We start from the raw sequence: 54,983 nt of genomic DNA on the forward strand, positions 1-54,983 counted from the left end.
CGCGCCGAGTAGGGGTCGGCCAGCGTGCCGGTCAGCACCACGCAGTTCCGCGTCCCCGCCTTGAACGTCTCGCCGGAGAGGTCACGGGCGAGGATGTCGTTGCGGGTGTCGCAGCCGTTCCGGTCGGTGTCGGTCCAGCCCGAGCCGAAGTTGTCGCGGTCGTACCCGGTGCGCGGCGCGCGGCCCTTCACCTCGACCGCGGCGAGGGCGGCCAGGGCGGTGGTGCGCTCGGCACCGGCGACCGCTGCCTGGACGGCATCCTCGGTCAGCAGGCCCGTCGGCGCCCCGGCGGTGACCGTCCGTTCGGTCGTCTCGGCCACGGCGAGCGCGGCCTCGGCCTCCGCGACCGCCTGCTCCGCCAGGTCCTCCGCGGACGGCCCGGCCGACGGCGTGCCGAGACTCGGCGCGGTGTCCGACGCGGCGGACGTCTCCCGCGTGGGGGTCGACGTCGCACCGCCGACCATGACGGCGACCAACCCTGCGACAGCGACGCCCCCGGCGATCCGACGGCTGGAGATGAAGGCCCAGCGCGCCCGACCCGCGATCGAGGCGCCGATGCCGAGGATGACGGCGAGCGAACCGGCCACGGCGAGGCCGCCGCCGACCCCGTCGGAGGCCACGCCGCCGACCACGAGGAGCAGGACGACGGCGCCGACGACGGCGAGCGCCGCCTTCCGCGATGTCGGAGCGGAGCGGTCGGCCATGAGTTCCCCCGGGAAGCGAGACGCTGAGAACCCGGAAGCTAGGTGCGGCGTGCGTGGACGACCCGCTCCGACACGGGGCCGCGCACCGCGGGCCCCACCGGGCCCAGGTGGCACTCCTGGGCCGCGTCGGCGGGGTCGGCCGGCCGGGGCCGGACCCGACGTGGAGGAGGAGCTAGACGAGGAAGCGGTAGGCCGTCGTGCCCGGTGCCACGAGCTGGATGCGCAGCGGGCTCGCCTCGATGCGGGCCAGCAGCGCCGGCAGCCCGTCGGCGCTGCCCAGCTCGATGCCGGTGAGCGCCGCGCCGGTCTCCCGGTTGTCCCGCTTCACGTACTCGAACAGCACGATGTCGTCGTCCGGGCCGAGCACCTCGTCCAGGAACCGGCGCAGCGCGCCGGGCTCCTGCGGGAATTCGACCAGGAAGTAGTGCTTCAGCCCGCGGTGCACCAGCGACCGCTCGACCACCTCGGAGTACCGGCTGACGTCGTTGTTGCCGCCCGACAGCAGGCAGACGACGGTCTGCCCCGGCTCAACGGCCACCAGGCCGCCGCTCACCGCCGCGGGCGAGAGCGCACCCGCGGGCTCGGCGATGATGCCGTCGGCCTGGTACAGGTCGAGCATCTCGGTGCAGATCTGGCCCTCGGGTACGGCGAGCAGCTCGGCGCCCGAGTCGCGCACCAGGGGATAGGTCACCGTGCCCACCCGCCGCACCGCCGCGCCGTCGACGAACGTGTCCATCGCCGGCAGCTCCACCGGCTCCCCGGCGGCCAGCGCCGCGGCCATGCCGGCCGCCCCGGCGGGCTCGACACCGACCAGCCGGGTGGTGGGGGAGTGCCGGCGCAGCCAGGTGGCGCACCCGGCCAGCAGCCCGCCGCCGCCCACCGGCAGGACGACGACGTCGGGCGCGGCGCCCAGCTGCTCGAGGAGCTCCACCGCCACCGTCGCCTGACCGGTCACCGTGCTCAGCGCGTCGAACGCCGGCACCAGGGCCGCTCCGGTGGTGGCCGCGTCCACCGCGGCCGCGGCGGCGGCCTCGTCGTAGGAGTCGCCGGCGACGACGAGCGTGACCATGTCCCCGCCCAGCGCGGCGATCCGCTCCCGCTTCTGCCGCGGCGTCGTCCCGGGCACGTAGACCCGGCCGCGCACCTGCAGGGCGCGGCAGGCGTAGGCCACCCCCTGCCCGTGGTTGCCGGCGCTGGCGCACACCACCCCGGCCGCCCGGGCGGCGTCGTCCAGCCCCGCAATGGTGTTGTAGGCGCCGCGGATCTTGTACGAGCGGCCCACCTGCAGGTCCTCGCGCTTGAGCCACACGTCGGCGCCGGTGAGCCCGGAGAGCCGCGCGTTGCGCTGCAACGGCGTCCGCTCGGCGACCCCGGCCAGCCGGCGACCGGCCTCCCGCACCGCGGTGGCGAAGTCGTCGGGCACCGCGTCGTCGCCAGGAGTGCTGCTCACACCGCCCATCGTCGACGACACGCCCCGCGACCGGACGGCGAGGTCACGGTTCGGTGGGTGATCTGCCCCACGGGTGACCGCGCGGGCCTACGGTCGGCGCCCCCTGGAAGCGGCGCGCGAGGCGGTGAGGTCGATGCCCGGAGCCCTGGTCGTCTACGAATCGGTGTTCGGGGACGCGAAACGGGTGGCGATGGCGGTGGCCCACGGGCTGTGCGGCCGGCTGTCGGTCGACGTCGCCTGCGCGCGCGAGGCCCCCACCCAGGTGCTCGCCGACGTGCGGCTGCTCGTGGTCGGCGGACCCACGCACGCCTTCGGCATGCCGCGGCCGGCCACCCGCGACAGCGCCGTCCGGGAGCACGGGGCGGATGTCCCCGACGTCACCTTCGGGCTGCACGAGTGGTTGGACACGGTGTCGTTGCCGCGCGGCATCCAGGCCGCCGCCTTCGACACCCGGATGGACCACCCGGTGCTGGTGACCGCGCTCGACCACGCCGCGCGGACCGAGGAGAAGCTGCTCCGCCGGCTGGGCGCCACCTTGGCCGCACCGGCCGAGCACTTCCTGGTCGCGGACGTCGCCGGCCCGCTGCTGGACGGCGAGGAGGAGCGGGCCCACCGGTGGGGCCAGGCGCTGGCCGAACTGGTGGCGCCGCACCCGATCCCCGTGCGGGGGTGAGCCGCGGGCCGGTCAGCGCGGGTCGAGCAGCCGCAGGCGCGGTCGGGTGACCAGCCGTTTCTCGAAGGTCACCCGGTGCCGGCCGTCCTCGTCCTGCCCGAACCGCAACCGGTCCACGAGGGCGCGCATCAGCACCAGGCCGCGCCCCCGGTCGTCCAGGGGCGAGGAGGGTGCGTCCTCGGTGGCCTCGGCGTCGAAGCCGCCGCCGCCGTCGAGCACGCTGATCCGGCACGTCGCGTCGTCGATCGCGACGTCGACCTCGTAGACGTCGTGGTCGGCGGCGTGGTCGACGACGTTCGCGCAGGCCTCGGTGAGCGCCAGGAGGATCTCGTCGACGACCGGCTGCAGCACCGCCAGGTGCTCGAGCGCCTGCCGCAGCAGCCCGCGCACCAGCGGCACGCTGTGCGCGTCGGTGGGCAGGCGCACGTTGAAGTCGACGTTCACGGACGTTCGGCCTCCTCCTGCCCAGTGGCCTACCCTCGGACGCCAGGGTCGACGCGGTGCGGGAGGTGAACGGTGCTCTTCGACGTGGAACGCACGACGGTCGCGGGGCGACCGGGCCTCACCGTACGGGGTGAGCTGGACATCGCCACGGCCCCGCAGCTGGCCGAGGCCGCCGAGGAATTGCTGGCCACCGGGCCCGAGGCGATCGTCGTCGACCTGACGCCGACGCTCTTCCTCGACTCCTCCGGCGCCCGCACCCTCCTGACCGTCGCCCGCCGGGCGGCCGCCGCCGGCGCCGGGCTGCACGTCGTGGTCCCGCTCGACAACCGCCCCGTCCGGCTGCCCATCGACCTGCTGGAGCTCGAGGCGGTCCTGCCGATCGTGAACTCCGCCGGCGAGGTGCCGGCCCACGCCGTGCACCGCGACGCCCCGTGACGTCGCCGCGGTGAGCGGCTCCGGAGCCCGCACCACGCCTCCCGTCGACGACGACGCGCTGGCCCGCTGCGCCGACGAGCCGATCGCCGTCCCGGGTGCGGTGCAGCCGCACGGCGTGCTGCTAGCGGTGACCGAGCCCGGGTTCGAGGTCGTCGTCGCCTCCGCCAACGCCGCGGAGCTGTTCGGCCGGTCGGTCACGGGTCGCTCCCTCGACGAGCTCCTCGCGCCGGCCGACACGGCCCGGCTGCGCGCGGGGCTGGGCGGTGACCTCGCGGAGCTCAACCCGCTGCGGGTGCGGGTGGCCGGCGCCGACGTCGACCTCGTCGCGCACCGCGCCGACGGGCTGCTGGTCACCGAGTGGGAGCCGGCCCGGGGCGCCGAGGAGGCGGGGAGCGCCTGGCACCGCCGCCTGCCGAGCGTGCTGCAGCGGCTGTCGGCCGCCACCACCCTCGACGAGCTGTCCGAGGTGCTGGCCCGCGACGTCCGGGCGCTGCTCGGCTTCGACCGGGTGATGGTGTACCGCTTCGACGCCGACTGGAACGGCGAGGTGATCGCCGAGGACCGCCGCGCGGACCTGGAGCCCTTCCTCGGCCTCTGGTACCCGGCCAGCGACATCCCGGCCCAGGCCCGGGCGCTGTACACCACCAACTGGATGCGGCTGATCCCGGACACCGCCTACCGGCCCGTCCCGCTGGAACCCGCGACCGTCGGCGGGCGCCCGCTGGACCTCTCCGGTGCCATGCTGCGCAGCGTCTCGCCGGTGCACCTGGAGTACCTGGCCAACATGGGGGTGGCCGCCTCCACGTCGATCTCGCTGGTCGACCGCGGCAGGCTCTGGGGCCTCATCGCCTGCCACCACTACGCGGGCCCGCACCGGCCGTCCTACGCCGACCGCGCCGCCGCGGAGTTCCTCGGCCGCACCGCCTCGCTGCTGCTGCCCACGACGGTGGCCGCCGGCGAGCACAGCGGGATCGTCGCGGTCGCCCAGCGGCAGGCCGCGCTCGCCGCCGCCGTCGGCCGCGCCTCGCGCGCGCCGGCCGCGGCTCTCACCGGCGGCGAGCTCACCGCGCTGAACCTGCTGCCGGCCGCCGGAGCGGCGGTGCGGCTGGAGGGCGAGCTGCACCTGCTCGGATCGACGCCACCGGCTGAGCGGGTGGTCCCGCTGGTCCGGGCGCTGCTGGACGCGGGGCAGCCCGCCACCGACGCCGTCGGCCGGGTGGTCCCGGCGGCGGCCGACCTGGCCGGCACGGCCAGCGGTGTCCTGGCCGTCGAGGTGGTCGGCGCCCGGGGGGACTTCCTCGCCTGGTTCCGGCCGGAGACGTTGCGCGAGGTCACCTGGGGCGGCAACCCGTACACCTCGAAGACGGCGCAGACCGACACCGGACCGCGGCTGAGCCCGCGCCGCTCGTTCGACGCCTGGAGCGAGACGGTGCGGGGGACGTCGCGGCCGTGGCGGGAGCACGAGGTCGCCGCGGCCCACGGCCTCGCCACCCTGCTCACCGAGGCCGTCGCGAACCGCGCCGCGGAGGACGGCCGGCTGGCCACGGCCCTGCAGCGCACGCTGCTGCTCGAGCAGCTGCCGACGGTGCCCGGTGTGGACCTGGCCGCCCGGTACCGGCCCAGCGAGGGCGACGTCGTCGGCGGCGACTGGTACGACCTGGTGCCGCTGCCCAGCGGCCGGGTGTCGATCGTGCTGGGCGACGTCGCCGGGCACGGGCTGGCCGCTGCGGCGATCACCGCCCAGCTGCGGCACGCGCTGCGCGCCCACCTGCTGCGGGCCGCCGGTCCGGCCGCCGCCCTCGACGGGCTGAACCAGCTCATCGCCGCGCTGCTGCCGGGGGAGCTGGCGACCGCCGTCGTCGCCGAGCTGGACCCGGCGACCGGTGAGGTCGTCATCGCCAACGCCGGGCACATACCCGTGCTGCACGTGGCCGGCGGCGACGCCGGTTACCTGCACGAGGGCCGGGGCCCCGCGCTGGGCCTGCTGGCCGTCGCCGGCTACCGCGAGGCACGGCTGACCCTCCAGGGCGACGACCGCCTGCTGCTGGTGAGCGACGGGCTGGTCGAGCGCGGGCCAGGTGGGCTGGACGGCGGGCTGGAGGAGCTGCGTGCGACCGTCGCCGGCGGGCCGGCCGAGCCGCAGGCGCTGCTCGACGCGGTGCTGGCGGCGCTCGACCCGCCGCGCACCGACGACGTGACGCTGCTGGCCGTCGCCCGGACCTGAGCCGCGGGTCACGACCGCGACACGTTCCCGGCCGCGGCGGTGCGGCGGGTCCGGGCGGCGCCGCCCGCCCCCTAGCGTCGCGCGGGCGGCTGCCGTCCGGTGGTCGCCCGCCACCGATCCGGGAGCACGCAGTGCCGTCGATCGCCCACCGAGCACCCCGCCGGCTGACCGCCGCGCTCCTCGCGGCGATCACCCTCACGGCGTGCGGCGGCGGTGCCGGCACCCCGGCCGCCGCGCCCGTGACGACCACTCCGCCGCCTCCGCCGGTGCTGTGGCCGCTCACCGGCGTGGACAGCGGCGGGGCCGACGTCTACCGGCCCGCGCTGGCGGTGAAGATCGAGAACTCGGTCGACGCCCGCCCGCAGACCGGGCTGGGCGCCGCCGACATGGTGTGGGAGCAGCTCGTCGAGGGCGGCATCCCCCGCTACGTCGCCGTCTACCACTCCACCGTGCCGGCCGAGATCGGCCCGGTGCGCTCGGTGCGGCCCATGGACGCCGCCATCGCCGCTCCGCTGCGCGGGCTCTTCGCGTTCTCCGGCGGGCAGCGGCCGTTCGTCGACGCCGTCGCGGCCTCCGGGCTGCAGGTGGTCAGCCAGGACGCCGGCGCCGGTGGCTTCCACCGGCTGCCCGGCCGGTCCGCCCCGCACAACACCTACGCCGATCCGCACGCGCTCCTGGCGCAGGCCGACCCCGCCCACGCGAAGCCGCCCGCCGGCCAGTTCCTCCTGGCCCGGACCCCCGAGGAGGCGGGCGCGGTCGTGGCGGGCGTGCCCACCGGCGTCGTGGACCTGAAGCTGTCGGGCATCAGCCGACCGCGCTGGACGTGGAGCCCGCCCGACGGCCGCTGGGTGCGCGCCGAGACCGGCGCCCCCGCGGTCGAGGCCGACGGCACGCCGCTGCGCGCGACCAACGTCGTGGTGCTGCGGGTCGAGGTGGTCAACACCGCGTTCACCGATCCGGCCGGCAACCCGGTGCCGGAGACGGTGCTGGTCGGCGGGGGAGAGGCGCTCGTGGCGACCGGCGGCAGGACGCTGGCCGCCACCTGGTCGAAGCGCGCACCGACCGATCCGGTCGCGCTGACCGGGCCCGACGGCAACCCGGTGTTCCTCGCCCCCGGCACGACCTGGGTGGAACTGGTGCCCGCCCGGACCGGGTCGGTCACGGTCGGCTGATCCGGCGGCTACCGGCCGGTTGCGGGCTCAGGCGGCGCTGCGGGCGTGCACCCGGGCGTGCACCCACCCCGCGAGGCAGTGCAGCGCGGAGTGCTGCTCGGCCGAGGCGTACCCCTGCTCGAACTGGATGGCCTCGAGCAGCGCGGTGCTGTCCACGTCGCCACCCCGGAAGAAGCGGTCCAGCACCTGCCCGGAGTCGGTGCGGCTGGTGAAGAAGCCGGCGATGCCGAGCGCGACGGCGTCGGACACCGCGAGGGTGACCGGGGCGTGGGCCATCGACCCGCGCCGGTCGAGGACCTGCTGGACGGCGGCCATGACCTGGTTCTCGGTGGCGGGCACCGTGGCCCGGCAGGAGACGCGCATGGGTTCCTCCTTGAATCGTTGTGCTCTCAAGGAATCGACCGAACCGGTACCGCCCTGAATCCCCCGTCCGGGTCAGGCGGTCAGCAGGCCGGTCGGCTGCTCGGTGAGGCGGCCGGAGTCCAGCGCGCAGGCCAGCGCCTTCTCCAGCACCGGCGTCACCGAGGCTGCCCGCCGCTTGTAGCCGAAGACCGTGGCGGTGGCGGTCAGCAGCTCCTCGCGCTGCATCCCCGCGGCGGCCCGGCACAGCGCCGCCATCGCGTTCGCGACCTCCTCCGGCGCCACGTGCTCGAGCGGCCGGTCGGTGCTCGACACCTGCCGGCGGAACCCGGTCCAGGTGGCCCGGTCGATCCCCTCGGGCCACAGGTGCTCCCCGTCGACGGCCGACGGCGGTAGCAGCGACAGCAGCATCTGCTTGCGTGCCTCCGTGGCCCGGTTGAGCCCGAACGCCCCCACGGTGAGCTTCGCCAGCCGGTCCACGTGGACGGGCCCCTCGGCCTTGATGCCGGCGACCATCACCCGGCGCACCGCACGCGCCGCCTTCGAGGTCGGCAGCTCGTCGAGCACCGACTTCTCGCCCGCGGTCTTCGGGATCCACGGCACGAACGGCGTCTCGCCCTCGAGGGCGACCGGTCCGGTGGGCTTCGCGGCCGCCTTCGGCGCGGGGCGGGCGGTCGCGGTCGGCACCGCCATCGAGGTCACGGAGGAGCGCAGCGCGGCCACGCCCTTGAACGACTCGACGGCGGCGGTGGGCAGCGGCACCGCCTCGAGCACCGGCCGGGTGACCACGGGGGCGGCGTCCACAGCGGCGACCAGCCCGTCGACGACGGACACCGGGTCGGCCAGCCACGCCGGCAGCCACACCCGCTCGACGACCGGCCAGCGCAGCATGCCGCCCAGCACCTCCGGCGGCAGTCCGTCCCGGTCGCCGACGGTGCCGCGGCGCGCCCACGCCGGCCCGTCCAGCAGCACCGCCATCAGCGGGGTCTCCGGGTCGACAGCTCGACCGATCGACAGGTCGATCCGGAACTCCGAGAGGCCGACGTCGGTGCGCACGACCAGACCGCGCTCGCGCAGCGCCGCGGCGATCTGCTCGCGGTGCCGGTCGACCACACCCGCCGAGCGCGGCGAGCGGGGCAGCACGTCGGTGCCCTGCTCGGCCATGTCGAGGTAGGCCCGCAGGTGCTTGATCCCCACCGAGGAGGTCTCCTCGGCCCGCAGCTGCGCCGGGTCGAAGGAGGAGAAGACGACGACCTGGCGCCGGGCCCGGGTGATCGCCACGTTCAGCCGGCGCTCCCCGCCCTGCCGGTTCAGCGGGCCGAAGTTCAGCGGCAGCGTGCCGTCGGCGGTGGGGGAGAAGCCGGTGGAGAAGAAGACGACGTCGCGCTCGTCGCCCTGCACGTTCTCCAGGTTCTTGACGAACAGCCCCTCGCCGTCGGTGCGGTCGAGCGCGGCGGCGAGCCGGTCGTCGTCGGCGTCGCGCAGCAGCGCCTCGATGTAGGAGCGCTGCTGGGCGTTGAAGGTGACCACGCCGATCGAGGGGACGGCGTCGATGCCCTCCCACTGCGGAACGGCGTCGAAGCGGCGGCGGATCTCGGCGACGATCGCCTTCGCCTCGACCGGGTTGGTGCGCAGCAGCCGGCCGGCCCCCGAGCGGTGGAACGTCCCGGGCACCCGCACCAGCGAGACCCCGCGGCCGTCGGGCTCGGCCGAGGCGCGCCCGTGCGTGGGCGCCGGGAAGGAGGAGAGCCGGTTGTCGTAGTACTGGGCGTTGGAGAACGCGATGAGCGACTCGTCCTGGCTGCGGTAGTGCCACGACAGCCAGTGCCGCGGTACCCGCGCCTGCACGCACTCACCGAGGATCGACTCCTCGTCCTCGACCGCGGTCTCCACCAGCTCCACCGAGTCGTCGCTCGCCGTCGTCGTCGGCTCGAGGAACGACGTCGGCGGCATCTGCTTGGAGTCACCGACGACGACCGCGGCCTTGGCCCGGCCCAGTGCGCCGATGGCGTCGGCCACGCGGATCTGCGAGGCCTCGTCGAAGACCACCAGGTCGAACTGGCCGGCCTTCGCGGGGAAGAAGCGGGCCACCGAGTCCGGCGACACCAGCACGATCGGCATGACGGCGGTGACCAGCTCGCCGTACTGCGCGAGCAGCTGCCGCACGCCCAGGCCGCGCCGCTGCTTGGTCAGCTCCCGCTGCAGCGCACCCACCTGGCCGGTGCCCATCGCCGCGTCGAACGGCCTCGCGGCCAGCACCGACGCCGGCAGCGCGGCCGTGAGGTGTTCGCGGACAGCCCGCGAGGCCTCGGTGAACCGGGCGATCGCCGCCTCGTGGGCCTCGGCGTCGAAGGCGTCCAGCCCGGTGGCGACGAGCCGCTCGGCCACCGACGCGGTCGCCAGGCCGCGGTCCAGCGCGCGCACCGCGTCGTCCGCCGCGACGGCGCCGGTCATCAGCATCGTCCGGGCGTCGAAGAGCCCGGCGTAGCGCAGCGGCTCCAGGGTGTCGAGGAAGGTGACCCAGCGGCGCAGGGACATGAGCACCGAGCGCTCCCCGCCGGACCCGGACGGGGTCAGCAGGCCGCGCTCCGGCCGGGTCATCGACCAGCGGAGCACCAGGCCGTCCTCGCCGGCCCAGGCGGCCAGCTGGTCCGACGAGCTGCGGCACACGGCCAGCAGCGAGGTGACGGCCTCCCGCAGCCGCGCGACGGCGGCGGCCGGCTCCGGCGCGGCGGGCATGCCGGCGACGATCAGCTTGCGCAGCGCGACGTGGAAGGGCGAGGAGCCGTCGACGGCGATGCCGGCGCGGCGCAGCCACTCCACCTGGCGCTCGAGCAGCCCGGGGTCGGTGAAGGGGTTCCAGCTCGGCGGCGCGGTGAGCCCCGGCACGGAGCCGACGCGGCCGGCGATCGCCTGCACCGCCGTCTGCACCCGCCACAGGTTCTCCACCAGCAGCGGGACGTCCCGGGGCCGCACCTTCGTCCCCGGTCGCAGGCAGGCGGCGATCTCGTCGCGCACCGCGACCAGCCGCTTCCGGCGGCCCCACCACCCGGACGCCGCAGCCGTCTGCGCGCGGACGTAGACCTCCGCCAGGGGCAGCGCCAGCACCTCGGGGGTGGCGACGTCGAGACCGGGGTGCCGGAACGCGGTGAAGGCGGCGACCTCGCCGAGCACCGCGCCGGTCGCCGTCGTCCAGCGGCCGCTGAACGTCTCGTCGAGCACGTCGAGGCCCACCGGGGGGCCCGACAGCAGGTGCACCAGCGCGTCGAGGTCCTCGGGCGTCCGGACGTGGCGCAGCACGCCGCCGAGCTCGGGGATCCCGGACACCTCCCGGACCGCCGCGTCGACCTCGGCCGCGGCCTCGCGGGCCGCCGGCAGGTCGATCTCGGGGGAGTCGACGAACGCCCACGGGTGCCGCGGCGAGGGCCGGGTGAGGTCGGCGATGTCGGGCAGCAGCGCCAGCGCCCGGCGCACCGCGGTCAGCACCTCGGCCGGGGCGTTGGCCACGAACGGCTCGGGCACCGGGAGCGCCGGGACGTCGGTGCCGGCGGTCAGCTCCGCGGTGCGCGCGGCGTACAGCGACAGCCCGGCGGCGTTCTCGGTGTGCAGCCGGTCGGCGTAGCGGGCCAGCTGCCGGCGGGCCGAGCGCAGCGTCTCGGAGTCGGCGGCCAGCCCCTGCTCGTCGACGGCGATCGCGTTCTCCAGCGCCAGCCGGATCTGGGCGCGGACCATCGACGCGCGCGACCCCTTGTCGTGGAGGTCGAGGGCGAACATCCCCATGCCCACGGCGTCCAGCCGGCGGGCCACGACGTCGAGCGCGGCGCGCTTCTCGGCGACGAACAGGACGCGCTTGCCGTCGGCGACCGCGCGGGTGAGCAGGTTGGTGATGGTCTGCGACTTGCCGGTGCCGGGTGGGCCCTCCAGCACGAAGGTGCGGCCGGCGGCGGCCTCGGCGATCGCGCGCAGCTGGGAGGCGTCGGCGGGCACGGGCAGCCGGCCGGCCAGCTCGTCGAGGTCGACGTGGGCGCCGGAGCCGCGCGCGGGGTCGAGGAAGGGCTCGGTCGGCTCGTGCACCAGGTGGTGCACCAGCGGGTTCCCGCTGAGGTCGCCCCAGTGCTCGTCGAGGTCCTTCCAGAGGCGGTACTTGGCGAACTGCAGGATCGCGAGGTCCGCCGTCGCCTCGACCCGGTAGGGCAGCCCGTGGCCGACCAGGCCCACCCGCACCGCCTCCAGGGCGTGCTCCAGGTCCGGGGTGCTCTCCGCGGTGTCGCTCAGCGCCGGCACCACCAGGCCGTGCACCTGGCGCAGCTTCTCCAGCAGGCAGTAGTTCGGGGTGCTCGCCCCGGACTCGTCCAGCGACAGCCGGTAGGAGCCGGTGCGCCCGACCGGCGCCAGCACGACGGGCACCAGCAGCAGCGGGGAGCGCAGCGGGCGGCCGTCGAGCTCCCACACCAGCGAGCCCAGCGCCAGGTACAGGTTGTTGGCGCCGGTCTCCTCCTGCACCGTCTTGGCGCGGTAGGCGAGGTTGCGCAGCCGGGGCAGGTACCCGCCGGAGGTGACGTCGGCGTGCACCTCCCGGCGCTCGACCAGCAGCTCGGTGAGCTGCTCGGCGGGCAGGTCGGCGGCGCCGGAGAGCCCGCGCTCGGTGTGCACGGCGGCGAGCCGGTCGCCCGGCAGCAGCGTGATCGGGGTGCCGTCGTGGATGAAGTTGTCCAGGATCGGCAGCGCGGTGCCCGGCAGCGTGAGGGGCAGCCCGGCGCGCTCGGTGTAGTTGATCAGCCGGTTGCGCAGGCTCAGGTCGAGCAGCGCGTTCTTCCACTGCTGCACCCGCGGCGGCGCCTCGGGGCGGCTCGGCTGGTGCGCCGGCGCCGGCCCGGCCGGGAACGCCGGGGCGCTGTGCTCGGCCGGCCGGTACTCGACGACCTGCAGGAGGCCTTCCGGCGTCCGGGCGCGCGCCGGCAGCGGGAGGATGCCGTCGCGCCGGGCGCGGTGGACGTCGGTGACGCCGAGGACGCGCTCGAGCTCGCCGGTGAGCCAGCGCTCGTACGCCGGGGCGTGCAGGTCGGCGCCGGGCTCGCCCGCGCCGGTGAGCAGCGTGGTCTCGACCAGGCCGATCAGCCCGAGGTCGACCAGGTTGACCAGCGGCGCGGCGTCCGTCGTGGCGGCGGACTCGGAGCTGCGCTCCTCCCGCCAGTAGCCGAGGAAGGCGTGCGCCCCGCCCGCCGTCGCCCCGCCCGCACCCTCGGCCAGCCAGAGCAGCGGCCGGATGCCGGTCTGCTCGAGCGCCGCCGCGAGGAGGACGACGGCATCCAGGGGCGTGGCCACCCGCCAGGTGAGGACGTCGCCGGGGGAGCGCACCTGCTGGCCGAGGTCGGCCCAGCTCAGCGGCGGCTCGGAGTGGCGGACCCCACGGCGGCGCAGGACCTCGGCCAGCGCCGCGACCACCTCGTCCACCCGCTCGGCGGTGGCCGCGTAGCCGACCATGGCGCCGCTGCCGGTCCGCTCCGCCAGCAGCTCGCCGGCCTCGGCGACCAGCCCGGTCACCGCCGGGTGGTTGGGCATGACGTGCGCGGCGAGCATCTCCAGCGCCAGCGGCAGGGGAGTGGCCAGCCACTGGTTGGCGGCGAGGACCTGCACCGGCGCGGAGGCCTCGCCGATCAGCACGTCGTCGAGCCACGCCTCGACGTCGACGACGCCGGGGCGCTGCTCCTCGACGTGCAGCATGGCCGCCGGATCCATGACCAGGCCGATCCCGGTGAGCACCGTGGTGCGGCCGCCGTCGACGTCGGCCAGCAGCTCGACGGCCTGCGCGATCGGGCCCTCGGCGTCGCGTACCGACAGGCGCACGGTCACCCCGCGCAGCGTGCGCTGCGAGGTGAGCGCCAGGCGCGACACGACCGGGATGCGGTTGTGCGCCAGCGCGTAGCTGAGCACCGGGGTGGAGGTCAGCTCGATGGAGACCACCGTCGACGGCGCGACGACATCACCGAGCTGGATGTCGGCAGGGCTCTCCATGTCACCTGTCTACCGGTTCGGACGGACTGGTCCGCCCATGGTCCCCGACAGGAGGGGCGGATGTGACGGAAGAGCCCGATCGTTGCCGGGGATCACAGAACAGCGGCCTCCCGACGGTTCCGATCCCGGCCGGTCCTGCCGATGGCGGGGAGCGCTCCCGGCTTGCCGACGGGCGGCGCGGTGCGGGTTGCCGGCTTGCCGACGGGTGGCGCGGCGAGGCAGGTTGCCCTCATGAGCACCACGCGACGGCACGGCTCCGGGCTGACGGTCGAGGAGCGCGGGCACGTCCGCGTGCTCACCCTCGACCGGCCCGAGCGGCGCAACGCGCTCTCGACCGAGCTGCAGGCCGACCTCGTGGAGGAGCTGCTGCGGGTCGTCGAGGAAGGCGTGCGCGCGGTCGTCCTCACCGGCACCGGGCCGGCGTTCTGCGCCGGGTTCGACCTGAAGGAGATCCGCGCCGCCGACCAGCAGGGCGAGCGGTTCCGGCCGCCGATGAACCGGCCGGCCCGGTCGGTGTTCGAGGTCGTCACCGAGACGCCCGTCCCGGTGCTCGCCGCCCTCAATGGCCCGGCGGTCGCCGGCGGGTTCGAGTTGGCGCTCGCCTGCGACCTGCGGATCGCCTCGCCGGCGGTCCGCTTCGCCCTGCCGGAGGCGGCGATCGGCATGGGGGCCAATTTCGGCTCGGTCGTGCTCCCCAAGCGGATCCCGGTCGGCATCGCGCTGGAGATGCTGTTCACCGGCGACCCGATCGACGCCACCGAGGCACAGCGCTGGGGGCTGGTGAACCGGCTGGTCGCACCTGACCAGGTGCTGCCCGTGGCGCTGGAGCTGGCCGACCGGATCGCCGGCAACGCGCCGATCTCGGTCCGGCGGATGAAGGAGACCGCGGTCAAGGCTCTGGAGCTGCCGCTCTGGCAGGGGCTGCGGCTCGACGTCGGCCCCAACCCCTATCTCAGCGAGGACCGCGCGGAGGGCATCGCCGCCCGGCTGGAGAAGCGCCCGCCCCGCTGGGCCGGCCGCTGACCCGACCGCGTGCAGGCGCGGGCAGGTCCGCGGCCCGGACCTGCCGATCGCCGCACGGGGGCGGTCCCGGCGGACGCGGATACGGAACCGGGCCGTTCATGACGTTCGGGTAACGGCTCGTCACTCCGGTCAGACCGGGGTGCGGATCGACGGCTCCGGCTGCGAGGGTCCCCGTGTCCGTGCCGGTACCGACCCAGAGGAGACGTCATGAACTGCGCCCACTGCGGAGCCGTGCACCAGCGAGGCCGTTTCTGCGTCGGCTGCGGCAAGACCATGCCGCCGTCGTCGCTCCCGCCCCGCCCGGTGCGCCTCGCCCCGCGCCCGCCCTACGAGGTCACCGACGACATGACCCAGCCGGTGCTGCGCTTCGACGTCCGGCCGCGGCGCGCGCATGTCGAGGAGGACGTGCCGGCCCAGGCCGGCTGAGCCGAGCGCTCGTGGCAGCCAGGGCCTCGTCACCCGTCCGGGTGACGAGGCTCACTGCTAGCAATCTGCTTGCTCTTGTTAGCACGCGGGGATCCGGGGCACATACAGAACCGTCAGGTCATCCCCGATCCCTGGAGCTGCATCCCTCATGACCGACAACAACGCCAAGATGATCAACCAGTTGCGCGCCCTCGTCCTGCTCACGCAGACCGAGGAGCAGATCGCACGGACGCGGATCAGCCAGGCCCGCACCGACGCCGTCCGTCGGGAACTCACCCAGAACGCCGACAACGCCGCGGCCCGCACGCTCGAGATCACCGAGCGGCTGCGCGCCCTCGGTGGTGTCCCCGACGTCGTGACGCCGGTCGTCGGCCGGCTCTCCGCCGCCCTCAAGGCCACCTTCGAGCAGTCGACCTCCATCGAGGAGGCGCTCCTGCAGGACCTGCAGCTCGAGCACCAGCTGCTCGACCGCGCCACCTACCTCAAGGTGCTCGCCGAGACCGCCGGTGACGTCGAGACCCAGCGCCTGGCCGAGAAGCTCGTCGAGGCGCACCAGGCGACCGTCGAGTGGCTCACCGTGGTCCTGGCCGAGGAGGCCCTGGGCGGCCCGGCCGCGCTCGTCGCCACCCCGGTGCAGAAGGTCGCCGGTGCCGTGGCCCGTGGCGTCAACGCGCCGGTCCGCTTCTGGGCCAACACGGTGAACCACGCCGTCGACACGGTGCGGCACGCCGGTGAGGAGACCTCCGACCGGTTCTCCGCCGCGGGTGACCGCGCGTCCGCGTTCACCGGCGCCGTCCGCGAGACCCTCACCGTCGGCCGCGCCGCGTCGCTGCGCCGCGCCGAGCGGATCGCTCAGCGCGACGGCAACCAGGACGCCGCCGACGCCGCCCGGGCCACCCGCGAGGAGCTGGGCGACGTCACCGCCGACGAGCTGCCGATCAAGGGCTACGACTCGATGTCGGTGCAGGACGCCGTCAAGGCGATCAAGCAGCTGAAGACGCCGCACGACGTCAACGTGATCATCCGCTACGAGGAGACCCACAAGAACCGGTCGAACGTGGCGAGCGCCGCGCAGACGCAGCTGGCCGCCCTGGCCAAGGAAGCCGTCGGCGTCGACAAGTGACACACGGCCCGCTGAGGGCCGAGCACGCGGAGGGCCCGCATCCCCACGGGGGGTGCGGGCCCTCCGCGTGCGTGAAATCCCATCCCCGCCGGGTTTGACGAGCCTGCGCGGAAGGGGAAGCCCGACCCATGACCATCACACCCGAGGCCCTCGAGGCGGAGTTCTCGCTGACGACGGCCGCGACCCGGCTGGACTTCCTGAGTCGCCGCGACAACGGCGATACCAACCTGAACACCGTCCGTGACGACGACGCCGACGAGTGGTCGGCCTCCCTCCGCGACACCGGCACCCAGCTCGACGTGTACGAGGCGCTGGAGCTGCTCGCCCTGGGCGAGGTCGTCTCGCGCCGCGCGCACGACAGCCAGCTGGTCGGGATCCGCGCCGCGCTGCGCGGTGGCGCCGAGTGGGCGCAGATCGCCGCGGCGCTGGGGATCACGCCGGAGCAGGCCTGGGACTCCTTCACCGAGTCGATCGACCGCCAGCTCGACGCCGAGGCCGCCGCGTCGGCGCGCGAACTCGCCGGCACCCGCCCCGGCCGCTGACCGACGGGGTCAGCGCACCTCGACGCCCCGCCAGAAGGCCACCCGGTCGGTGATCTCCCGGGCGGCCTCCTTGGGCTCCGGGTAGTACCAGGCGGCGTCCGGGTTCTGCTGCCCGTCGACCTCCAGGGTGAAGTAGGAAGCGGTGCCCTTCCAGGGGCAGACGGTCTGCTTCTCCGAGGGACGCAGCACGTCGTCGCGGACGGCCGCGCGGGGGAAGTAGGCGTTGCCCTCGACGGTGACGATGTCGTCGGACTCGGCGATGACGACGCCGTTCCAGGTAGCGGTGGTCATGCTCCGATGGTCCTCCGTCCGCGACCGCGGCGCCGGTCGCGACCCCGGGCGTGACGCGCGGCGGGGTGGGCATGGAGCAGTGGTGGCCGCCAGGTCACCCACCCATCCCGCACCACAGGAGGACGACCCATGGCGCAGCCCCACCAGCACGGTGCCGGCGACCGGAGCGAGGGGGAGGGCACCCCGAAGGGCAGGCGGCTCGGCCGCATCCTGATCCCGCTGGGCATCCTCCTGGTCATCGCCGGGATCTTCACCTACCTCCTCGTCGTCGCCCAGACCCGGACCGAGGACCAGGACGACGACCAGGGCGCGGCGATCCCCGCCGTCGTCCTGGAGATGCCGGAGCCGCTGCCCGCCTGAGTGCCCGCGCCGGTCACGACCCCAGCAGCGCGAAGGTGGCGACGGCGTGGACCAGTGCCTTGCCGTCCTGCTCCACGTCCGCCTCGCAGACCGTCAGGTGCTCACCCCTCGTACGCAGCCGGGCGGTGACCTGGAGGGGGCCGGGCTTCCCCGGCCGCAGGTAGGTGACCGTCAGCTGACTGGTCGCGGGCACCTCGCCGTCGCCGGTGGTGGTGCGCACCGCCAGGCCCATCGCGGTGTCGACCAGCGTCGCCAGCACTCCACCGTGCAGCGTGCCGGCCGGGTTGAGGTGCTCCTCGGTCACCTCGAACCCCATCCGGGCCGCACCGTCCTCGGCCGACTCGGGGCGGGCACCCAGCCGCTCGGCGAACCCACCCGTGCTCACGTCGTCGCTCATGGCGGGGCGGCTACCCCGCGACGCGCGGTCGCACGCCCGGTGCCCGGGGACTGCCGGGACGGGTGGGGTACCCGGCGTCCATCGTTACCCCTCCGAGGCATGGATGCGGTCGAGAGCACCCGTGGGTGCCGCCGCGATGAGCAAGGATCTGCAGGTCAGCACCACGTCCAGCGATCCAGGAGCACCCATGAGCCACCCCGGGAACGGCCCGGACACCACCCCGTCCGGCCAGCAGCCGGGCCAGCCCGGCCAGTACGGGGAGGCCGCTCCGTACGGCCAGCCGAGCCAGTACGGGCAGGGTGCTCCGTACGGCCAGCCGGGTCAGCCCGGCCAGCCGTACCAGCCCTTCGACCAGTCCGGTCACCCCGGGCAACCCGCCGGTGGCTGGATCCCCCCGCAGGGCGGGGCGACGCCCATGGGGCAGCCGGAGCAGCAGGGCGGCGGCGCCAGGAAGGTCCTGCTCGCCGTCGGTGGGGTGCTGGTCGCCCTCGTCGCGGCCGGCCTGCTCTTCACCATGCTGGGCGCGGGTGAACCGGAGGTCGGCGACTGCGTGGCCAACTTCGCCGGCGAGGAGGTCGAGGTCGTCGACTGCGACGCCGCCGGGGCCGAGGGCCGGATCGTCGGCATCGACGAGCAAGAGCTCGACTACCAGGAGTTCATGGACCAGGACGTCTGCCTCGAGTTCGAGACCGCCATCGGCGCCATCTGGATGGGCGAGGACGAGGCGCAGCCGGGCACGATCTACTGCGCCGAGCCGGTCTGATCGCTCGCGCTCCCCGGGTGCCCCGTCGGCCTGCCGGCGGGGCACCCGTGGTTCCGGGGGCCGGCCGTCACGCTCCCCGGGCGGCCACGTCGCCGCTCTCACGCCGCTCGAGGTAGAACGCGCCGAGCGCCCCGGCCAGCGTCGCGAACACGGCCACCGAGTAGGTGGCCAGGGCGATGTCGAGGACGCGCGCCACGCCGGTGTCGGCGGTGAGCGGCCTGGCGCTGATGGTGGCGAGAGCCGCGTCGTAGAGCGCCGTGCCGTAGGAGTCGTAGGCGCCGAGCACGTACAGCAGCTGGCTGGTCGCCAGCACCACCACGACGGTCACCGCGCCGAGCCAGGCGATCCGGCCGCTCAGCAGGCGCCCCGCCGAGCGGGATCCGCGGACCGCGGCCGACACGACGCCGCCGACCCGCGCCGCACGCAGCAGCGTCAGCGCCCGGGCGAACCGCAGGAACGGCACCGCCAGGAAGACCACCTGCCACCAGTTGCGCGTCCAGAAGCGGCGCTGGTCGCGGGCCGTGGCCGCCCGGTGGATGAACTCCGCCACGAAGACGCCCCAGAGCACCCAGCCGGTGACGCTGAGCGTGGTGGTCAGCCACGGCTGCCGGGCGAGGGACTGGCCGAGCACCACCAGGACGAAGACCAGGCCGAGTGCCCCCATCGGCTTGTCCAGCCGCCGGGCCAGCCCGGTCTGCTCCGGGGCGTCGTCGGGCTCGGGGGCGTCGCCGGGCTCGGGGGCGTGGCGCCCGGTGGGGCGGTCCGCGGGATCGGGGTGCGGGCGCTGCATCGACGTCCCCTACCCCGTGTGCGCGGGCGCCTCCCCGATCAGGGCAGTCGGTGCAGCAGCACGCGGGCGACCGCGACCGCTTCCGGGGTCGGGTCGCCCGCGGCCGCGCGCAGCCAGGCGACGAGGGGGCCGGCGAGCGCGGGGGAGAGCGCACCGATCCAGGCCCCGCTGCGGGCGCGCGCCTCGGCGACGTGCTCGGTGACGCCGCCAGGGCCGTGGGCGACCACCTCGGGGCGGCTCGCCAGCAGCCCGCCGAGGCGCCACTCGCCGGGCGTCGTGCCGGCCGCCAGCCCCTCCAGCCGCTCCGCCGCCTCGCGCAGCAGCGGGGCGTCATCCGCCGGGGGGTGCCCTGGGTATCGGGAGCCGGAGGGGGTCACCCCCTCCGTTGTAGCGCACGGGAAGGGTGGGGTGGTCGCTCGCCGCGGCGAAGCGGGCATGCTTAGGTGTGCCTCACCTACTCCCAGGAGGATCTCCGTGACCAGGCTCGGGCGCGCGACCGTCGGCGTCGTCTCCACCCTCACCCTCGCGGCATCGCTGGCCGCCTGCAGCTCCGACGCCGACACGCTGACCGTGTACAGCGCCCAGCACGAGAGCCTGGTCCGCACGATGCTCGAGGACTTCACCGCGGAGACCGGCATCGAGCTGGAGTTCCGCGACGCGAACGACTCGGAGCTGGCCAACCAGATCGTCGAGGAGGGCGAGGCCTCCCCGGCGGACGTCTTTCTCACCGAGAACAGCCCGGCGATCGACGTGGTGGACCGGGCGGGGCTGCTCGCCCCGCTGGACGAGGAGACGTTGTCCCAGGTCGGTGAGCAGTACCGGCCTTCCTCGGGCAACTGGGCCGGTTTCGCCGCCCGCTCCACCACCCTGATCTACAACCCGTCGGAGATCGCCGAGGAGGAGCTCCCCGCCTCAATGCTCGACCTCGCCGACCCCGCGTGGGAGGGCCGGGTCGGCATCGCGGCCGGAGGTGCGGACTTCCAGGCCATCGTCAGCGCGGTCCTGGCACTGGAGGGCGAGGAGGCGACCCGGGAGTGGCTCGCCGGGCTGGAGCGCAACGCCGAGATCTACGCGAGCAACACCGCGATCATGAAGGCCGTCGACGAGGGCGAGGTCCCGGTCGGCATCACGTACCACTACTACTGGTTCCGCGACCAGGCCCAGAACGGGCTCATCGGCGACGACGCCGAGCTGCACTACTTCCGGAACCAGGACCCGGGCGCCTTCCTCAGCGTCTCGGGGGCCGGGGTGCTCGCCTCCTCCGACCAGCCCGAGCAGGCCCAGCAGCTGGTGGCGTACCTCACCAGCCGTGCCGCCCAGGAGCGGCTGGCCGACAGCAGCGCCCTGGAGTACGCCGTCGGCACCGGCGTCGCCTCCGCCGACGCGCTCCCGCCCCTGGCGGAGCTGCAGGCGCCCGTGGTCGACCCGGGGTCGCTGGACGCTCCGAAGGTCACCGAGCTGATGCAGGAAGTGGGCCTGCTCTGACCCCTCCCGCGCTCCGCCCCCCGGGCCCCGGAGCGCCGGCCCCGCCGGCGGTTCGGGGTTCCGGCGTGTCCGCGAGCGGGGGAGGGCGCGCGCTGCGGCGGTCGCCGGTCACCCTCGCCCTAGCCGCCTGCGTCGCCGCCCTGGCCCTGCTGCCGCTGCTCCACATCGCCGCGTACACCCTGGACGTCGGCTGGGCGGGCATCCGCGAGCTGGTGTTCCGGCCGCGGGTCGCCGAGCTGCTCTGGAACACCACCCGCCTGGCCCTGGGCACGGTCGCGGTCTGCGCGCTCCTGGGCGTCGGCGCGGCCTGGCTGGTGGCGCGCTCGTCGGTGCCCGGACGGCGGCTGTGGCACGTGCTGCTGGTCGCGCCGCTGGCGGTGCCAGCGTTCGTGAACAGCTTCGCGTGGATCTCCCTCCTGCCGGGGCTGGACACCTACGCGGGGGCGCTGCTGGTCGTCTCGCTGTCGTACTTCCCGTTCGTCTACCTGCCGGTGGTGGCGGCCTTCCGCGGCCTGGACCCGGCGCTGGAGGAGACGGCGCGCGGGCTGGGGCTGTCCGGCTGGGCCGTCTTCCGGCGGGTGCAGCTCCCGCAGCTGCGCGTGGCGCTGCTGGGCGGCGCCCTGCTCGTCGCGCTGCACGTGCTGGCCGAGTTCGGGGCGCTGCAGATGCTGCGCTACCCGACCTTCACCACCGCCATCTACGACCAGTACCGGGCCACCTTCAACGGCCCGGCCGCCACCGCGCTGGCCGGGGTGCTGGTCCTGCTGTGCCTGGTCCTGCTGCTGGCCGAGGTCCGGTTGCGGGGGCGCCGCGGGTACGCCGGTAGCGGCCGCGGGGCGGCCCGTCCCGTCCGGCCGGCGGAGCTGCGCGCGCTGACCGCGCCCGCCCTGCTGGGGCTGGCCGGGCTGGTCGGCCTGGCGCTGCTGGTCCCGCTGGGTGCGCTGGCCTACTGGCTGGCCGGGGGCGCCGCGGCCGGCCTCGACTGGGGCGACCTCGCGGCGACGACCGGGACGACGCTGGCGCTGGCCGCCGCCGCGGCCGCGGTCACCACGGCCATGGCCCTGCCCACCGGGTGGCTGGCCGTCCGCGCCCGCGGGCGCACCGCAACGCTCCTGGAACGGGCGACGTACCTGGGCAGCTCGCTGCCCGGCATCGTCGTCGCGCTGGCCCTGGTCACGCTGAGCATCCGGGCCGCGCCGTGGCTCTACCAGACGGTCCCGGTGCTGCTGGCCGCCTACGCGATCCTCTTCCTGCCCCGCGCCGTGGTGCCCGTCCGCGCGGCGGTCGAGCAGTCCCCGCCCCTCTTCGACGACGTCGCCGCCTCGCTCGGGTCGTCCGGCGTCGACCGGCTGCGCCGGGTCACCGTGCCGCTGCTCGCGCCCGGCCTGGGCGCGGGCGCGGCCCTCGTCTTCCTCGCGGTGGTCACCGAGCTGACCGCCACCCTGCTGCTGGCCCCCACCGGTACGGCGACCCTCGCCACCGCCTTCTGGTCGGAGAGCAGCGCGCTCGCCTACGCCGCCGCCGCCCCGTACGCCGCGGTCATGGTGCTGCTCTCCGCGCCGGCCACCGTGCTGCTGTCCCGCGACACCCGACGAGGTCTGATCCCATGAGCGCTCTCACCGTGACCGGCCTGACCAAGGCGTTCGGCACCACCCCCGTGCTCACGGGTGTGGACCTGCACGTGCCGGCCGGCGGGTTCACCGCCCTGCTGGGCCCCTCGGGCTGCGGCAAGACGACGCTGCTGCGGCTCGTCGCCGGCTTCGACGACCCCGACCGCGGGACCGTCGCCCTCGGCGGCCGCGTGGTGGCCGGTGCCGGGCGGGGTGTGCCCGCCCGCCTCCGGGGCATCGGCTTCGTGCCGCAGGAGGGCGGGCTGTTCCCGCACCTCAGCGTCGCCGGCAACGTGACCTTCGGGCTGCCCCGCCGCCGGCGCGCCGATCGGGGACGGGTCGCCGAACTGCTGGCCCTCGTGGGCCTCGACGCCGACCTCGCCGACCGGTCGCCGCACCAGCTGTCCGGCGGGCAGCAGCAGCGGGTCGCCCTCGCCCGGGCGCTGGCCCCCGAGCCGGCGCTCGTGCTGCTCGACGAGCCGTTCTCCTCCCTGGACGCCGCGCTGCGCGAGGACACCCGGCGAGCCGTCCTCGCCGCGCTGAGCACCGCCGGTGCGACCGCCGTGCTCGTCACCCACGACCAGGCCGAGGCGCTGTCGATGGCCGACCAGGTCGCGGTCCTGCGCGACGGACGGCTGGTGCAGCTCACCGACCCGCTCACCCTCTACCGGCGCCCGGCCGACCTCGACGTGGCGGCGTTCGTCGGCGAGTCGGTGGTCCTCGACGCCGAGGTCCGGGACGGCAGCGCGCTCTGCGTCCTGGGTTCCCTGCCAGTCGCCGAGGCGGTGGCCGACGGGCCGGCCCGGGTCCTGCTGCGGCCGGAGCAACTCCGGCTGGGGCCGCCGCTCGGAACGGGCGTCCGGGCGCGGGTGCGCGAGGTGGACTTCTACGGGCACGACTCCCGCGTGTGGCTGACCCTGCCCGACGGCGGGACGGTGACCGCCCGGCTGGAGGGCGCGGAGGTGCCCGCGGTCGGGCAGGAGGTCACGATCGAGGTGGCCGGCGCGGCGCTGACCTTCCCGGCCGCCGGGCGGTCCGCGCGCCCCGTCGTCGCCGATCCGGCCTTCTGAGCGGACGCGCCGCGCCCCGGTCGTACACGCAGGTTAGGAAAGCCTAAGCTGCCCCGCATGGACCTGTTCCTTTTCACCGTCGACCCGCAGTGGGGGAGCGACGTCGTGGCCGCCGGTGCGGCCGGCATCGTCGTCGACTGGGAGCGGCGCGGCAAGCTGCGGCGCCAGGCGGGGGAGGGGACCCAGGTCAACGAGGACACCTCCGAGGACTTGTCCCGGATGCGCGTGGCGACCCCGGGGCGCATCCTCTGCCGGATCAACGGCTTCGGGCCGTGGACCGCCGACGAGGTGGCCGACGCGGTCGACCGCGGGGCCGACGAGCTGCTGCTCCCCATGGTGCGCTCGACGGAGGAGGTCGACCGGGTCCTCGACCTGGTCGCGGGGCGGTGCGGCCTGGGCATCCTGGTCGAGACCCAGGACGCGGTCGACCGGGCGGCGGAGCTCGCGCGCCGTCCGCTCTCGCGGATCTACGTCGGCCTCAACGACCTGCGCATCGACCGCCGGTCCACCGAGCTGTTCGCCCCGCTCGTGGACGGCACGGTCGACGCGGTGCGGGCGCAGGTGACCGTGCCGTTCGGCGTCGGTGGCCTGACGCTCCCGGGCCGGGGCTTCCCGGTGCCCGGTGACCTGGTGGCCGCGGAGCTGGTCCGGATCGGCACCCGGTTCACCTTCCTGCGCCGCTCGTTCACGGCGGACATGGCCGGGCGCGACCCGTTCGTGGAGGTGCCCCGGCTGCTGGCCGGCCTCGACGAGCTGCGCCGGGCCGGTGCCGAGCGCGCCGCCAGGTCGCGCGAGGCCTTCGTCTCCGCCGTCGGGGCCCTGGCGCGGGAGACCGCCGCGCGGGAGACCGCCGCGCGGGAGACCGCCGCGCGGGAGACCGCCGCGCGGGTGGCCCAGCCGGCGTGAGGGCGCTCGTGACCGGGGCCGGCGGCTTCGTCGGCCGGCACCTGGTGGCGCGGCTGGAGCGGGACGGCTGGCACGTGACCGGGGTGACCAGCCGGGACGTCGACCTGGCCGATCCGGTCGCCGGCGCGGCCGCCGTGCGGGCCGCGGACCCGGACGTCGTGTTCACCCTCGCCGCCGGCCGGGCGAAGGCCACGGCGGAGGAGCGCGCCGCCACGACTGCGGTCAACACCAGCCCCTGGCTCGTCGACGCGCTGCCCGACCGCTGCCGGGTCGTGGTCCGGCTCGGCTCCTCCACCGAGTACGCCGCCGCGCCGCACCCGCTCGCCGAGGACGCCGCCCTGGAGCCGCGCGGCTTCTTCGGCGCGACCAAGGCCGCCGGCTCCCTGCTCCTGCAGGCGGCGGCGGCCGAGCGCGGGATCCGGGCGGCCGTGCTGCGCGCCTTCCAGGTCTATGGGCCGGGCGACCACCCCACCCGCCTGGTCCCGGTCGTGATGACCGCCGCCCGGACTGGTGGCACGGTCGCCCTTCCCGCCCGGCTGAGCCGGCGCGACTGGGTGTGGGTGGGGGACGTCGTCGACGCCTGCGTCCGCGCGGCGGTGGACGAGGGCCTGCCCCCGGGGGTCGTGCTGAACATCGGCACCGGGATCCAGACCAGCACCGAGGAGCTCGTGGCCACGGCCGAGCGGGTGACCGGCCGCCCGATCGCGACCGCACCGGGCGCCCACCCCGGGCGCGGCTGGGACACCGCCGACTGGGTGTGCGACCCGGCGCTGGCCCGCCGGCTGCTGGGCTGGACGCCGACGGTCGACCTCGCCGCCGGCCTGGCCCGGACCTGGGCGGCCGGGTGACCGGTCGCGGGGGAGCGGACGCCCGGGTGGCGGTCGTCGTCCCCGTGTACGGGAATGAGGCGACGCTCAGGGAGCTCGCGGACCGGCTGGCCGCGGCGCTCGCCGGCCGGCCGTGGCGGCTGCGGCTGGTCGTCGACGCCTCGCCGGACGGCAGCGCCGCCGTGGCACGCGCCCTCAGCACCGGGGACGCCCGGATCGCGCTCACCGAGCTGGCCGTCAACGTCGGGCAGCACGCCGCGCTGGCGCGCGGGCTCGCCGAGGAGGCGGCCGCCGACGTCTGGGTGTGCCTGGACGCGGACCTGCAGGACCCGCCGGAGGCGGTGCCGGTGCTGCTCGACCGGCTGGCCGCCGGTGACGTGTCGGCGGTGTTCGGCGGGCGGCGTGGCCGTTACGAGTCGCCGCTGCGGCGGCTCACCGGCACCCTCCACCGGCGCGTGGCGGGCAGGCTGACCGGTCTGCCGCCGGACGCCGGGGCCTTCCTGGCAATGGGGCCGGCGGTGCGGGCCGCCGTCGTGACCGCCGTCCTGGAGCGCGGGGCGCCGAGCGTCGTCCTCGCCGTCGGCGGCTCCGGCCGGCCGGTGGCGAGCGTGCCCGTCGTGCGGGACCGGCGCCCGGCGGGCCGGTCGGCCTGGACGGCGCGGGCCCGGGTGGGGCAGTCGCTGCGGTCGCTGACCTGGGCGGTGCGGGCCCGCCGCTGACGCAGGTGGTCAGCGGCTCCAGAGCTGCAGGACGAGATGGGTCTTGCGCGCCGGGAAGTCGTACTGCTCGACCATGCGCAGCCCTGCCGCCCGGAGGATCTCGTCGTCGTCGGTGGGCTCGGGCTCCCCGCCGAGCAGCCGGCGCACCACCCAGACCCGGTCCTCACCCGGCGGCGCGTCGTCCGGGGGCAGGACGACGTCCGGGCGCAGCTGGGGGGCCAGGCTGCGGACGTAGTGGTCGAGGCCGGTGGCCGACCGCTGGTCGGCGGCGACGACGGGCTCGCCGGGGCGGTGCACCTCGGCCAGCACCGCGACCAGGTCGTCGGCGCGCTCGCGGGGGCCGCGGTCGGCCAGCGGGGCGGAGGCCAGCAGGGAGCAGCCCAGCAGGAGCGCGCCCACGGGGATCCGGGCCGGCCGGGGCAGCCCCATCGCGCCGGCCGCCGCCAGCACGCCTAGGCCCAGCAGCCCGGCCAGCAGGTAGCGGGGCAGGTACACCGGCCGCACTAGCTCGGCGGCGGCGAGCAGCAGCAGGGGAACGGCGAGCCAGCAGGCACCGACCACCCGGGCGCCCGCGGCCCGGAATGCCCCGACCACGGCCAGGCCCAGCCCGAGGTAGAGCAGCGGGGTGCGACCACCCGCCCACGCCTCGGCGGCGAGCACGACCAGCCGGCCGTCGGTGTCGCGCAGGTGCTCGGCGTTGCGTGCCCCCGTCCCGTTCAGGACGGCGAGCGCCACGAAGCCCACGGCCGGCAGCGCGGCCAGCGCGCCGGTGAGCGCGACCGGCAGGGCGCGCCGTCCCCGCAGCAGCACCGCGGCGGCGACGAAGGCCGCGAGCACGGTGACCGCGTACCAGTGCGCCAGCCCCATCCCCGCCCCGGCGAGACCGAACAGCAGCAGGCCACGGGGCGGCTCCTGCAGCCAGCGGACCAGCCCCAGCGCCGTCGCCCCGGTGGCGAGCACGGCGAGCCCGTAGCTGCGGGCCTCGACCGACTGCTCGAGCAGCAGCGGGTTGGCGGCGAGGACCACGCCGGCGAGCACCCCGGTGCCGCGGCCGGCGAGGCGGGTGAGCGCCCGGGTGATCAGGGCCACGCCACCGGCCGTCGCCAGGAGGGACAGGATGCGGAGCGAGGTGTCGCCGCCGAGGCCGGGCACGGAGGTCCACAGGTGCGTGACCAGGTAGTAGGGGGCGTTGTAGGACGGCGGCACGCCGGCCAGGTAGCTCGCGGTGCCCTCGCCGGTGGCGATCGCAGTGACGATGTCACCCAGCGGCAGGCGGGCCACCTCCGCGGTGAACAGCTCGTCGAACCAGAGCCCGTGGCCCGGGAGCAGCAGCCAGCCCCCGAGGAGGGCCACGAGCGCCGCCGGCAGCAGTTCCGCCGGCGACCAGCGCGCCGGTGCCCCTGTGTCCCGGTCGCCGCCGTCCGGAGCGGCGGCCGGCAGGGGCCTCTCCGTCACCGTCGACACCCCAGCAGGTTAGGCGACCCTCTGCGGGCCTCCGCGCACGACACCGCTGGAGAGCGTCCGGCCGATCAGGCCGGCTCCCGGCGCATCGGGACGTGCGGGATGCCGTCCTCGAGGTAGCCCGGACCGCTCCGGCGGAAGCCGAACCGCCCGTACCACTGCTCCAGGTGGGCCTGGGCGCCCAGGGTGAGCGGGCCGTGCCCGTGGTCGGCCAGCGCCCGCTCGATCAGCCGCCCGGCCAACCCCCGCCCGCGCGCCGCCGCCGCGGTGGCCACCCGGCCGATGGCGCGCGAGGCGCCGTCGTCCAGGACGCGGATGGTCGCCAGCACCTGACCGGCCTCCTCGAACCAGAGGTGCTCGGTGGCCGGCTCGACGTCGCGCCCGTCGAGCTCGGGGTAGGGGCACTCCTGCTCCACCACGAAGACGTCGACGCGCAACCGGCACAGGGCGTAGACCTCGAAGGGCGTGAGCTCGGCGAACCGGGCGCGGCGCAGCAGGGGTTCGGGGACGGGTGTCCCGGGGGAGGTCATGCCGATGTTTGTAGCCCAGGCGCCGGGAGGCGATCGGAGGGGAGGACGGCGCCGGGCCGGGGTAGGGGACCGGCATGTCGATGTGGAGCCCGCTGGAACCGAACCTCGGCCAACCGGACGACGGCATCCCCGCCGCGGACCCGGGAGCCGGCGCCCCGCCACCGGCCGAGGGGTTCGGGGAGGGCGGCGAGGAACCTGACCGCTCGCCGGAGACCAACCGTCCCGCGGCGCAGACCGGAAGCGACGACGTCGACCCGCCGGACGACCCGACGTTCCGCACCCCCGACCCGCACGACATCGGCCCTGCGTCGGAGAACTGACCGGCCGGACGGCCTCAGAGACCCAGCGCGATCATGGCCTTGTCGACCAACTGTAAGTGCCCGACGGCCCAGAACGCGACGCCGGCGGCCACCAGCCCGCCGACGGTGACGGCGATCGAAGTGACCGGGTGCTGGCGGGCGTGCCGCCAGGCGTCGAGCGCCTTTCGCCGGAACGTGGCGAAGAAGCGGCGCGCCCAGTCGAACTCCGTCGACCACACCCAGAGGCCGGCGAGCACGGGCGGGATCGTCAGCGGCCCCGGCAGGACCGTCAGGGCGATGCCGAGCAGCACGAGCACCAGCCCGGCCGTGAACACGGTGATCCGGTAGGCGATCGCGACGCCGGGGTTGCGGTGCACCCGCTCCCGGAACGAGCCGGGCCTCACCGGGCGCGGCCGGCCGAGCCCGTCGGTGCAGTGGGCGCACCGGGTGCTGCCGCGGTCTTCGCGAGCGGGCTGCTCGACGGCGCGGTTCCCGGTCACCCGGTAGTCGGCTGCACGGGTGGTGCGCGGTGGAGACGGCACGGGGGAACCCATGGTGGAGGCGCTCCTCGGGAGGGGGAGGAGATGGCTCCTCGGGCCGGACGGCGACAGCCAGCCGGTACCCGGCAGCCGTGACGTTCATGCCGGTGGTGCACAACCGGGTGGTGCAGCGTCGGTCGGAGGTCAGCTGCCGTAGCGGGCGGCGGACCGGGCACGGGCCTTGGCGGCCTCCGTCTCGCGGTCCTTGGGCGGGGCCGTGGTGACGAGGGCGCCGAGGAGCCGGGCCGAGGCCTCGGCCACCTCGGCCACCGCTCGCTCGAACGCCTCGGCGTTGGCGCGGGACGGCTTCGCCGTGCCGCTGATCTTCCGCACGTACTGCAGCGCGGCGGCGTGGACCTCGTCGTCGCCCGCGGGCGGCTCGAAGTTCGCCAGTGGACGGATGTTGCGGCACATGCCGGCAGCGTAGGAGGCGGGCGGCCGGTCCGGACCGCGCCGGAGCGCGCGCCCGGTGGAGCTTCGTGGTGAGCGCCGGGGCCCGCGGTGGCATCGTGGGTGCGGCGGACCGGCGGACCGGCGGACCGGCGGACCGGTGGGCGGGGGAAGCGGGAGGTGGCGCGGTGACCGTGCTGGTGGTGGACGTGGCCAACGTGGTCGGCGCCCGTCCGACCGGTTGGTGGCGGGACCGGGCGGGGGCGGCCGGCCGGTTCCTGGACCGCCTCGCCGAGCTGGCCGGGCAGACCGTGCCCGGGCCCGGCGGGCAGGAGCTGACGTGCACCGAGGTGGTGGCCGTCGTCGAGGGGCAGGCCCGGGACGTACCCGCGCCCGACGGGGTCCGGGTGGTGCGTGCCCGCGGGAGCGGGGACGACGCGCTCGCCGAGGTCGTGCCCGAGCTGACCGGCGACGGGCGGGAGGTGCTCGTGGTCACCGCCGACCGGGGGCTGCGCGCCCGCCTGCCCGACGGCGTCGCCGTGAGCGGACCGGGCTGGCTGCTGGCCGAGCTCGACCGGCGCACCGCATGACCTCCGGGCCGGTCGGGTAGTCGGTTGCGGACAACCGGTGCCCGTGATGCCGGACGCAGCCCAGCGAGGAGTTCCCCGTGCCCATCCCCGACTCCAGCGGAGCACCGCTCACCGTGCTGATCACCGGCGCGTCCAGCGGCATCGGTCGGGCGACGGCCATGCAGCTGGCCGGCCGCGGTGCGCGGCTGGTGCTGGTGGCGCGCGGCCGGTCGTCGCTGGAGGAGACGGCCGACGAGCTCCGTGCGGCCGGTGCCGCCGCGGTCATGGTCTGCCCGGCCGACGTGCTCGACGAGGCGGCGATCGCCGCGGTCGTCGACGGCGCGGTGCGCGAGCTCGGCCACCTCGACGTCGTCGTGCACTCCGCCCAGGTGATGGCCTACGGGCGGATCGAGGACGTGCCGAAGGAGGTCTTCGAGCGGGTCGTCGACACCTCGCTGCACGGCACGGCCACGGTGGCGCGGCACGTCCTGCCGGTCTTCCGGCGGCAGGGTGCTGGGCACCTCGTCGTCGTCAACTCCCTGCTCGGGAACGTGACGACGCCGGTCATGGGCAGCTACGCCGTCGCCAAGTGGGGTCAGCTGGCGCTGGCCCGCGTGCTGCAGCAGGAGACCCGGGACGAGCCCGGGATCTCGGTCTCGATCGTGCAGCCCGGCGGCGTGAACACGCCGATCTACCAGCAGGGAGCGACGTGGGCGGGCAGCACGGGACGGCCCCCGCCGCCGGTGTTCTCGGCGCAGCGGGTGGCGCGCCGGGTCCTCGCCACCGTCGAGAACCCGCGCCGCATCGTGCAGGCCGGGGCGTTCAACCCGTTGATCACCGCGGGGTTCCGGTTCCTCCCCGGCCTCTACGACGTGCTGGTCGAGCCGCTGCTGCGGCGGCTGGCGATGGCCGGGGACGAGACGGAGCCGACCGAGGGCAACGTCTTCCGGTCCCGGCCCGAGGGCAACGCGATCGAGGGCCCCTGGCGCAGCATCTGAGCCGCCGCCCCGGGGTCGTCGGCCGTCCGGTTGCGGACGGCCGGTGCGGGTAGGGGCCCGACACCGTCCCGGCACCGGGTGGAAAGCGGCGGCCCGGTCCGGGAGTCGCCGTCGCGCGACATCCAGGAGTGCGCATGGAGACCCCCGCTCCCGAGCTGCAGACGATGCCCCCCGGCCTCTACGACGTCGTGCAGCTGGCGCTCCTCGGCGCGGGGTTCGCGCTGTTCGCCTACTTCCTCTACGCACTGACCAGCCGGGAGGAGGTGTCGGCGCGGTACCGCCCCTCGGCCTACGCCGGCTTCTGCCTCGCGGCGGTGGCGGCCCTCGCCTACGCCCGCATGGTCAGCAAGTGGGACGCCGGGTTCACGCTGCAGGGCGGCGTGTACGTGCCGAACCCGGAGGCGCTGCACACGATCAGCAGCCGCTACATCGACTGGTCGATCACCGTGCCGCTGCTGATGGTGGAGCTGCTGGCGGTGTGCTCGCTCGCCGGCGCCAGGGCGCGCAACCTGCGCTTCTCGACCATGGCCGCGGCCTTCCTCATGATCGTCACCGGGTACATGGGGTCGCAGGTGATCGCCCAGGGCCGCGACACCACGGCCCTGGTGGTGTGGGGGCTGATCAGCACGGTCTTCCTCGTCTACCTCTACGTCGCGCTGATCGGGGCGGTCCGGGCGTCCCTGCCGACCATGGGCACGGAGGCCGCCACCACCCTCCGCAACGCGACGATCGTCCTGCTCGGCAGCTTCGGCATCTACCCGCTGATCTACTCGGTCCCGGTCTTCGTCGACGTCACCCCGGCCTGGCTCACCGCCATGCAGGTCGGCTACTCGGTGACCGACGTCGTGGCCAAGGTCGGCTTCGGCGTGCTGATCCACAAGGTCGCCAAGCTCCGGACCGCCGAGGACGTCGTCGCCGGCGTCGACACCCACACCGAGCCGGTGTGGTCGAGCAACGTGCACAAGAGCGACGCCGTGCTCCCGGAGCTCACCCGCATCTCGACGGCGGTGATCGGCCGGGCCCGGGGCGAGGACGTCCGCCCCGCCCGCGGCTGACGGCGTGTCCGGGGGCGTCGCCGCCTCGGCGACCGGGCGCGCCCCCGTGGCCCCGTTCGGGGCTCCCGCCCGGGCCGCCACCCGGTGGTCGTGCGTGGCGGCCGGGGCGGCCCTGGCGGTCGAGGTCGCTGTCCCCGGTGGTTGGGGAGCCACCGGCTCGGCGGCGGTGCTGGTCGCCGGACTGCTCCTGGGGCTGCCGCACGGGGCCGTCGATCACCTCCTACCCGCGTGGCGGTTCCGCTGGCGGCCGACCCGGCTCGCCGTCTTCGGGGCCGCGTACGCCGCTCTGGCCGCCGGGGCCTACGGAGCCTTCACCGCCGCGCCCGGCCCGGCGCTGCTGATCTTCGTCCTGGTCTCGGCATGGCACTTCGGCACCGGCGAGTCCGCCTTCGCCGATCTGCGCGCCGGTCGCCCCGTGCGGCCGCGGCCGGCGGCGTCGCTTGTCCTCGGGAGCCTCGTGCTGCTGGTGCCCCTGCTCCGCGGCCTGGGCGTTCCCGGCAGCGACACCGGCGCGCTCACCGAGGCCGTGGCCCCGGGCTGGGGCGGCGTACCGCCCGGAGTCGCGACGGCAGCCGTCGCGGTGCTCCTCGGCGCGGGGGGAGTGCTCGCGTTCGTCCTGGCCCGCCGCCGCCGGTGGCTGGAGGCGGGGGAGGTCGGCCTCCTGGCGGCGGTGGTCCTCGTGGTCCCGCCGTTGGCCGCCTTCGGTGTCTACTTCGGGGCCTGGCACTCCCTGCGGCACGTGGCGCGCGTGCTGACCGAGGACCCGGCGAGCGGCCCCGATCTGGTCGCGGGACGGCTGGTCCTGCCGCTGCGCCGGTTCGCCCTGGCGGCAGGTCCGCCGACCGCCGCCGTCCTGCTGGCGCTCGCCGCCCTCTGGTCCTGGGCGGACGGCTGGCGCGGACTCGTCGCCACGGGCCTGCCGCTGCTGGCGGCGCTGACGCTGCCGCATGTGCTGGCCGTCAGCTGGCTCGACCGCACCCAGCCGCCGCGCTCGACGGGGTGAGCCCGCAGCCGGGCACCGCGCGCCGGGAGGGGCCCGCCCGAACGGGTCAGGCCCCCCGCCGTGCGGCGTCGGCCCCGGGACCCGGAGCACCGGGCGGGTCGCCCGGCCGGGTCAGCGCCTGCTCACCGACCGGCGACGCCCTTGGCCACCTCGCTGGGGCGCTGTTGCTCACCCGCGTACGAGGTGACCGCGACGAGCGCGCCGGTCAGGGCGGGGATGACCCACTGCAGGGTGTCCAGCTGCTGCTGTGCGGCGGCGACGTCGGCGCGGGCCGCCTTGGTGCGCTTGCTCGGCCGGGTCCCGGACCGCGACGGCACCGACCCTGCGGCCGACACCCACTGGCCGAGGACCCGGCTGTACGCCGTCGCGCCGAGGGCTGCGACGGTGAGCAGGGCCTTGATCCCCGACATGGAGGCCACGCCCTCCTGCTGCGCGACCCGCTCCCTGTCCGCACGCAGCTGACCGACGCTGCCGATCAGGTGGGCGCCGATGGCCAGGGCGTTGACCGGCGTCCAGCGGTCCCAGCCGGCGTTGGCCACCCGGCCGGTGGCGGGGTCGCTCCCCGCCTCCCCGGCGGCCGCGTTCAGCGCGACGGCGTTGGCGAGCGTGCCACCGAACCAGGCGGAGAGGCCGAGGTCGTGCAGCGAGCGGGACAGGGTGTGACGGGCCATGAGGACTCCCTGGGAGAGATCGGAGCTGCGGTCATACTCCGGCTGCCCGTGATCACGCGGGTTGCCGGCACCGTGGACGGCGGCGCAGGTGGGGGAGCGACCGTGTGAACAGCATGTTCCGTCCTGTCGCAAGGCATTGCCCGTGCGGCAGGGCAGGGCCAGGCTGACCCCACCCGACCTGCGGGGCTCACCGGAAGGCCGGCCCATGACCGCGGAACCCCGAGTACGTCCAGCCCGGCCGGTCACCCGGCACGGGGTGGAGGCCGAGACGGTCGACGCCGGCTACCACCAGAAGCGGCAGCTGCGGACCGGGACCGCCGGGTGGGTGCTGCTGGCCGGGCTGGGGGTCGCCGCGGTCATCTCCGGTGACTACGCGGGCTGGAACTTCGGGCTGGCCGAGGGCGGCTTCGGCGGCCTGCTGATCGCCGTCGTCCTCATGGCGATCATGTACTCGGCGATGGTGTTCGGTCTGGCCGAGCTCGGGTCGGCGCTGCCGACGGCCGGGGGCGGTTACACGTTCGCCCGGCGCGCGCTGGGCCCCTGGGGCGGGTACGCCACCGGCGTCGCGGTGCTCATCGAGTACGCGATCGCTCCCGCGGCGATCGCCACCTTCATCGGGGCGTACGTCGAGTCGCTGGGCCTGTTCGGCATCACCGACGGCTGGTGGGTCTACCTGGTCGCCTACGCGTTGTTCATCGGCATCCACCTCATGGGGGTCGGCGAGGCGCTGAGGGTCATGCTGGTGATCGCGGGGATCGCCGTCGCCGGGCTGGTCGTCTACCTGGTCGGGGCCGTCCCGGCCTTCGACTCGGCCAACCTGCTCGACATCGCGCCCACCGACGCCGCCGGCGCCTCGGACTTCCTGCCGTTCGGCCTGATGGGCATCTGGGCGGCGTTCCCGTTCGCGATCTGGTTCTTCCTCGCGGTGGAGTGCGTGCCACTGGCCGCCGAGGAGGCCCGCGACCCGGCCCGCTCCATGCCACGGGGCATCGTCGCCGCCATGGGGGTGCTGATGGTCCTCGCCGTCCTGATGCTGGTGTTCACCGCCGGCGCCGGGGGCGCGGAGACCATGTCGGCCAGCGGAAACCCGCCGGTGGAGGCGCTCCAGGTCGCCGGGGCCGCCGGCTGGCTGACCACGCTGATCAACTACGCCGGGCTGGTCGGCCTGGTGGCCAGCTTCTTCTCGATCATCTACGCCTACTCGCGGCAGACGTTCGCGCTGTCCCGGGCCGGCTACCTGCCGCGGGCGCTGTCGGTGACCAACGGCCGCAGGGCCCCGGTGCTCGCCCTGCTGGTGCCCGGCGCCATCGGCTTCGCGCTCTCGCTGACCGGTCAGGGCGCGATGCTGCTGAACATGGCCGTCTTCGGTGCCACGGTCTCCTACGTGCTGATGATGGTCAGCCACATCGTGCTGCGCCGCCGGGAGCCCGACCTGCCCCGCCCGTACCGCACCCCGGGTGGCACGGTCACCACCGGCGTCGCCCTGGTGCTGGCCGCGGCCGCGGTCGTCGCCACCTTCCTGGTCGACCCGGTCGCCGCCCTCTGGACGCTCGCCGCCTACGCGGTCTTCCTCGGCTACTTCGCGATCTACAGCCGCCACCACCTGGTGGCATCGGCCCCCGAGGAGGAGTTCGAGCTGCTCGCCGCGGCCGAGGAGGAGGTGCGATGACGGTCCGCCGGACGACGCTGGGCGGGCACACGTACGAGTTCCCGTCCCTGTCCGACCTGCTCGCCAGGGCGACGCCGGCCCGCTCGGGCGACGTGCTGGCCGGGTGCGCGGCGGAGTCGGCCGCCCAGCGGGTCGCCGCCCAGACGGTGCTCGCCGACCTGCCGCTGGCGACCTTCCTGGAGGAGCAGGTGGTCGGCTACGACGAGGACGAGGTCACCCGGCTCATCCTCGACACCCACGACCCGGCTGCCTTCGCCCCGGTGGCCGCCCTGACCGTGGGGGAGTTCCGGGACCGGCTGCTGTGCTGGGCCGCCGAGGGCGACGAGACCTCGATCAGCGGGCTGGCCCGTGGCCTCACCCCCGAGATGGTGGCGGCCACCTCGAAGCTGATGCGCAACGCCGACCTGGTCGCCGTCGGCCGCCGGGCGCGGGTGGTGACCGGGCTGCGCAGCACCCTGGGCCTCCCCGGGCGGCTGGCGTCCCGGCTGCAGCCCAACCACCCGACCGACGACCCGGTGGGCGTGACCGCGTCGATCGTCGACGGGCTGCTCCAGGGTTCGGGCGACGCGGTGATCGGCATCAACCCCGCCACCGACTCCCCGGACCGGACGATCGCGCTCCTGGAGCTGGTGGACGCCGTGATCCAGCGGTACGACATCCCCACGCAGTCGTGCGTGCTGGCCCACGTGACGACGACGCTGCGGGCGCTGGAGAGGGGCGCGCCGGTGGACCTGGTGTTCCAGTCGGTCGCCGGCACGCAGGCGGCCAACCGCGGGTTCGGCGTCACGCTCGACCTGCTCGCCGAGGCCCGGGCGGGCGCGCTGGAGCTCGGCCGGGGCACGGTCGGGCGCAACGTCACCTACTTCGAGACCGGGCAGGGGTCGGCGCTGTCGGCCGACGCCCATCGCGGCGTCGACGGCCGGCCGGTGGACCAGCAGACCCTGGAGTGCCGGGCCTATGCCGTCGCCCGGCACTTCGAGCCGTTGCTGGTCAACACCGTGGTGGGGTTCATCGGGCCGGAGTACCTCTACGACGGCAAGCAGGTGATCCGGGCCGGGCTGGAGGACCACTTCTGCGGCAAGCTGCTCGGCCTGCCCATGGGGGTCGACGTCTGCTACACCAACCACGCCGAGGTGGACGCCGACGACACCGACACCCTGACGCTGCTGCTGGGGGCGGCGGGCTGCTCGTTCGTCATCGCCGTCCCGGGGTCGGACGACGTGATGCTGCACTACCAGTCGCTGTCGTTCTCCGACGTGCTCACCGCACGGCAGGTGCTCGGCCTCCGGCCGGCGCCGGAGTTCGAGGCGTGGCTCACCCGGATGGACCTGCTGGACGACGCCGGGCGGGTGCGGTCGCTGACCGCCGACGCCCCGGCGGCGAAGGCCCTGCTGGCGGCGGCGCGCTCGTGAGCATCGCCGGGAACGACCCGTGGGCGGTGCTGCGCGGCGCGACCCGGGCGCGGGTCGCCCTGGGGCGCGCGGGCGACGGCCTGCCCACCGCCCGGGCGCTGGAGTTCCGGCTGGCGCACGCGGTCGCGCGCGACGCCGTCCACACGGCCCTGGACCCCGCCCTCGTGCGCGCCGGGCTCGCCGGGCTGCCGGTGCTCGAGGTGCACTCGGCCGCCGCGGACCGCGCCGAGTACCTGCAACGGCCCGACCTGGGACGGCGGCTGGCCCCCGGGACGACGCTGCCCCGCGCGCACGCCGACGTGGCGCTGGTGCTCGCCGACGGGCTCTCGCCGCGGGCCGTGCACGAGCACGGGGCGGCCCTGGCGACCGCGCTGCTGGACCGGCTGGTCGACTGGTCGGTCGGCCCGATCGTGCTCGCCGCCCAGGCGCGGGTGGCCCTGGGCGACCAGATCGGGGCGGCGCTCGGGGCGCGGGTGGTCGTGGTGCTCATCGGGGAGCGGCCCGGTCTCTCCTCGGCCGACTCGCTCGGCGTCTACCTCACCTGGGACCCGCGGCCGGGCCGGGCGGATTCCGAGCGCAACTGCGTCTCCAACGTCCGGCCCCCGCACGGGCTGGGCTACGCCGAGGCGGCCGACGTCGTCGTCCGGCTCCTGACGGCGGCCCGGGAGCTCGGCGCGTCCGGGGTCGCGCTCAAGGACGAGGGTCCGGCGCTCACCGGCTGACGCGCTCAGCCGACCCAGCGGTAGCCGTTCTCCGGTCGGCCCGTGCCGCCGTACCGCGGGAAGACGGCCGCCCGGCCGGTGCGCTCCAGGTGCTCCAGGTACCGGCGGGCGCTGACGCGGGCCAGGCCGCAGCGCTCGGCCACCTCCCCGGCGGAGAGGTCGTCGGCGGGCGAGCCGCGGAGGGTGCGTGCCACGAACTCCAGGGTTCGGGGCGACAACCCCTTCGGCAGGTCGGTGGTGGTCCCGGCGCCGGCCCGGGAGCGGCGGTGCAGCATCCGGTCGACGTCGCTCTGCTCCAGCGCACCCGAAGGCTCGGCGCTGCGGCGGAGCAGCTCGGTGCGGTGCGAGCGGTAGACCTCCAGCCGTTCCCGGAACGTGGCGAGGGAGAACGGCTTGACCAGGTAGTCGACGACGCCGCCGGCCATGGCCTGCCGGACGGTCTCGACCTCGCGTGCGGCGGTGATCGCCAGGACGTCGGGCTGCGGCCCCGGCTCCGACCGGATCCGCCGGAGCACCTCGATGCCGGAGATGTCGGGCAGGTAGACGTCGAGCAGCACGAGGTCGGGTCGCAGGCCGTGCACGGCCGCCAGCGCCTGCGCGCCGCGGTGCACCTCGCCCACCACCTCGAACCCGGGAACGGACTCGACGTAGCCGCGGTGCACCGAGGCGACGGCGAAGTCGTCGTCGACCACCAGCACCCGCACCGGGGTCCCGCTCACGGCGCCACCAGCGCTGCCGGCGCGGCCCCGGCCGTCGTGGGCAGGTGCACCTCGACCCGTGCGCCGCCGGCGGGGGAGTCCGTGATCGTCGCCGTCCCGCCCCGGCGGGTGGCGATGCGCGCGACCAGGGCCAACCCGATGCCGCGGCCGTGGTTGCCGTCCGGTCGGCCCTTGGTCGTGACGCCCACCTCGAACACCCGGTCCCGATCGGCCGGTGCCACCCCCGGCCCGTCGTCGTCCACCCGGACCAGGACCGCGCCGTCGTCCTCCTGGCGCACGAGCACGTCCACCTGCCCGCCGTTGCCGGCGGCGTCGACCGCGTTGTCCACCAAATTGCCCACCACCGTCACGACGTCGTCGCCGAGACCGGCGGGGAGCCGGCTGCCCGCGTCGAGGACCAGCCGGACGCCCTGTTCCCGGGCCACTGCGGCCTTCGCCAGCAGCAGCGCGCTCACCCCGGCATCGGCGACGCTGGTCAGCGGGCCGCCGCCGATCAGCCGGCCGCCGCCGATGCGCTCGAGGAAGGCGATCGCCTCCGCCCGCCGGTCGAGCTCGATCAGCCCCTGGACGACGTGCAGCTGGTTGCTGAACTCGTGGGCCTGCGCCCGCAGCGTGTTCGTCAGGTTGCGCTGGCCGTCGAGCTCCCGCATGGCGCCGAACAGCTCGGTGCGGTCGCGGAGGGTGAGGACATCGGCGATCCGGCGGTTACCGACGACGGCAGGGGTGCGGCTGGCGACCAGCAGCCGCTCGCCCGAGAGCACCAGCTCGTCGGTGACCGGCCGGTCGCCGAGCACGAGCGGGAGCATGGCGGTGTCGAGCACCTCGGCGGCCGGGCGGCCGACGACGTCCGGCGGCAGGTCGAGCAGCCGCGACGCCTCGTCGTTGACCAGGACCACCCGCCCCTTCTGGTCGACGGCGACCAGCCCCTCGCGGATGCCGTGCAGCATCGCCTCGCGGGTCTCCAGCAACCGGGCGATCTCCTCCGGTTCCAGACCGAAGATGCGGCGGCGCAGCAGCCGGACGACGAGCACCGACCCCAGGGCGCCGACGAGCGCGGCGCCGCCGAGCCAGGCCACGAGGGCGGGGGCCTCGCGGCCGAACTCGGCGGCGAGCTCGCGTTCCAGGATGCCGACCGACACCGCACCGATGACCGCGCCGTCCGGGCCGCGCACCGGCACCTTGGCGCGCAGCGACTCCCCGAGAGTGCCGGTCTCGGTGCCGACGAACACCTCACCGGCCAGCGTGGTGCTCGGATCGGTCGACACCCGCTGACCGATCCGGTCGGGATCGGGGTGGGAGTGCCGGATGCCGGCCGCGTCGGTGATGACGACGAAGGTGACCGCCGAGGCCTCCCGGATGAGCTCGGCGAGGGGCTGCAGCGTCTCGCTGGGTTCGGCGGTGCCGTAGGCGTCCACCACGCTGGGCAGCCGGGCGGTGCTGTTGGCGACGGTGAGCACCTGCTGCCGGTAGGTGTCCCGGATCTGCTCCTGCTGGTAGTGCACGGCGACGGCGCCGGCGAGCAGCAGCGTCACCAGCACGATGCCCACCTGGAGCAGCAGGAGCTGGGCTCCCAGGGTCATGGTCCGGCGCACCCGGCCATTGTCGCCGCCCGCACGTCGGATGTGACTGCGACCACAACGACCAATACGACCGGTACGACCACAGGATTTCCCCGCCGTCCCGGCGCTCCTAGCGTCCGGCGCACCACGAGCCGTCCGGCTCCGGGACGAGGAGGTCCTCCATGACAGTCACCCACCGCGCGGTCCACCGGCCGGTCCGCGGGCGCGTGCGTTCGGCATCGGTCGCGGTCGCGGCCGCCGTGGCGGTCGGCCTGACCGGCTGCGGCAGCGAGGGCGGCGGGGGTGGCGCCGGGGGAGGCGCCGACCGCATCAACCGGCTCGCGGTCATGGCCCCGGCGGACCCCGGCGGTGGCTGGGACCAGACCGCCCGGGCCATCGCGGCGGCGCTCGAGGAGGAGCAGCTGGTCGGCAGCACCCGCGTGACCAACGTGGGCGGCGCGGGCGGCACCGTGGGGCTCGCGGAGCTCGCCAACGAGCGCAGCGAGGACTTCCTCATGGTCATGGGGCTGGTCATGGTCGGCGCCGTCGAGACCAACCAGTCGCAGGCCACCCTCGACGACGTCACGCCGATCGCCCGGCTGACCACCGAGGACGAGATCATCGTCGTGCCTGCGGCCTCGCCGTACCAGAGCGTCGACGACCTGGTGGAGGCCGTCCGCACCGAGGGCCGCGGCGTCTCGATCGCCGGCGGCTCGGCCGGCGGTACCGACCACATCGCGGCCGGGCTGCTCTTCCAGGCCGCGGACCTCCCGATCGAGGACCTCAACTACGTCGCGTTCTCCGGCGGCGGGGAGTCCCTGGCGGCGCTGCTCGGCGGTCAGGTGGACGCCGGCATCTCCGGCGTCGGCGAGTACGCCCAGCAGATCGAGGCGGGGGAGCTGCGGGCCCTGGCGGTCACCGGGTCCGAGCCCGTCGAGGGCATCGACGCGCCCACCCTCACCGAGGCCGGCTACGACGTGGAGCTCACCAACTGGCGGGGCGTCGTCGCGCCACCCGGCATCTCGGACGAGGCGCGGGAGCGGCTGCTCGCCCTCGTGGCGGAGATGCAGGAGTCCGAGGCCTGGCAGAGCGAGGTCGAGGAGCGCGGCTGGTCCGACGCCTACCTCGCCGGTGAGGAGTTCGAGGCATTCCTGGCCGAGGAGCGCCAGCGCGTCCGTGGCGTGCTGGAGGACATCGGGCTCGTCCAGTGAGCACCGCCTCCGGCTCCGGCGCCGCCGCCTCCTCCGGGGGAGCGGCGCCGGAGCGGGGCGGTCGCGCCCGGACCTGGTCCTGGGGCGAGGCCGCCATCACCGCGGGGCTGTTCGCCGTGGGGGTGTTCACCCTCGTGGAGACGACGTCGATCACCGTTCCCGGCTCGGCCAACGTGCTGGGGCCGCGGGCCTTCCCGTACGCGGTCGGCGTGCTGCTGATCGGCGCGTCCCTGGCGCTCGCGGTCAGCCTGGCGCGCGGGCAGCACGGGCACGCCGAGGAGGGCGAGGACGTCGACGCGGGCGCCCGCACCGACTGGGTCACCGTGGCCAAGCTGGTCGCCTCCTTCGCGGCGCTGGTGCTGCTGATCGAGCCGCTCGGCTGGCCCATCGCCGCCACCCTGCTGTTCGCCGGCACGGCGTGGGCCCTCGGCGCCCGCATCGTCCGCGCCGCCGTCGTGGGCGCGGTGCTCAACGTCGCCGTCCACGTGCTGTTCGTGCAGGTCCTCGGGCTGTTCCTGCCCGCGGGACCGCTGGAGGGGGTGCCCTTCTTTGGGTGACATCGGCCTGCTGATGGACGGCTTCGCGGCCGTCCTGCAGCCGCTCTACCTGCTGTACGCGCTGCTCGGCGTCACCGTCGGCACCGCCGTCGGCGTGCTCCCGGGCATCGGCCCGGCCATGACCGTGGCCCTGCTCCTGCCGCTCACCTACAGCCTGGAGCCCGCCGCCGCCCTCATCCTGTTCGCCGGCATCTACTACGGCGGCATGTACGGCGGCTCGACGACGTCGATCCTGCTGAACACCCCCGGCGAGGCGGCATCCATCGTCACCGCGCTGGAGGGCAACGCGATGGCCCGGGCGGGGCGGGGGGCATCGGCGCTGGCGACGGCGGCGATCGGCTCGTTCGTCGCGGGCACCATCGCCACGATCGCGCTGACCTTCCTGGCGCCCGTGGTGGCCGACCTCGCCGTCCAGCTGGGCCCGCAGGACTTCGTGGCGCTCACGGTGCTGGCCTTCCTCACCGTGGCCGCGATGTTCGGGGCCTCGCCGGCGCGCGGGATCGCCGCCCTGGCGGTCGGGCTGCTCCTGGCCATGGTCGGCACCGATTCGCTCACCGGGCAGCAGCGCTTCACCTTCGGGCTGCCGGCGCTGGCCGACGGCATCGACGTCGTCGTGGTGGCGGTCGGCATCTTCGCCGTCGGCGAGGCGCTCTACGTCGCCTCCCGGATGCGGAAGGGGCCCCTGCCCCTGGTGCCCATCGGCGGCAGCTGGATGAACCGCGAGGACTTCCGGCGCTCGTGGAAGCCGTGGCTGCGCGGCGCGGCGGTCGGGTTCCCCATCGGGACCATCCCGGCCGGCGGCGCGGACGTCGCGACGTTCCTCTCCTACTCCATGGAGCGGAAGCTCTCGAAGCGGAAGGAGGAGTTCGGCCACGGCGCGATCGAGGGCGTGGCCGGCCCGGAGTCGGCGAACAACGCGGCGGCCGCCGGCGTGCTGGTGCCGCTGCTGACCCTCGGCCTGCCGACCTCCGCGACGGCCGCGATCATCATCGTGGCCTTCCAGAGCTACGGCATCCAGCCCGGCCCGCTGCTCTTCGAGCAGGAGGCGCCGCTGGTCTGGACGCTGATCGCCAGCCTCTACATCGGCAACCTGCTGCTGCTGGTGCTGAACCTGCCGCTGGTGGGGGTCTGGGTGAAGCTGCTGCAGATCCCGCGCCCGTACCTGTACGCCGGCATCCTCACGTTCGCCGCGCTCGGCAGCTACGCGGTGGGCGCCTCGACCGCCGACATGATCCTGCTGTTCGCGGTGGGCGTCCTCGGCTGGGGCATGCGGCAGTTCGGCTTCCCCGTCGCGCCGGCCGTCGTCGGTCTGATCCTGGGGCCGATCGCCGAGGAGCAGCTGCGGCGGACCCTGGCGATCAGCCAGGGCGACCCGAGCGCGCTGATCACCAGCCCGTTCGCCGCGATCGTCTACACCCTGCTCCTCGTCTTCCTGGCTGCCGGCGTGTACGTCAAGCGCCGGCAGGCGCGGGTCGAGGCGGAGCTGGGCGAGGCCCGGTCCGAACCCGTGCCGGCAGAGGGGAACCGCTCGTGACCATCGTCGTCGGATACGTGCCCAAGCCGGAGGGGCGGGCGGCGCTGCGCGCCGCGGTCGAGGAGGCGGACCTGCGCAACGAGCCGCTGCACGTGCTCAACACGTCGCGGGGGGACGCCTACGTCGACCCGTCCTACGCGACCGCCGAGGACCTGTCCGAGGTCCGGCGGTTGCTCGAGGAGTCCGGCGTCCCTTTCACGCTCGAGCAGCACGTGGGTGGGCGCGACGGTGCCGAGGAGGTGGTCGCGGCGGCGCACCGGCTCGGCGCCTCGCTGATCGTCATCGGGCTCCGCCGGCGGTCGCCCACCGGCAAGCTCATCTTCGGCAGCGACGCGCAGCGGATCCTGCTGGACGCCGACTGCCAGGTGCTGGCCGTCAAGGCGGGGGAGGCCGACGGCCGCGAGTGACGGCGGGCCGCTCAGCGGCGGCGCAGCGCCCGGGCCAGTCGGTGCTTCCGGCCCCCGGTGAGCTCAGCGGCGGTCGCCGGGGCCGGCTCCTGCGGCTCCGGGGCCGCCGCCGCCCGCTCGTGCAGGCGGGCCCGCACGTCGTCGGGGGTGTAGGCGCGGCGCTGCCGCTCGTCGCGGGCGAGCACGACCCCGCCGGCGGTGACTCCCGCGAGGCCGGCCAGGCCGAGCAGCTTCCAGAGGCGCACGTCCGTACGGTAACGCCGTGCCGACGCTGACCCTGGACGAGGCGGTCGACCTCACCCGCACCGGCGACGTGTGGATCTTCCGCGGCGCGTCCGTCGCCGACCGGGCCATCCAGACGCTGACCAACGCCCCGGTGAACCACGTCGGGATGGCGGTCGTCCTGGAGGACCTGCCCCCGCTGCTGTGGCACGCCGAGCTCGGCCGCTCGCTGCCCGACGTCTGGAGCGGCCGGCACCAGCGCGGGGTGCAGCTGCACGACCTGCGCGACGCCGTCGTCACCTGGCGGGTGAAGTACGGCCAGCGGGCCTGGCTGCGCCAGCTGGTCGGGCCCTCCGACGACGGCGGGGTGACCCCGGCCATGGAGGACGCCGTCCTGCGCACCATCGCCCGCATGGACGGCCGGCCCTTCCCGACGACCCGGCGGCTGGCCGGCGGCTGGATCAACGGCCGGCTCCGGCGGGGCACCAGCACCGAGACGGTCTACTGCGCCGAGCTGGTCGCGGCGACGTACACGGCGATGGGGCTGCTCCCCGCCGACCGCCCGGCCAACTCCTACGACCCCGGGAGCTTCTGGTCCGGCGACGACCTCGAGCTGCGGCAGGGCGCCCGCCTCGGGCCGGAGATCCCTGTGGACGTCCCGAACGGCTGACCGGACGTCTCAGGCGGGCGTGCGGGCAGCCGTCTCGCCGAGCCGGACGACGGTGTCGCCGGGCCGCTGCAGCTCGTCGTGGGTCACGCAGACGACCACCCGCCCGGCCAGCGCCGCCCGCAGGTCGCGCACCAGCGCCGCGCCGGTCGGGGCGTCGAGGTGCGCGGTCGGCTCGTCGAGCAGCACGACGTCCCGGTCGGCCAGCAGCGCCCGCGCGGCGGCCAGCCGCCGCCGCTCGCCGCCGGACAGCGCCGCGCCGCCGGTGCCGACGGGCGTGTCCAGGCCGTCGGGGAGCGTGGCGAGCAGCCCGCTCAGCCCGGTCGCGGTCAGGGCGGCCCGCATCCGTGCCTCCCCGGCCGGGCCGGCGAGCTCCCCGCGGGGCGCGGCCAGCGCGAGGTTGGCCCGGATGGTGGAGGCGAACACGTGCGCCTCCTGCGGCAGCCAGGCCATGCGGCTGCGCAGGGCCTCGCCGGTCAGCCGCTCGGTGGGCACGCCGTCGACGAGGTAGCGCCCGGCGCGGGGGCGCAGCGCCGCCATGAGCACCGCCAGGAACGTCGACTTGCCGGTGCCCGACGGACCGCGCACGACCAGCCAGCCCGAGCCGGCCCCGGCCTCGGTGTCCACGCCCTGCAGCACGTCGGGCCGGCCGGGCCAGCCGGCGACGAGACCCTCGGTGCGCACCGACGAGATGCCGGCCGGCGCCGGCAGCGGATCGGCGGGGTCGGCGGCGACCGGTGCGGTGAGGACGGCGTCGAGACGGGCCTGCGCGTCGGCGAGCGCGCCCCGCCGCTGCAGCGCGGCGACCAGCCCGGTCAACGGCTCGGCGAGCGCCAGGGGAGCCAGCGCGAGCGCCGCCAGCGCGGGGCCGGAGAGGCCGCCCGCCCAGGCTGCGGCGGTGCCGAGCACCGCGGCGAGGCCCGTGCCCAGCACCACCAGGCCGGTGCCCAGGGCGGCGGCCCGGTCGCGGGTGCCGGCACGGGCGGCCTGCCGGGCGGCTGACGCCCCGAGCTCCTCGGCGGCGCGGGCGGCCAACCCGTGCGCCCGCAGGTCGGGCAGCCCCTCGAGCACCGTGCTGGTCTCGCGCAGCGCCGCGACCCGCAGGGCGGTCTCCGCGCGGGCGGCGCCGGCGTCGAGGCCGTGGTGGGCGAGCAGGACGGCGCCCACCGTGGCGGCCAGCACGGCGGCCACCACGACCGCGGCGGCCGGGTGGATCAGCGCGAGCACCGCGACGGTGACCGCCGGCACGACCGCGGCGACCAGCAGCGGAGGGCGGACCCGGACGGTGAGGTCCTGGACCACACCGACGTCACCCACCACGCGGGCCAGGGCCGAGCCCGGCGTGCGGTCGGCGGCCAGGCCCTGGGCGGCGAGCGCCCGCCAGACCCGTACCCGGAGGTCGCCGGCCTGCCGCAGCGCGGCGTCGTGCGCGGCCATGCGTTCCAGCCAGCGCAGCAGGGCCCGGGCGAGGCCGAAGAAACGGACGCCGGCGGTGAGGACCAGCAGGGTGAGCACCGGCGGCATCTCCGCAGCCCGCACGATCAGCCAGCCCGAGGTCGCGGTGAGCGCGACCCCCGCGCCGGAGGAGAGGGCGCCGGCGAGCACCGCGCGCCGCAGGGCGCCCGCGGTCGGGGCAGCCGGCGACGGTTCGGGCAGCGCGGCGGTCACGGTGCGCCGCCGTGCCCCGGGCGCCGGGGCGGCGGCGGTGCCGGGTGCGGTGGGGGAGGGGACGGGCAGGTCGACGGCGCGGTCGGCGAGCGAGGCGAGCACCGGGTCGTGGGTGACCAGCACGATGGTGACCGTGCCGCGCAGCGACGCGAGCACGGCTGCGACCAGCCCGCGGGCGTCGTCGTCCAGGTGGGCAGTCGGCTCGTCGAGCAGCAGCAGCCGGGCGCCGCGGCGGACCCGCACGAGTGCCCGGGCGAGCGCCACCCGCTGCAGCTCGCCGGGGGAGAGCGACTCCGGCGCCCGCCCGGCGAGCCCGTCGGCCTCGACGCGGCGCAGCGCCTCGATGACGTACGCCTCGGCGGCGATCTCGTCGATCCCCGGCTCGGCGGCCGCGTGCCGGCGCAGCTCGTCGGCGACGGTGACCCCGGTGGTGCGCGGGAACTGCGGCACGACCGCGACCGGGCCGCCGCCGGCGAGCGAGCCCCCGACGCGGGCAGCCGGGTCGGGAAGCCCGGCGAGCGCGGCCAGCAGGGTGGACTTGCCCGAGCCGCTCGGGCCGCGGAGCACGACCAGCTCGCCGGGGCGGACGACGAGGTCGGTGGGCGGCAGGGCGGGGACGGCCCGTCCGGGGTACGTCACGGTCAGGCCGGCGACCAGCACGTCGGCGCCGCGCGGGTCGTCGTCGTCCGCGGGGGCCGGAACGGGAGCACCGGCGGGCGCAGCCAGCACCGCGCGCGCCTCGGCGGCGGCCAGGGCGGCGTCCTCCGAGGCGTGGTGGGCCGCGCCGAGCGCACGCAGCGGGGCGAAGGCCTCGGGGGCGAGCAGCAGCGCGGTCAACCCCAGCGCGAGGGCCAGGTGCCCCTCGACCAGCCGGACGCCCACGGTCACCGCCACGAGCGCGACCGACAGGGTGGCGATCAGCTCCAGCACGAGCGCCGAGAGGAAGGCGATCCGCAGCGTGGCCAGCGTCCGGGTGCGGTGGGCCTCGCCCAGCGCGGCCAGCGCCGCCGTCTGCTCGGCGGCCCGGCCCAGCCCGACCAGCACGGGCAGGCCGCGCACCAGCTCGGCGACGTGCGCCGCGATGCGGTCGAGGGCCCGCGCGGAGTCGGCGGTCGCCGCCTGGGTGTGCCTGCCGACCAGCACCATGAACAGCGGCACCAGCGGGAGGGTGACCGCCACCAGCACCGCCGAGAGCAGGTCGGCCCAGGCCAGCACCAGCAGCAGCGCCGGCGGGACGACGACGGTCTGCGCCAGCGCCGGCAGGTAGGTGGCCAGCGCCGGCCCGAGGTCGTGCAGCCGGGTGGTGGCGAGCACGGCCGCCGGCGCGGGGCCGCCGGCCGCGGCCACGGCGGCCGGGGACGACGCGAGCCGGTCGACCAGCTCGCGGCGCAGCAGGTCCTCGGCCCGGCGGGCGTCCCGGGCGGCCAGCGCCTCGCCGAGGCCGCCGGAGAGCGCCCGCACCGCGGCCCCCGCGGCGGCGAGCGCCAGGGGCACGGTGGGTGAGCCGTCGGAGAGCCCCGCGGCCCGGGCGACGGCGTGCGCGAGGCCGGCGGCCAGCAGGACCAGGCCACCGGTCTGGACGAGGGCGGCGAGCGCGGCCCGGACCAGCGCACCGCGCAGCCCGGGGACACCGGCCAGCGCCCCGAGGGGGCCCCGTGCGCGCGCAGGGGCCCCGGCCGCGGGACCGCTCACGCCGGGACCTCGCCCGGGGCCGGGGCCCGGCCCGCGCCGGGCGCGTCCTCGTGCTGCGGCTCGGCGGTCAGCCGCTGGCGGAAGACCCAGTAGGTCCAGGCCTGGTAGCAGAGCACCACCGGGAGGCCGACCGCCGCGGCCCAGGTCATCACCGTGAGCGTGTAGTCGCTGACCGACGCCTCGGCGATGGTCAGGTCGAAGGCGACGTCGAGGGTCGACGGCAGGACCACGGGGTAGGCGGCGCCGAAGATCGTCGCCGCGGCGGCGACGAGGAACACCGCCCACGCGGTGAACGCCGCCCCCTCGCGGTCGAGCTTCATCCGCGTCCAGGCCAGGACGACGGACGCGCCGGCGAGCACCCACAGCGCGGCGGTGATCGTCGTGCCGTACCGGAGGTGCACCAGGCCGGCCCACGCCAGCAGGGGCAGCGCGGCGACCGGGGCCCAGCGGAGCGCGAACGCCCGCGCCCGCAGCCGGACGTCGCCGTCGACCTTGAGCGCCAGGAACAGCGCGCCGTGCACCAGGGAGAAGGCGAGCACCGCGACCGCGCCCAGCAGCGCGGGCCACCCGAGGCCGGAGAGGACGCCGCCCACCCGGTTGCCGTCACCGTCGATCGGCATGCCGAGCGTGGTGGCGCCGAGGGCGGCGCCGATGCCGAGGGAGGCGATCAGCGAGCCGGCGGTGATCACGTGCGTCCAGCTGGTGTCCCAGCGCGCGTCGTGCGACTGGTGCCGCCACTCGAAGGCCACCGCCCGCACGATCAGCCCCAGCAGCACGAGCAGGAACGGCAGGTAGAGCGCCGGCAGCCAGGTGGCGTACCAGCCGGGGAAGGCGGCGAACACCGCGCCGACCGCGGTGATCAGCCACACCTCGTTGCCGTCCCACAGCGGGCCGATGCTGCGCAGCATCAGGTGCCGGTCGGCGGGCTTGCGGCCCAGCACGGGCAGGAGGGCGGCGACGCCGAAGTCGAACCCCTCCAAGAGCAGGAAGCCGATCCACAGCACGGCGACGGCGGCGAACCACAGGGTCTGCAGGTCCATGACTCTCGTCCTCGGGTCTCTGGCGTCAGCGGGGTCAGTAGGCGAACTGGAGGACGTCGTCGTCGGGGGTGCGGCGGTCGCGGCCGTCGCCCCCGACACCACCGGCGTCGCCGTCCGGGCCCTCGCGGCGGTCGTCGTCGCGGCCGGTGCCCACCGGCGTCGGGCTGGTGTCGCCGGAGGTGATCCCGGCGCGGATGAAGCGGGTGAGCAGGCCGACCTCGACGACGGCCAGCACCCCGTAGACGAGGGTCAGCGCGGTCAGCGACGTCCAGACCTCGCCCGCGGTGACGCCGGGCGAGACCGCCTGGGCGGTGAAGAACCAGATCTGCTCGTCCACCGGCACGTCCGGGTTGGGGACGACGACGAACGGCTGGCGGCCCATCTCGGTGAACACCCAGCCCGCGGCGTTGGCCACGAACGGGGCACCGACGGCGAGCAGCGCGCCGTAGACGCCCACCCGGGAGGTCGGGACGCGCCCCCGCCGCGTCGACCAGAGCGCGTAGGCCGCCACGCCCGCCGAGATCGCGCCCATCCCGATCATGAGCCGGAAGCTCCAGTAGGTGACCGCGAGCAGCGGCTGGTAGTCCACCGGCTCCCCGGCCAGCGCGCCGAAGCGCGACGGGTCGTCGGGGTAGGTGGCGCCGTAGACCTCGGCGTACTCCTCCTGGAGGTCGTTGACGCCGGGCACCTCGCTGGTGAAGTCGTTGTGCGCGAGGAGGGACAGCAGACCGGGGACGGTGATCGAGTGGACGTCGTCGCACTCGTTGGAGCCCAGCTTGCTCCACGCGAAGATCGAGAAGGAGGCGGGCGCCTCGGTCTCGCACAGTGCCTCCGCCGAGCTCATCTTCAGCGGCTGCTGCTGGTACATCAGCTTGGCCTGCCAGTCACCGGTGAGGGCGACCAGCACGAAGGCCACCAGCGACACCCAGCCACCGATCCGGACCGAGCGCCGCCAGACCGCGTGGTCGATCTCGTCGGCCGGGCGCCCGGCCAGCTTCCGCCGGCGCAGGTGCCACAGCCCGACGCCGACCAGCAGCGCGCCGGCGACCATGAGGGCGGCCACGATCGTGTGCGTGAACGCGGCCAGCGCGGTGTTGTTCGTCAGCACGGCGAGGAAGTCGACCTGCACGGGGCGGCCGGTCGCGTCGTCGGCGACCACCCCGACCGGGTGCTGCATCCAGGAGTTGGCGGCGATGATGAAGTAGGCGCTGACGGTCGAGCCGATGACCGCCGCCCAGAGGGTGGCCAGGTGCACCTTCTTCGGGATCCGGCCCCAGCCGAAGATCCACAGCCCGAGGAAGGTGGATTCGAGGAAGAAGGCCAGCAGGGCCTCCAGCGCCAGCAGCGAACCGAACACGTCGCCGACGAAGCGGGAGTACTCGCTCCACGCCAGCCCGAACTGGAACTCCTGCACCAGGCCGGTCGCGACCCCGAGCACGAAGTTGATCAGGAAGACCTTGCCCCAGAACCGGGTCATCCGGAGCCACTCGGGCTTGTCCGTGCGCACCCACATGGTGTGCATGACGGCGACCGCGAGCCCCAGCCCGATGGTCAGCGGGACCATCAGGAAGTGGTAGACGGTCGTGATCCCGAACTGCCAGCGCGCCACGTCCAGGACGTCCACGGCACCTGTCCCCTCGTCGTCGAGGCCGACGTACTATCGACACGTTCTTTCTACGCTTCGTAGAAGACGTTTTCTACGACACGTAGAAGAGCGCGGTGTGATTCGCCGGACAGGAGGACCGATGGCTTCGCTGGGAGAACTCGAGCGCGCCGTCATGGAGCGGCTGTGGGCCGCCGACGGCCCGGTGGCCGCGACCCGCTTGCGGGACGAGCTGGCCGATCGCGGTGTCGCGCTGACCACGGTGCACACCGTGCTGACCCGGCTGGAGCAGAAGGGGTTCGTCGTCCACGACGGCGCCCGGCCCCGCGGGTTCTCCGCCCGCGCCAGCCGGGAGGACCACGCGGCCCAGGTGATGCGCGAGGTGCTCGGTCAGGCCGCCGACCGGCAGGCCGTGCTCGCGCGGTTCGTGGGCAGCGTCGACGCCGAGGAGGCGCGCCTGCTGCGCGAGCTGCTGGCGGGGCCGGCCTCCCGCGACACCGCCTGACCCCGCGCGTTCTCCGCCGTGCTCCCCGCAACCGCGGCCGCCCTCGCCGCGCTCGCCGCCCTCCTGGCCTGGCCGGTGCCGGCGCTGCTGGCCCGGTCCCGCTGGCCCGCGCGCGACCCGCTCGTCGCGTTGCTGTGCTGGCAGGCGATCGGGCTGGCCGGCGGCCTGTCGATCATCGGCGCGCTGCTGGTGCACGGGCTCGCGCCGTGGGGGCACTCGCTGCCCGAGGCGGCGTGGGCGGTGGTGACCGGGCACTCCGCCGTCGACCGGGTCCGGGGCGACCACTGGGTGACGCTGACCCTCGCCGGCGTGCTGGCCTTCGAGCTGGTCGGGGTGCTGGTGCTCAGCTGGGCGCGGATCGCCCGCACCCGGCGCCGGCACCGCGCGCTGCTGGAGCTGGTGGTGCAGCCGGCCCCGCAGCCCGACGCCCGGCTGCTGGAGCACCCGGCCCCCGTGGCGTTCTGCATCCCCGGGGCCCGGCCGCTGCTGGTGCTCTCCTCCGGCATGGTCGCCGAGCTGGACGACGAGCAGCTCGCCGCCGTCGTCGCGCACGAGCGGGCGCACCTGGGCGAGCACCACCACCTGCTGCTCCTGCCGTTCGTGGCGTGGAAGGCAGCGCTGCCGGTGCTGCCGGCGGCCGAGCGTGCCCACGGCGCGGTCCGGGAGCTGGTGGAGATGCGGGCCGACGACGTGGCGCTGGGGTCGCTGCACGGGGCCGCTCCCCGGCGCACGCTCGCCGAGGCGATCGTCGCGGCCGCGGGTGGCTCGGGCGGCGTGCCGAGCGGGGCCCTCGCGGTGGCCGGGGCGGGGGTCCGGGCCCGGGTGGTGCGGCTGCTCGAGCCGGCCGACCCGCTCCCGCCCGCGGCCCGCACGACCGCCCTCGCCGCCGCCGTCCTGCTGCTGCTCCTGCCGACGGCGCTCCTGCTGCTACCGGCGCTCTGACCTCGCCAGCCGCTCCCCGGCGAGCGCGGACGCCGCCGCGAGGCCGCCGCTGACCAGTGCGGCCCGGCGGTAGCGGGGGAGGGCGAGGAGGGGCAGCATGCTGGCCGCGTGCAACCCGTCCACGGCCGCCGCGAACCGCAGCACCCCCGGGGTCGGGGAGACGAGGGCCGCCCCGTGCTGGGCCACCAGCCGGGCGCCGAGCACCCGGGCGATCCAGAGCCGATCGCGGGGGAACCGCGGATCGACCGCGGCGACGGTCGCGGCCGGCCGCAGTGCCAGCGCCAGGCCGGCGGTCAGCCCGGCCGTCGCGAGGGCGCGTGCCGCCGCTCTCCGCACGTTCCTCATCGGATTGACCTCCGGGGGCGGTAGGTGGGTCCGCGGACAGTTGCTCTCTGCCCACGCAGGCGGGGCAGAGAGCAACTGTGCCCGGAGTGCCATCCGGAGCCGGCGGCGGGTCAGGCGGAGGCGCGCGCGGCGGCGTCGTCGGCGGGGTGGCCACCGGCCACGGCCAGCGCGGCGTCCCGGTTCTCCGGCAGCGGCGCGAACGAGCGCAGCCGCAGGCTGTTGGAGACGACGAAGACCGAGCTGAACGCCATGGCGGCGCCGGCGATCATCGGGTTGAGCAGCCCGGCGGCGGCCAGCGGCAGGGCGGCCACGTTGTAGGCGAACGCCCAGAACAGGTTGCCCTTGATCGTGGCCAGCGTCCGCCGGGCCAGCCGGATGGCGTCCGCCGCGACCCGGAGGTCACCGCGCACCAGGGTCAGGTCGCTCGCCTGGATCGCCACGTCGGTGCCGGTGCCCATCGCCAGGCCCAGGTCGGCCTGCGCCAGGGCGGGGGCGTCGTTCACGCCGTCCCCGACCATCGCCACCGCCCGGCCCTCGCCCTGCAGCCGCCGCACCACGTCGACCTTGTCCTGCGGGAGCACCTCGGCGACGACCTCGTCGATGCCCACCTGGGCGGCGACGGCCCGCGCGGCCTGCTCGTTGTCACCGGTGAGCAGGATCGGCGTCAGCCCCAGCGCGCGCAGCTGGGCGATCGCGGCCGGGGAGGTGTCCTTGACCGCGTCGGCGACCACGAGCACGCCGCGCGCCGCGCCGTCCCAGCCGACCGCGATCGCGGTGCGGCCGGCGCCCTCCGCCCCGGTGACGGCCCGCTCGAGGTCGGCGGGCAGCGGCATGGCCCAGTCGGCCAGCAGGCGCCTGCGGCCGACGACCACCGCGGAACCCTCGACCACCCCCTGGACGCCGAGCCCCTCGACGTTGGCGAACTCGGCCACCGGCGGGAGGGGTCCGGTGCGCTCGGTCGCGCCCCGGGCGACGGCCTGGGCGATGGGGTGCTCCGACGCCGCCTCCAGGGCTCCGGCCAGCCGCAGCACCCGCTCGGCGTCCTCGCCGGCGGCGGGGACGACGTCGAGCAGGGTCATGCGGCCGGTGGTGACGGTGCCGGTCTTGTCCAGGACCACGGTGTCGACCCGGCGGGTGGACTCCAGCACCTCGGGCCCCTTGATCAGGATGCCCAGCTGGGCGCCGCGGCCGGTGCCCACCATGAGGGCGGTGGGTGTGGCCAGGCCGAGCGCGCAGGGGCAGGCGATGATCAGCACCGCGACGGCGGCGGTGAAGGCGGCCGGTAGCCCCGCGCCAGTGCCGATCCAGAAGCCGAGCGTGCCGGCGGTGATCACCAGCACGACCGGGACGAAGACACCCGAGATGCGGTCGGCCAGGCGCTGCACCTCCGCCTTGCCGTTCTGCGCCTCCTCCACCAGCCGGGCCATCTGGGCCAGCTGCGTCTCGCTCCCCACGCGGGTGGCCCGCACGACGAGCCGGCCGCCGGCGTTGACCGTGCCACCGGTGACGGTGTCGCCCGGGCGGACCTCCACGGGCACCGCCTCGCCGGTCAGCATCGAGGCGTCGACCGCGGAGGAGCCCTCGGTGACCTCGCCGTCGGCCGCGATCTTCTCGCCGGGGCGGACGACGAACAGGTCGCCGCGGCCCAGCTCGCCGACGGGGATGCGCCGCTCGGTGCCGCCGCGCAGCACCGAGACCTCCTTGGCGCCCAGCTCCAGCAGCGCCCGCAGCGCAGCCCCGGCCCGGCGCTTGGACCGCGCCTCGAACCAGCGCCCGGCGAGGATGAACGTCGTCACCCCGGCCGCGGCCTCGAGGTAGATGTTCGCTCCGCCGTCGGTGCGGGCGATGGTCAGCTCGAACGGGTGCGTCATGCCCGGCACGCCTGCGGTGCCCCAGAAGAGGGCGTACAGCGACCAGCCGAAGGCCGCCAGCGTGCCCAGGGAGACCAGGGTGTCCATGGTCGCCGCGCCGTGGCGCAGGTTGGTCCAGGCCGCGCGGTGGAACGGCAGGCCGCCCCAGACGACGACCGGCGCGGCCAGGGTCAGCGACAGCCACTGCCAGTACTCGAACTGCAGCGCCGGCACCATCGCGAGCAGGATCACGGGCGCGCTGAGCAGCGCCGACACGGCGAGCCGGGTGCCGAGCGCGCGCACCGGTGCGTCGGCCGGGTCCTCCTCGGCGGGCGCCTCGGGTCGCGGCGGCTCCGGGAGCCGCGCGGTGTAGCCGGTCTTCTCCACCGTGGCGATGAGGTCGTCGGTGCTGACGCCGTCGGCGTAGCTGACCTTCGCCTTCTCGGTGGCGTAGTTGACCGTGGCGGTGACGCCGTCCAGCTTGTTCAGCTTCTTCTCGACACGTGCCGCGCACGAGGCGCAGGTCATCCCGCCGATGAGCAGCTCGACGTCGGTGGTGCTGCCGGGGGCGGTGGTCATGGGTGCTCCTCGTGCTGCTGCGCGGGCACCGTGAACGCGGCCGTGTGCACGGCGTCGCCGTGCCGGAAGTCCAGGAACAGCCGGTAGGTACCCGCCGACGGGGCGGTGGTGACGAACGAGACGTGCGGTCCGGGCGCGGGCCGGCTGCCGCCGGTGGGCTCGGCGGGGTGCACGTGGAGGTAGGCGAGGTCGCCGTCGCGCAGCGCCACCAGGTGCCCGTAGGCGCCGAGGTAGGGCTGCAGGTCGGTGACCGGGGCGCCGTCCCGGCTCACGCTCAGGGTCAGCTCCGACTCCTCCCCGGGGACGAGGGCACCGGTCAGGACGACGGTGTAGCCGTCGACCTCGGCGACCGCCGACGGGCTGGGCAGGGGAGCGGGGTCGTAGGCGCCGGGCACGGCGATGTCCGCGCCCAGGACGCGGTTCTCGCCGTCGGCGGCGGCGGTGAAGTCGGCGAACAGCCGCCAGCTGCCCGGCTCCAGGGCCAGGGGGGCCCGCCAGACGCCGTCGTCCCCGAGGTCGGGGTGCACGTGCTGGTAGCCGGTCAGGTCGCGGCGCACCGCGACGAGGTGGAGGTCGACGTCGTGGTCGGTCTCGTAGGCGGTCACCGGGGAGCCGTCGGGACCCCGGACGGTGAACGCGACCGGGGTCGCGGGGCCGGCCGGAGCGGTGTCGTCGGTCAGGGCGAGGGTGTAGCCGTCCTCGGTCACCTGGAGCCCGCCCGGGCCGTCGCCCGGCGCGGGGGCGGCGGTGTCGGAG

The 54,983-nt window shown here is 75.7% G+C and carries 54 protein-coding genes (2 of these 54 running past the window's edge); 31 read left to right on the top strand and 23 right to left on the bottom strand.

Annotated features, from left to right (window positions below; all coding sequences use genetic code 11):
- Together ACI79S_RS02450 and ilvA are read right to left on the bottom strand one after the other, a co-directional pair.
- A protein-coding gene (locus ACI79S_RS02450) for an HNH endonuclease family protein (protein ID WP_456591853.1) crosses the window boundary here: on the bottom strand, window positions 1-704 show its 5' portion. Its footprint begins 655 nt before the window's first position; the window shows 704 of its 1,359 coding nt (coding positions 1-704); its start codon is at window positions 702-704; its stop codon lies beyond the left edge, outside the window.
- A gap of 172 nt (window positions 705-876) precedes the next feature.
- Window positions 877-2,163, bottom strand: a complete 1,287-nt coding sequence (gene ilvA / locus ACI79S_RS02455; protein ID WP_456592019.1) for a threonine ammonia-lyase IlvA — start codon at window positions 2,161-2,163, stop codon at window positions 877-879.
- Window positions 2,164-2,287: 124 nt separating this feature from the next.
- Here ilvA and ACI79S_RS02460 point away from each other — a divergent pair, with 124 nt between their 5' ends.
- Entirely contained in the window at window positions 2,288-2,827 is a 540-nt protein-coding gene (locus tag ACI79S_RS02460; protein ID WP_456591854.1) for a flavodoxin family protein, read from the top strand.
- Window positions 2,828-2,839: 12 nt separating this feature from the next.
- On the opposite strand, the gene ACI79S_RS02465 is transcribed toward ACI79S_RS02460, so the two are convergent.
- Window positions 2,840-3,271 (bottom strand): ATP-binding protein, encoded by a 432-nt coding sequence (locus ACI79S_RS02465; protein WP_456591855.1) that lies wholly within the window; start codon window positions 3,269-3,271, stop codon window positions 2,840-2,842.
- A gap of 72 nt (window positions 3,272-3,343) precedes the next feature.
- Here ACI79S_RS02465 and ACI79S_RS02470 point away from each other — a divergent pair, with 72 nt between their 5' ends.
- From ACI79S_RS02470 to ACI79S_RS02480, 3 genes are all read left to right on the top strand, one after another.
- Window positions 3,344-3,706, top strand: a complete 363-nt coding sequence (locus ACI79S_RS02470) for an STAS domain-containing protein (protein WP_456591856.1) — start codon at window positions 3,344-3,346, stop codon at window positions 3,704-3,706.
- 10 nt (window positions 3,707-3,716) lie between these two features.
- A complete protein-coding gene (locus tag ACI79S_RS02475; RefSeq protein ID WP_456591857.1) occupies window positions 3,717-5,930 on the top strand; it encodes a SpoIIE family protein phosphatase in 2,214 nt (737 codons plus the stop codon).
- A 131-nt stretch (window positions 5,931-6,061) separates the two neighbouring features.
- Window positions 6,062-7,102, top strand: coding sequence for a DUF3048 domain-containing protein (locus tag ACI79S_RS02480; protein WP_456591858.1), 1,041 nt, complete (start codon window positions 6,062-6,064; stop codon window positions 7,100-7,102).
- A gap of 27 nt (window positions 7,103-7,129) precedes the next feature.
- On the opposite strand, the gene ACI79S_RS02485 is transcribed toward ACI79S_RS02480, so the two are convergent.
- Together ACI79S_RS02485 and ACI79S_RS02490 are read right to left on the bottom strand one after the other, a co-directional pair.
- Window positions 7,130-7,465 carry a hypothetical protein gene (locus ACI79S_RS02485; protein ID WP_456591859.1) on the bottom strand — a complete coding sequence of 112 codons (336 nt, stop codon included), beginning with the start codon at window positions 7,463-7,465 and terminating at the stop codon, window positions 7,130-7,132.
- A 72-nt stretch (window positions 7,466-7,537) separates the two neighbouring features.
- Window positions 7,538-13,477, bottom strand: coding sequence for a DUF4011 domain-containing protein (locus tag ACI79S_RS02490; protein WP_456591860.1), 5,940 nt, complete (start codon window positions 13,475-13,477; stop codon window positions 7,538-7,540).
- A gap of 231 nt (window positions 13,478-13,708) precedes the next feature.
- On the opposite strand from ACI79S_RS02490, the gene ACI79S_RS02495 reads away from it, so the two are divergent.
- From ACI79S_RS02495 to ACI79S_RS02510, 4 genes are all read left to right on the top strand, one after another.
- A complete protein-coding gene (locus ACI79S_RS02495) occupies window positions 13,709-14,500 on the top strand; it encodes an enoyl-CoA hydratase/isomerase family protein (RefSeq protein ID WP_456591861.1) in 792 nt (263 codons plus the stop codon).
- A 207-nt stretch (window positions 14,501-14,707) separates the two neighbouring features.
- Window positions 14,708-14,926, top strand: coding sequence for a hypothetical protein (locus ACI79S_RS02500; RefSeq protein WP_456591862.1), 219 nt, complete (start codon window positions 14,708-14,710; stop codon window positions 14,924-14,926).
- Window positions 14,927-15,074: 148 nt separating this feature from the next.
- Entirely contained in the window at window positions 15,075-16,049 is a 975-nt protein-coding gene (locus ACI79S_RS02505; protein WP_456591863.1) for a ferritin-like domain-containing protein, read from the top strand.
- 128 nt (window positions 16,050-16,177) lie between these two features.
- Window positions 16,178-16,591, top strand: coding sequence for a hypothetical protein (locus ACI79S_RS02510; protein ID WP_456591864.1), 414 nt, complete (start codon window positions 16,178-16,180; stop codon window positions 16,589-16,591).
- Between the two features lie 9 nt (window positions 16,592-16,600).
- Here the strand turns inward: ACI79S_RS02510 and ACI79S_RS02515 are convergent, their stop codons facing one another.
- Complete coding sequence (locus ACI79S_RS02515; protein ID WP_456591865.1) at window positions 16,601-16,882, bottom strand: DUF427 domain-containing protein; 282 nt, start codon at window positions 16,880-16,882, stop codon at window positions 16,601-16,603.
- 129 nt (window positions 16,883-17,011) lie between these two features.
- On the opposite strand from ACI79S_RS02515, the gene ACI79S_RS02520 reads away from it, so the two are divergent.
- Entirely contained in the window at window positions 17,012-17,242 is a 231-nt protein-coding gene (locus ACI79S_RS02520; RefSeq protein WP_456591866.1) for a hypothetical protein, read from the top strand.
- Between the two features lie 13 nt (window positions 17,243-17,255).
- Here the strand turns inward: ACI79S_RS02520 and ACI79S_RS02525 are convergent, their stop codons facing one another.
- A complete protein-coding gene (locus ACI79S_RS02525; protein WP_456591867.1) occupies window positions 17,256-17,639 on the bottom strand; it encodes a PaaI family thioesterase in 384 nt (127 codons plus the stop codon).
- Window positions 17,640-17,826: 187 nt separating this feature from the next.
- Between ACI79S_RS02525 and ACI79S_RS02530 the strand changes: the two genes are divergently transcribed.
- Window positions 17,827-18,402 carry a hypothetical protein gene (locus tag ACI79S_RS02530; protein ID WP_456591868.1) on the top strand — a complete coding sequence of 192 codons (576 nt, stop codon included), beginning with the start codon at window positions 17,827-17,829 and terminating at the stop codon, window positions 18,400-18,402.
- Window positions 18,403-18,469: 67 nt separating this feature from the next.
- On the opposite strand, the gene ACI79S_RS02535 is transcribed toward ACI79S_RS02530, so the two are convergent.
- Window positions 18,470-19,192, bottom strand: coding sequence for a hypothetical protein (locus ACI79S_RS02535; protein ID WP_456591869.1), 723 nt, complete (start codon window positions 19,190-19,192; stop codon window positions 18,470-18,472).
- 38 nt (window positions 19,193-19,230) lie between these two features.
- Window positions 19,231-19,569 (bottom strand): hypothetical protein, encoded by a 339-nt coding sequence (locus ACI79S_RS02540; protein ID WP_456591870.1) that lies wholly within the window; start codon window positions 19,567-19,569, stop codon window positions 19,231-19,233.
- Between the two features lie 97 nt (window positions 19,570-19,666).
- Between ACI79S_RS02540 and ACI79S_RS02545 the strand changes: the two genes are divergently transcribed.
- From ACI79S_RS02545 to ACI79S_RS02570, 6 genes are all read left to right on the top strand, one after another.
- Window positions 19,667-20,677, top strand: a complete 1,011-nt coding sequence (locus ACI79S_RS02545) for an iron ABC transporter substrate-binding protein (protein ID WP_456591871.1) — start codon at window positions 19,667-19,669, stop codon at window positions 20,675-20,677.
- A 65-nt stretch (window positions 20,678-20,742) separates the two neighbouring features.
- On the top strand, window positions 20,743-22,287 hold the full coding sequence (locus tag ACI79S_RS02550) for an ABC transporter permease (protein ID WP_456591872.1): 1,545 nt from the start codon (window positions 20,743-20,745) through the stop codon (window positions 22,285-22,287).
- Window positions 22,284-23,357, top strand: a complete 1,074-nt coding sequence (locus ACI79S_RS02555) for an ABC transporter ATP-binding protein (RefSeq protein ID WP_456591873.1) — start codon at window positions 22,284-22,286, stop codon at window positions 23,355-23,357. Before ACI79S_RS02550 ends, ACI79S_RS02555 begins: the two co-directional genes overlap by 4 nt.
- Window positions 23,358-23,414: 57 nt before the next feature.
- Window positions 23,415-24,263: an aldolase/citrate lyase family protein gene (locus ACI79S_RS02560; RefSeq protein WP_456591874.1), complete on the top strand. Its 849-nt coding sequence runs from the start codon at window positions 23,415-23,417 to the stop codon at window positions 24,261-24,263.
- Entirely contained in the window at window positions 24,260-25,111 is an 852-nt protein-coding gene (locus ACI79S_RS02565) for an NAD-dependent epimerase/dehydratase family protein (protein WP_456591875.1), read from the top strand. The genes ACI79S_RS02560 and ACI79S_RS02565 overlap by 4 nt, the downstream gene beginning before the upstream one ends.
- Window positions 25,112-25,137: 26 nt before the next feature.
- Entirely contained in the window at window positions 25,138-25,809 is a 672-nt protein-coding gene (locus ACI79S_RS02570) for a glycosyltransferase (protein WP_456591876.1), read from the top strand.
- Window positions 25,810-25,818: 9 nt separating this feature from the next.
- Here the strand turns inward: ACI79S_RS02570 and ACI79S_RS02575 are convergent, their stop codons facing one another.
- On the bottom strand, window positions 25,819-27,264 hold the full coding sequence (locus tag ACI79S_RS02575) for a hypothetical protein (protein ID WP_456591877.1): 1,446 nt from the start codon (window positions 27,262-27,264) through the stop codon (window positions 25,819-25,821).
- A gap of 74 nt (window positions 27,265-27,338) precedes the next feature.
- On the bottom strand, window positions 27,339-27,800 hold the full coding sequence (locus ACI79S_RS02580; protein ID WP_456591878.1) for a GNAT family N-acetyltransferase: 462 nt from the start codon (window positions 27,798-27,800) through the stop codon (window positions 27,339-27,341).
- A 74-nt stretch (window positions 27,801-27,874) separates the two neighbouring features.
- Between ACI79S_RS02580 and ACI79S_RS02585 the strand changes: the two genes are divergently transcribed.
- Window positions 27,875-28,120, top strand: coding sequence for a hypothetical protein (locus ACI79S_RS02585; RefSeq protein ID WP_456591879.1), 246 nt, complete (start codon window positions 27,875-27,877; stop codon window positions 28,118-28,120).
- A 14-nt stretch (window positions 28,121-28,134) separates the two neighbouring features.
- On the opposite strand, the gene ACI79S_RS02590 is transcribed toward ACI79S_RS02585, so the two are convergent.
- Both ACI79S_RS02590 and ACI79S_RS02595 read right to left on the bottom strand, forming a co-directional pair.
- Window positions 28,135-28,653: a PGPGW domain-containing protein gene (locus tag ACI79S_RS02590; protein ID WP_456591880.1), complete on the bottom strand. Its 519-nt coding sequence runs from the start codon at window positions 28,651-28,653 to the stop codon at window positions 28,135-28,137.
- Between the two features lie 129 nt (window positions 28,654-28,782).
- Window positions 28,783-29,052: a DUF2277 domain-containing protein gene (locus ACI79S_RS02595; RefSeq protein WP_456591881.1), complete on the bottom strand. Its 270-nt coding sequence runs from the start codon at window positions 29,050-29,052 to the stop codon at window positions 28,783-28,785.
- A gap of 164 nt (window positions 29,053-29,216) precedes the next feature.
- Here ACI79S_RS02595 and ACI79S_RS02600 point away from each other — a divergent pair, with 164 nt between their 5' ends.
- The 4 genes from ACI79S_RS02600 (at window position 29,217) to ACI79S_RS02615 (ending at window position 32,653) form a co-directional block, all read left to right on the top strand.
- Window positions 29,217-29,618 (top strand): hypothetical protein, encoded by a 402-nt coding sequence (locus tag ACI79S_RS02600; protein WP_456591882.1) that lies wholly within the window; start codon window positions 29,217-29,219, stop codon window positions 29,616-29,618.
- 77 nt (window positions 29,619-29,695) lie between these two features.
- Window positions 29,696-30,595, top strand: coding sequence for an SDR family NAD(P)-dependent oxidoreductase (locus ACI79S_RS02605; RefSeq protein ID WP_456591883.1), 900 nt, complete (start codon window positions 29,696-29,698; stop codon window positions 30,593-30,595).
- Between the two features lie 134 nt (window positions 30,596-30,729).
- Window positions 30,730-31,650, top strand: coding sequence for a bacteriorhodopsin (locus tag ACI79S_RS02610; RefSeq protein ID WP_456591884.1), 921 nt, complete (start codon window positions 30,730-30,732; stop codon window positions 31,648-31,650).
- Between the two features lie 4 nt (window positions 31,651-31,654).
- Entirely contained in the window at window positions 31,655-32,653 is a 999-nt protein-coding gene (locus tag ACI79S_RS02615; RefSeq protein WP_456591885.1) for a Brp/Blh family beta-carotene 15,15'-dioxygenase, read from the top strand.
- Window positions 32,654-32,775: 122 nt separating this feature from the next.
- On the opposite strand, the gene ACI79S_RS02620 is transcribed toward ACI79S_RS02615, so the two are convergent.
- Window positions 32,776-33,324 carry a hypothetical protein gene (locus ACI79S_RS02620; protein ID WP_456591886.1) on the bottom strand — a complete coding sequence of 183 codons (549 nt, stop codon included), beginning with the start codon at window positions 33,322-33,324 and terminating at the stop codon, window positions 32,776-32,778.
- A gap of 256 nt (window positions 33,325-33,580) precedes the next feature.
- On the opposite strand from ACI79S_RS02620, the gene eat reads away from it, so the two are divergent.
- From eat to eutC, 3 genes are read left to right on the top strand one after another with little or no spacing between them, the layout of a single operon-like run.
- The gene (eat, locus tag ACI79S_RS02625; RefSeq protein WP_456591887.1) at window positions 33,581-34,993 is read left to right on the top strand and encodes an ethanolamine permease; all 1,413 of its coding nucleotides are present in this window, start codon (window positions 33,581-33,583) and stop codon (window positions 34,991-34,993) included.
- Window positions 34,990-36,405: an ethanolamine ammonia-lyase subunit EutB gene (locus ACI79S_RS02630; protein ID WP_456591888.1), complete on the top strand. Its 1,416-nt coding sequence runs from the start codon at window positions 34,990-34,992 to the stop codon at window positions 36,403-36,405. Before eat ends, ACI79S_RS02630 begins: the two co-directional genes overlap by 4 nt.
- Window positions 36,402-37,127, top strand: coding sequence for an ethanolamine ammonia-lyase subunit EutC (eutC, locus tag ACI79S_RS02635; protein ID WP_456591889.1), 726 nt, complete (start codon window positions 36,402-36,404; stop codon window positions 37,125-37,127). Before ACI79S_RS02630 ends, eutC begins: the two co-directional genes overlap by 4 nt.
- Window positions 37,128-37,132: 5 nt before the next feature.
- Here eutC and ACI79S_RS02640 read toward each other — a convergent pair whose 3' ends face one another.
- On the bottom strand, window positions 37,133-37,846 hold the full coding sequence (locus tag ACI79S_RS02640) for a response regulator (protein WP_456591890.1): 714 nt from the start codon (window positions 37,844-37,846) through the stop codon (window positions 37,133-37,135).
- Window positions 37,843-39,426 (bottom strand): ATP-binding protein, encoded by a 1,584-nt coding sequence (locus tag ACI79S_RS02645; protein WP_456591891.1) that lies wholly within the window; start codon window positions 39,424-39,426, stop codon window positions 37,843-37,845. Before ACI79S_RS02645 ends, ACI79S_RS02640 begins: the two co-directional genes overlap by 4 nt.
- Window positions 39,427-39,587: 161 nt before the next feature.
- On the opposite strand from ACI79S_RS02645, the gene ACI79S_RS02650 reads away from it, so the two are divergent.
- The 4 genes from ACI79S_RS02650 to ACI79S_RS02665 are packed head-to-tail and all read left to right on the top strand — an operon-like array spanning window position 39,588 to window position 43,114.
- Window positions 39,588-40,616: a Bug family tripartite tricarboxylate transporter substrate binding protein gene (locus ACI79S_RS02650; RefSeq protein WP_456591892.1), complete on the top strand. Its 1,029-nt coding sequence runs from the start codon at window positions 39,588-39,590 to the stop codon at window positions 40,614-40,616.
- On the top strand, window positions 40,613-41,173 hold the full coding sequence (locus tag ACI79S_RS02655; protein ID WP_456591893.1) for a tripartite tricarboxylate transporter TctB family protein: 561 nt from the start codon (window positions 40,613-40,615) through the stop codon (window positions 41,171-41,173). Before ACI79S_RS02650 ends, ACI79S_RS02655 begins: the two co-directional genes overlap by 4 nt.
- On the top strand, window positions 41,166-42,707 hold the full coding sequence (locus ACI79S_RS02660; protein WP_456591894.1) for a tripartite tricarboxylate transporter permease: 1,542 nt from the start codon (window positions 41,166-41,168) through the stop codon (window positions 42,705-42,707). Before ACI79S_RS02655 ends, ACI79S_RS02660 begins: the two co-directional genes overlap by 8 nt.
- Window positions 42,704-43,114: a universal stress protein gene (locus tag ACI79S_RS02665; protein WP_456591895.1), complete on the top strand. Its 411-nt coding sequence runs from the start codon at window positions 42,704-42,706 to the stop codon at window positions 43,112-43,114. Before ACI79S_RS02660 ends, ACI79S_RS02665 begins: the two co-directional genes overlap by 4 nt.
- Window positions 43,115-43,125: 11 nt before the next feature.
- On the opposite strand, the gene ACI79S_RS02670 is transcribed toward ACI79S_RS02665, so the two are convergent.
- Entirely contained in the window at window positions 43,126-43,359 is a 234-nt protein-coding gene (locus ACI79S_RS02670) for a hypothetical protein (RefSeq protein WP_456591896.1), read from the bottom strand.
- Between the two features lie 17 nt (window positions 43,360-43,376).
- Between ACI79S_RS02670 and ACI79S_RS02675 the strand changes: the two genes are divergently transcribed.
- On the top strand, window positions 43,377-44,006 hold the full coding sequence (locus ACI79S_RS02675; protein ID WP_456591897.1) for a hypothetical protein: 630 nt from the start codon (window positions 43,377-43,379) through the stop codon (window positions 44,004-44,006).
- 9 nt (window positions 44,007-44,015) lie between these two features.
- Here the strand turns inward: ACI79S_RS02675 and cydC are convergent, their stop codons facing one another.
- The 3 genes from cydC to ACI79S_RS02690 are packed head-to-tail and all read right to left on the bottom strand — an operon-like array spanning window position 44,016 to window position 50,027.
- Window positions 44,016-47,363, bottom strand: a complete 3,348-nt coding sequence (gene cydC, locus ACI79S_RS02680; RefSeq protein ID WP_456591898.1) for a thiol reductant ABC exporter subunit CydC — start codon at window positions 47,361-47,363, stop codon at window positions 44,016-44,018.
- Complete coding sequence (gene cydB, locus ACI79S_RS02685) at window positions 47,360-48,403, bottom strand: cytochrome d ubiquinol oxidase subunit II (RefSeq protein WP_456591899.1); 1,044 nt, start codon at window positions 48,401-48,403, stop codon at window positions 47,360-47,362. The genes cydC and cydB overlap by 4 nt, the downstream gene beginning before the upstream one ends.
- Before the next feature lie 34 nt (window positions 48,404-48,437).
- Window positions 48,438-50,027, bottom strand: a complete 1,590-nt coding sequence (locus ACI79S_RS02690) for a cytochrome ubiquinol oxidase subunit I (RefSeq protein ID WP_456591900.1) — start codon at window positions 50,025-50,027, stop codon at window positions 48,438-48,440.
- 121 nt (window positions 50,028-50,148) lie between these two features.
- Here ACI79S_RS02690 and ACI79S_RS02695 point away from each other — a divergent pair, with 121 nt between their 5' ends.
- Window positions 50,149-50,511 carry a BlaI/MecI/CopY family transcriptional regulator gene (locus ACI79S_RS02695; protein WP_456591901.1) on the top strand — a complete coding sequence of 121 codons (363 nt, stop codon included), beginning with the start codon at window positions 50,149-50,151 and terminating at the stop codon, window positions 50,509-50,511.
- Between the two features lie 18 nt (window positions 50,512-50,529).
- Complete coding sequence (locus ACI79S_RS02700; protein WP_456591902.1) at window positions 50,530-51,453, top strand: M56 family metallopeptidase; 924 nt, start codon at window positions 50,530-50,532, stop codon at window positions 51,451-51,453.
- Here the strand turns inward: ACI79S_RS02700 and ACI79S_RS02705 are convergent.
- From ACI79S_RS02705 to ACI79S_RS02715, 3 genes are all read right to left on the bottom strand, one after another.
- The gene (locus ACI79S_RS02705; RefSeq protein WP_456591903.1) at window positions 51,439-51,798 is read right to left on the bottom strand and encodes a hypothetical protein; all 360 of its coding nucleotides are present in this window, start codon (window positions 51,796-51,798) and stop codon (window positions 51,439-51,441) included. The two genes, ACI79S_RS02700 and ACI79S_RS02705, sit on opposite strands and share 15 nt — an antisense overlap.
- 110 nt (window positions 51,799-51,908) lie before the next feature.
- Window positions 51,909-54,227 (bottom strand): heavy metal translocating P-type ATPase, encoded by a 2,319-nt coding sequence (locus ACI79S_RS02710; RefSeq protein ID WP_456591904.1) that lies wholly within the window; start codon window positions 54,225-54,227, stop codon window positions 51,909-51,911.
- Window positions 54,224-54,983 carry the 3' portion of a hypothetical protein gene (locus ACI79S_RS02715; protein WP_456591905.1) on the bottom strand. 173 nt of this gene lie beyond the right edge of the window, so 760 of the gene's 933 nt are visible here — the last part of the coding sequence; its start codon lies off the right edge, out of view; the stop codon is at window positions 54,224-54,226. The genes ACI79S_RS02710 and ACI79S_RS02715 overlap by 4 nt, the downstream gene beginning before the upstream one ends.

The organism is Blastococcus sp. SYSU DS1024, from assembly GCF_054050795.1.

Coding starts and splice junctions, on each gene's coding strand:
- ACI79S_RS02525 (WP_456591867.1), bottom strand. CDS start 17,639: ATGAGCGACGACGTGAGCACGGGTGGGTTCGCCGAGCGGCTGGGTGCC.
- cydB (WP_456591899.1), bottom strand. CDS start 48,403: ATGGACCTGCAGACCCTGTGGTTCGCCGCCGTCGCCGTGCTGTGGATC.
- ACI79S_RS02595 (WP_456591881.1), bottom strand. CDS start 29,052: ATGTGCCGCAACATCCGTCCACTGGCGAACTTCGAGCCGCCCGCGGGC.
- ACI79S_RS02695 (WP_456591901.1), top strand. CDS start 50,149: ATGGCTTCGCTGGGAGAACTCGAGCGCGCCGTCATGGAGCGGCTGTGG.
- ACI79S_RS02520 (WP_456591866.1), top strand. CDS start 17,012: ATGGCGCAGCCCCACCAGCACGGTGCCGGCGACCGGAGCGAGGGGGAG.
- ACI79S_RS02560 (WP_456591874.1), top strand. CDS start 23,415: ATGGACCTGTTCCTTTTCACCGTCGACCCGCAGTGGGGGAGCGACGTC.
- ACI79S_RS02500 (WP_456591862.1), top strand. CDS start 14,708: ATGAACTGCGCCCACTGCGGAGCCGTGCACCAGCGAGGCCGTTTCTGC.
- ACI79S_RS02630 (WP_456591888.1), top strand. CDS start 34,990: ATGACGGTCCGCCGGACGACGCTGGGCGGGCACACGTACGAGTTCCCG.
- ACI79S_RS02515 (WP_456591865.1), bottom strand. CDS start 16,882: ATGACCACCGCTACCTGGAACGGCGTCGTCATCGCCGAGTCCGACGAC.
- ACI79S_RS02510 (WP_456591864.1), top strand. CDS start 16,178: ATGACCATCACACCCGAGGCCCTCGAGGCGGAGTTCTCGCTGACGACG.
- ACI79S_RS02485 (WP_456591859.1), bottom strand. CDS start 7,465: ATGCGCGTCTCCTGCCGGGCCACGGTGCCCGCCACCGAGAACCAGGTC.
- ACI79S_RS02535 (WP_456591869.1), bottom strand. CDS start 19,192: ATGCAGCGCCCGCACCCCGATCCCGCGGACCGCCCCACCGGGCGCCAC.
- ACI79S_RS02490 (WP_456591860.1), bottom strand. CDS start 13,477: ATGGAGAGCCCTGCCGACATCCAGCTCGGTGATGTCGTCGCGCCGTCG.
- ACI79S_RS02610 (WP_456591884.1), top strand. CDS start 30,730: ATGGAGACCCCCGCTCCCGAGCTGCAGACGATGCCCCCCGGCCTCTAC.
- ACI79S_RS02590 (WP_456591880.1), bottom strand. CDS start 28,653: ATGGGTTCCCCCGTGCCGTCTCCACCGCGCACCACCCGTGCAGCCGAC.
- ACI79S_RS02555 (WP_456591873.1), top strand. CDS start 22,284: ATGAGCGCTCTCACCGTGACCGGCCTGACCAAGGCGTTCGGCACCACC.
- ACI79S_RS02650 (WP_456591892.1), top strand. CDS start 39,588: ATGACAGTCACCCACCGCGCGGTCCACCGGCCGGTCCGCGGGCGCGTG.
- ACI79S_RS02530 (WP_456591868.1), top strand. CDS start 17,827: ATGAGCCACCCCGGGAACGGCCCGGACACCACCCCGTCCGGCCAGCAG.
- ACI79S_RS02580 (WP_456591878.1), bottom strand. CDS start 27,800: ATGACCTCCCCCGGGACACCCGTCCCCGAACCCCTGCTGCGCCGCGCC.
- ACI79S_RS02460 (WP_456591854.1), top strand. CDS start 2,288: ATGCCCGGAGCCCTGGTCGTCTACGAATCGGTGTTCGGGGACGCGAAA.
- ACI79S_RS02585 (WP_456591879.1), top strand. CDS start 27,875: ATGTCGATGTGGAGCCCGCTGGAACCGAACCTCGGCCAACCGGACGAC.
- ACI79S_RS02645 (WP_456591891.1), bottom strand. CDS start 39,426: ATGACCCTGGGAGCCCAGCTCCTGCTGCTCCAGGTGGGCATCGTGCTG.
- ACI79S_RS02705 (WP_456591903.1), bottom strand. CDS start 51,798: ATGAGGAACGTGCGGAGAGCGGCGGCACGCGCCCTCGCGACGGCCGGG.
- ACI79S_RS02505 (WP_456591863.1), top strand. CDS start 15,075: ATGACCGACAACAACGCCAAGATGATCAACCAGTTGCGCGCCCTCGTC.
- ACI79S_RS02620 (WP_456591886.1), bottom strand. CDS start 33,324: ATGGCCCGTCACACCCTGTCCCGCTCGCTGCACGACCTCGGCCTCTCC.
- ACI79S_RS02710 (WP_456591904.1), bottom strand. CDS start 54,227: ATGACCACCGCCCCCGGCAGCACCACCGACGTCGAGCTGCTCATCGGC.
- ilvA (WP_456592019.1), bottom strand. CDS start 2,163: ATGGGCGGTGTGAGCAGCACTCCTGGCGACGACGCGGTGCCCGACGAC.
- ACI79S_RS02495 (WP_456591861.1), top strand. CDS start 13,709: ATGAGCACCACGCGACGGCACGGCTCCGGGCTGACGGTCGAGGAGCGC.